We start from the raw sequence: 56833 nt of genomic DNA, 5'->3' as shown, positions 1-56833 counted from the left end.
GGTCGATCGGGAAGATGACGTCCTGGTCCGCGCGCGGCACGGCCGGCACGTCCTTCAGTTCGTCGGCGATCGTGCGGCCGGTGATCGTCATGCAGTCGCCGTGCAGCAGCCCCGCGTCGAGCAGGATCCTCAGCACCTGCGGAATCCCGCCGGCCCGGTGCAGGTCGGTCGCGACGTACTGTCCCGACGGCTTCAGGTCGCAGATCACCGGCACGCGCTTGCGGATGCGCTCGAAGTCGTCGATCGTCCAGTCGACCTCGGCCGCGTGCGCGATCGCGAGATAGTGCAGCACCGCATTGGTCGAGCCGCCGGTGGCCATGATCACCGACACCGCGTTCTCGATCGATTGCTTCGTGATGATGTCGCGCGGCTTCAGGTCGCGCTTCACCGCCTCGACCAGCACGCGCGCCGATTCGGCGGCCGAATCGACCTTCTCCTGGTCGGGGTTCGCCATCGTCGACGAATACAGCAGCGACATCCCGAGCGCCTCGAACGACGAGCTCATCGTGTTCGCGGTGTACATGCCGCCACACGAACCGGAGGTCGGACACGCGTTCTTCTCGACGCCTTCGAAATCCTCCTGCGACATCCGGCCCGCGGTGAACTCGCCGACGGCCTCGAACGCCGACACGATCGTCAGATCGCGGCCTTTCCAGTTGCCCGGGCGGATCGTGCCGCCGTACACGTAGATGCCCGGCACGTTCAGGCGCGCGAGCGCGATCATGCCGCCCGGCATGTTCTTGTCGCAGCCGCCGACCACCACGACGCCGTCCATCCACTGGCCCTGCACGCAGGTTTCGATGCAATCGGCGATCACTTCCCGCGACACGAGCGAGTACTTCATGCCTTCGGTACCCATCGACATGCCGTCCGAAATCGTCGGCGTGCCGAAGATCTGCGGATTCGCGCCGGCCGCCTTCACGGCCTCCACGGCCGCGTCCGACAGCCGCTGCAGGCCGGAATTGCACGGCGTGATCGTCGAATGGCCGTTGGCGATGCCGATCATCGGCTTGTCGAAATCGTCCTTCTGGTAGCCGAGGGCGTAATACATCGAGCGGTTCGGCGAACGGGCCACGCCTTGCGTGATGTGCTTCGAGCGGCGGTTGTACGACATGGGGGACTCCATGGTTGTATGGGCGACGCCCGCGAACGGCGTGCCGGTTCGGATCGGTCAAGAATGGAGTGTCCGGTTTGGGATGTCCAATATATTATTCATAGCCTATTAAGTCGTTTTTCGAATGAGTCGAACATGGCCGAACCCACGCCCGACCTGCGCCAGTGGCGCTATTTCGCGACCGTCGCCGACGAGCGCCATTTCGGCCGCGCGGCCGAGCGCCTGTCGATGACGCAGCCGCCGCTGTCGCAGGCGATCCGCGCGCTCGAGGACGCGCTCGGCGTCGCGCTGTTCGTGCGCACCAAGCGCTCGGTGGCGCTGACGGCGGTCGGCGCGGCGCTGCTGCCGGACGTGCGCCGGCTGCTGGCGTCGGCCGATGCGCTGCCGCCGCTCGCGCGGCGGCTCGCGCGCGGCGAGGCCGGCTCGCTGTCGCTTGCGTTCGTGTCGAGCGCCGATTACGGGCTGTTGCCGTCGTTGCTTCGCGCATTCGGCGCGCGCTATCCGCAGGTGCGGCTGCAGCTCGCGGAAGCGACGAGCGACGTGCAGATCGACGAACTCGTCGCCGGGCGCATCGACGCCGGGCTCGTGATTCCGCCCGTGCCGCCGCGTCACGCGGCCGGGCTGTCGTACTTGCCCGTCGTGCGCGAGCCACTGGTGGTCGCGATGCCGGCCGGGGCGTCCGACGCGCCCGAGGACGCGCCCGTGCAGCTCGCCGAGGTCGCCGCGTTGCCGCTCGTGATCTTTCCGCGTCGTTTGGCGCCCGGCTTTTATGACATCATTACGGGCTGCTACGGCGCGGCGGGGGAAACCCCGCGCATCGGCCAGGAGGCAATCCAGATGCAGACGATCGTCAGCCTCGTGTCGGCCGGCATGGGCGTCGCACTCGTGCCGCAATCGCTGCGTAACCTGCGGCGCACCGGCGTGGTCTACCGGCCGCTTGCCGGCGTGGCGCCGGTCGTCGAGACGGGCCTCGTGTGGCGCACCGGCGACGTGAGCCCCGTGCTCGCCGGCTTCATCGACGTCGTGCGCGCGCAGGGCCTCGCCACGTGACGTGAACGACGGCGCGCGATCGCCGTCCAATGCGCGGTCCTGCATGTGTGCGACGGCCGCACCGTATTCGAAAACTTCTTCGCTAACCCATGATCATTCACCCGAATTTCGACCCCGTAGCGATCCATCTCGGGCCGCTGGCCGTGCGCTGGTACGGCCTCATGTATCTCGTCGCCTTCATCGCGGCGATCGTCGTCGGCCGGATCCGCCTGAAGCTGCCGCACGTCGCGGCGCAGGGCTGGACCGCGAAGGACATCGACGACATGATGTTCTACGGCGTGCTCGGTACCGTGCTCGGCGGCCGGCTCGGCTATGTGCTGTTCTACAAGGCCGATTTCTACTTCTCGCATCCGCTCGACGTGTTCAAGGTGTGGGAAGGCGGCATGTCGTTTCACGGCGGCTTCCTCGGCGTGACGCTCGCGATGGCGCTGTTCGCGTGGCAGCGCAAGCGACACTGGCTGCAGGTCACCGATTTCGTCGCGCCGATGGTGCCGACGGGGCTCGCGGCCGGGCGGCTCGGCAATTTCATCAACGGCGAACTGTGGGGCCGCGTGACCGATCCGACGGCGCCGTGGGCGATGTTGTTCCCGGGCGCGATGCGCGACGATGCGGCATGGCTGCCGAAACATCCGGAACTCGTCGAGAAGTGGCATCTCGCCGACGTGTTCATGCAATACCAGATGCTGCCGCGCCATCCTTCGCAGCTCTATGAAATCGCGCTCGAAGGTATCGCGCTGTTCTTCGTGCTGTTCCTGTTCGCGCGCAAGCCGCGGCCGATGGGCGCCATATCGGCGCTGTTCCTGATCGGTTACGGCCTCGCACGTTTCACGGTCGAGTTCGCGCGCGAGCCCGACGACTTCCTCGGTCTGCTGGCGCTCGGCTTGTCGATGGGGCAGTGGCTGTCGCTGCCGATGATCGTCGCAGGTATCGCGATGATGGTCTGGGCGTATCGCCGCCGCGCGGCGAACGCGAATGCGGCCGCATGAAATGGCTGCACGAGGTGGCTGCATGACGCGGTATCGATGCACGCGCGATCGGCGCGAGCATCGATACCGGATGCGGATGAAAAACGCCGGCCCTCGGGCCGGCGTTTTGCGTTTCGGCGACTGCGCGATGCGCGTTACTTCATCTGCACGGAGCCGTTGACGGTGACCGACACGGTGGCCTTGCCGCCTTCGACCGCGATCGGCGCGCTCATCTTCGCGCTGTCCATCGGCGCCGCGGCCATCGCCATCATGCGCGGGTACGGCTGCACGTTGCGGCCGCTGCCGACGTTTACGTCGCGGATCGTGTAGCTGCTGTAGCCGAACGCCTTCGCGGCTTCGTCCGCGCGGGCGCGGAACGACTTGATCGCCTCGGTCGTGAGCTTCTGCTCGGCCGCGCGCTGTGCTTCCGGCGACAGCGAGAACTCGACGTTCGCGACCTGCATCAGGTTCGACAACTGGCCTGCCAGCTTCGACGCCGCGGCGAAATCGCGCGATTCGAGCGCGACCTCGGTACGGCCGCGCCATGCGGAGATCTTGCCGTCGCGATCGGTGCTCGGATACACGGAGAACGCGCCCGTGTGCGCGGTGACGCCCGATACGCCCTTGGCCTGCGACAGGGCCGCGTCCGCACGCTGGTTCAACTGCGCGGTGAGGCTGCCCGGGTCCTTGGCCTGCTGCTCGTAGAACAGCGTGATGTGGATGATGTCCTGTGGTACGTCGGCGCTCGCCTGCGACGAGAGCGACAGCACGCCCGCCGGCTCCGGAAAGCGCGGGTTCGCCGTCTGGGCGTGTGCGGCGGGCGACGCGAGCGTCAGCGCGACGGGGACGGCGGCGGCGAGGGCGAGCGACAGCGCGAGTGCGGATTTCTTGGTCATTGTTGGACTCCTTGTGCGAGGGCGCGCACGCGGATCACGCGTGCGCGACGCGGGCGTGCCGCGCGACGAAAAAACGACAGCCGGCCCGATCGGCCGACAGCGGTTGCTTAGGCCGCGCGAACGTGCCGCGAGTTCCGTGACGGCAGGGTGTACTGACCAGATTTGACCTTTGGCGCGCGCCTACTTCATCAACTTTTCGGTGATGAACCGCCATTCGGCGCGCGTGACGGGCGTGATCGACAGCCGGTTGCCACGCGCGAGCACGCGCATGTCGGCGAGCTCGTCGTGCTCGCGCAGCGCGGCGAGCGGCACGAGCGGCGATTTCTTCACGAAGCGCACGTCGACGAGCAGCCAGCGTGGCGCTTCCCGCGTCGATTTCGGGTCGTAATAGGGGCTTTTCGGATCGAACTGCGTGGGATCGGGGTAGGGCGTCGACGATACTTCGGCGAGGCCGGCGATGCCTGGCTCGGGGCAGCTCGAGTGATAGAACAGCACGCCGTCGCCGATCTTCATCGTGTCGCGCATGAAATTGCGCGCCTGATAGTTGCGCACGCCGGTCCACGGCAGCGAGCGCTGCGGTGCGTTGGCGAGATCGTCGATGCTTGCTTCGTCCGGTTCGGACTTCATCAGCCAGTATTGCATGGTCGTGATCGGCGCAGAAGGGGCATGAGGGCCTGCTTGCATGCGCGCGCCGCATGCAAGCAGGCCCTCAAAAAGGAAACGGCATCGGGAACTCCCGATGCCGTTGGATAGGCCCCCACCTTGGCCGCTAGGCCGGCATCCTGAACCTGAGGTTCAGAATTGGTCGCAGTTAGCAGCACTTCGGGTACATCAGACAGAGTGACGCGCGCGCCCGTGCTACAAATTTCCGCAACCGTGCACATGGCATTGGTTCAAGGAATATATGACCTTGGCGAACCAGGCAGGGAAGCTGACTGAACTGTGATTCGATGCGCCAATTTGACCACCGTTGACCGCCGAGATCAAGGGGAATCGACACATCGTTTGAAACGTTACTGCGTCTCGTGCTGTGCGAGCACCGCGCCGAGCTGTTCGTTCATCTGGTGCATTGTACGACGGATTTCCTCGGCCGGAAATGCTTCACCGTGCCGCACGCTCGTTTGCAGCCGCAGCAATTCCGATGCAAGCGACAGGGCCGCCATCACCGCGATGCGATCGGTGCCGCGCACCGAGCTGTTCGAGCGGATTTTCGACATTTCGGCGTCGACGCGCGCGACCGCTTCGAGCAGCGCCGCTTCGGTCTCGGCCGAACAGGCGAGCCGATAGGCCTGACCGAGAATCGAGACTTCGATCTGCTTGGTGCTCATGCATGTTCTCCGTGGCTGGCCGCGTCATCGCCATCCGTGCGCGCCTGCGCATCGAGCAGGTCGAGCTGGTTGTCGGCTTGCTCCGCGCTCTTCGAGCGCGGCAGCTTTTCGAGAATCGCGTTCAGTTTCACCTGGGCGTCGTCGATCTTCGCCGACAACGTGTCGCGCTCGGCCGCGAGCGCATTGCGTTCGTCGCGCAGCTGCGCGAGCTCCGCGCGGACCGTGTCCGCTTCCGCGCGCAATTGCGCGACCTGCTCCTCGAGCGCGAGCCGTTCCGAGTGATAGCGCTTGTTCAGCGAAATCAGACGGCCAATATTTTGAGACAGGGTTTCGAGTTCGTTGAGCATTTGCTGCGTCCTCTAAAGACCCAGCATTTTAGCGCGGAATACCGCGCAATCCGACATCTGTAACGTTTCCAGTCGTAACACCCCTGCTTCTTGCCGCGAATGGGCGCGTCTCGCGCGGGTCCGGACGCTTCCTTGACGCTTGCACGACCGGCTCCTAAACTGGCGCCGCCTCGGTGCTCGCGCGCAGGACGCGCGGTTAAACGGGAAGCAGGGTGCGGGCTCCACGCGCGCCAACCTGCGCTGCCCCCGCAACGGTAAGCGGCCGCGTCGCGTGACGCAGGCCGGCTCGGGCGCGTTTCGCGTGCAGGTCGCACGCGGGCGCGGGCCACTGCGCGTCGTCGCGCGGGAAGGCGAGCCGGACCGCCGCCAGCCCGGATACCGGCCGAGACGGGGAGCCCGCACGGGCTCCATGACGCGCGGCCTGCGGGGAAGCAGGGCGCGCAATGCTTCACGGAACGTTCTTCGATGCCGACCCCAATCGTCCGCCACGCGCCCACGTCGCGCCCGGCCGACTCCCGCAAGCGGATGCGCCGCGCGTCGTGCGTGCGGCCGTGCGCGGCATGAACGCCGCGCGCGCCGCCGCCATCTGGGCCGCGCTGGCCGCCACGGTCGCGCTGCTGTTCGTCGCGTCGCTGTCGTTCGGCAGCGTGCCGATGTCGCCGTGGCAGGCGCTCGCGTCGCTCGTGCCGCATGGCGGCGATACCCTCGTTGCCGATATCGTGACGACGCTGCGCCTGCCGCGCGCGCTCGCGGGTTTCGCGTGCGGCGCGCTGCTCGCGCTGGCCGGCGCGTTGTTGCAGGTGCTGCTGCGCAATCCGCTCGCGGAGCCGTACGTGCTGGGCGTGTCCGGCGGCGCGGCCGGCTTCGCGCTCGTCGCGATGATCGCGGGCGGCGCGTGGTGGCTCGTCGACGCATCGGCGTTCGCGGGTTCGCTCGTCTCGGTCGCGCTCGTGCTCGGTCTCGCGAGGCGCGAGGTGTGGCGCGGCGAATCGCGCGATGCATCGCCGCGGCTGCTGCTCACGGGCGTCGTGATCGCGGCGGGGTGGGGCGCGCTCGTCACGCTGTTGCTGTCGCTCGCGCCCGACGCGCGGCTGCGCGGCATCATCTTCTGGCTGACGGGCGACCTGAACGGCGCGACGGCGCCGTGGTTCGCGTGGGGCGCGCTGCTGCTGTGCGCAGGCGTCGCGCTGCCGGCCGCGCCGCAACTGAACGTGCTGCTGCGCGGCGACGCCACCGCGCAAGCGCTCGGCGTGCCGGTCGCGCGCCTGCGCGTGCGGATCTATCTCGTCGCGTCGCTGGCCGCCGCGGCCGCCGTGACGACGGCCGGCACGATCGGCTTCGTCGGCCTCGTCGTGCCGCATGCGTTGCGGCTCGCGTGCGGCAACGACCAGCGGATGCTGCTGCCGGCCGCGATGCTCGCGGGCGGCGGCGGCGTGATGGCGGCCGACCTGCTCGCGCGTACCGCGATCGCGCCCGCGCAATTGCCGGTCGGCGTGATGACCGCGTTGATCGGCGTGCCGGTGTTCCTGTGGATGTTGTTGAGGAAACCGATGCGATGACGGGTGCCGCACTGAACGCCGCTGCCGGCGACATGCGCTACACGGCCGTCGACCTGACGCTGAAGGCCGGCGCGCGCACGCTGCTCGACGGCTTCACGCAAGTGTTCCGCCCCGGCGAGATCTGGTGCGTCGCCGGGCCGAACGGCGCCGGCAAGACGACGCTGCTCGCCACGCTCGCGGGATTGCAGCCGCCCGCCGCGGGACACGTCGAGATCGACGGCCGGCCGCTTGCCGCGTGGCGCCCCGAACGACTCGCGCAGCGCCGCGCGCTGATGCCGCAGCAATTACACGATGCGTTCAGCGCGACCGTGTTCGACACGGTGCTGCTCAACCGCTTTCCGTATCTCGGCGGCTGGGGCTGGGAGCGCGACGGCGACCGCGCGGCCGCGCGCGCTGCGCTCGCGACGTTCGACCTCACCGCGCTCGCGTCGCGCGACGTGATGTCGCTGTCGGGCGGCGAGCGGCAGCGGGTCGCGCTGGCCGCGACGCTGTGCCAGGATGCGCCGCTGATGCTGCTCGACGAACCGCTCGCGCATCTCGACCTGCATCACCAGATCGACTGCCTGACCGTGCTGGCTGCGTGGCTCGCGGCCGGCCCGCGCACGGTGATGTTTTCGTGTCACGACCTGAATCTCGCGCGGCGTTTCGCGACGCATGCGCTGTTGCTCGACGGCCGCGGCCATGCGTGGGCCGGCCTCGTGCACGACGTGCTGACGCCCGAGCGCGCGAGCGACGCGTTCGGCTATCCGCTCGTGCTGATCCGCGAGAACGGCCGCGATGCGCTGCTGCCGGCATGGCCTGCGCGACCATGACCTTTCCTGTTTCGACTTTTCCGATGCGCGGCGCATGCCGCGCGCACGACACGGCTCCTCGATGACGACTCCGACCCAATTCCCGCCCGCGATCGCGCCGCTCGACGACGCATTGCGCCAGCGCCTGCAGCATGTGATCGACCACAAGACCAAGCCGCCCGGCAGCCTCGGCCAGCTCGAGGCGCTCGCGCTGCAGATCGGCCTGATCCAGCGCACCGAGCGGCCGGTCGTGCAGCGTCCCGCGACGATCGTGTTCGCGGGCGACCACGGAATCGCCGCCGAAGGCGTCAGTCCTTATCCGCAGGCGGTGACCGCGCAGATGGTCGCGAACTTCCTGGCCGGCGGCGCGGCGATCAATGCATTCTCGGGCGTCGCGCAGAGCACGCTCGAGATCGTCGATGCGGGCGTCGCGTCGCCGCTGCCGCCGTCGGACCGGCTGGTGTCGCTGCCGCTCGCGCGCGGCACGCGCAACTTCGCGGCGGAGCCGGCGATGACGCGTGAAGAAGCGATGACGGCGCTGGCGGCCGGCGCGGCGCGTGTGCGCGTGCACGCATCGCTCGGCACGAACGTGATCGGCTTCGGCGAGATGGGGATCGCGAACACGTCGTCGGCCGCCTGCCTGATGAGCCGCCTGCTCGACGTGCCGATCGACGCATGCGTCGGGCGCGGCACGGGCCTCGACGACCAGGGGCTCGCGCACAAGCGCGCGGTGCTCGGCCGCGCGCTCGTCAAGCACTCGCATGCGATCGCGCCGCTCGACGTGCTCGCGACGTTCGGCGGCTTCGAGATCGCGATGATGACGGGCGCGTACCTCGCGGCCGCGAGCGAGCGGATGACGATCCTCGTCGACGGCTTCATCGCGACCGCCGCGCTGCTCGTCGCCGAGCGCATCGCGCCCGGCGTGCGCGACTACTGCGTGTTCTCGCATACGTCGCACGAGGCCGGGCACCGGCGCATGCTCGAACATTTCGGCGCGAAGCCGCTGCTCGCGCTCGACCTGCGGCTCGGCGAAGGCACGGGCGCCGCGCTCGCGCTGCCGCTGGTGCGCGCGGCGGCCGCGTTCCTCGCCGAGATGGCGAGCTTCGAATCGGCCGGCGTCGACGATCGTGACGCCTGAGCGCGCGCGGCATGCGGGCCGAACTGCGCTACTTCTTCGTCGCGCTCGGCTATTTCACGCGCGTGCCCGTGCCGCGCTCGATCGGCTACGCGGCCGGCGATCTCGATCAGGCCGCACGCTATTTCCCGCTCGTCGGCGCCTGCGTCGGCGCATGGGGCGCGCTCGTCTATCTCGTTGCACTGCGGGCGCTGCCGGCATCGATCGCGGTCGGGCTGTCGATGGCCGCGACGCTGCTCGCGACCGGCGCATTCCACGAAGACGGCCTCGCCGACAGTTGCGATGCGTTCGGCGGCGGCTACACGCGCGACGACGTGCTGCGCATCATGCACGATTCGCGGATCGGCACGTTCGGCGCGGTCGCGCTCGTGATCGCGCTCGGGCTGAAATGGCAGGCGCTCGCGTCGATGCTGCCGCTGCGCGCCGCATGGACGATGATCGCCGCGCATGCGGCGAGCCGCGCGATGGCCGTGAGCCTGCTGACGACGCTCGACTACGTGCGGCCAGAAGGCAAGGCGAAGCCGGTCGCGCAACGGATGGGTGCACGTGCCGCGTGCATCGCGGCGGTGTTCGGATTGCCGTGGCTGTTCTGGCCGGACTGGCGCATGGGCGTTGCCGCATGCGTGGCGCTCGTGCTGGTACGCGCGTGGCTGGCCCGCTATTTCGTGAAGCGGATCGGCGGCTATACGGGCGACTGTCTCGGTTTCGCGCAGCAACTGGGCGAACTGGCGATCTATCTCGTGGTGCTCGGATGGACGTCGTCCTGATCCGTCATCCGGCCGTCGGCATCGAGCCCGGCGTTTGCTACGGGCGCAGCGACGTACCGCTCGCCGAATCGGCTGATGACGGCGCGCGGGCCGTGCGCGCGCATCTGGCGGAACGGGGTGTGCCGTCGCCGGAACAGGTGTGGACGAGCCCGCTGACGCGCTGCGCATCGGTGGCCGAACGGCTCGCGCGGGCGTTCGACGTGCCGCTGCGGCGCGATGGCGATTGGCAGGAAATGGATTTCGGCGCGTGGGAAATGCGGCGCTGGGACGATATCGACCGCGCGGCGCTCGATGCGTGGGCGGCCGACCTGATGCATGCCTGCGCGCACGGCGGGGAAAGCGTCGCGCGATTCACCGCGCGGGTTGCACGGCAGGCGGACGCGCTTGCGGCGTTCGACGGGCCGCAATGGATCGTGACGCACGCGGGCGTGATCCGCGCATTCGCGTCGCATGTGCTGCGCGTGCCGCTCGATACGTTGCTCTCGCGGCCGGTGCCGACGGGCGGAGTTGTGTGGCTGCGCACGGAGGATGCCGCGCGAACGTGGGAAGTCGTGCACTGGGACGCATAGGCGCACTTGCGTCTGCATGTGAACGACGCTCTGTCTCGCACACCGTACGCCTCCGGGCATCGGTGCGCGATGCATCCGCAGCCCGCCGGAAATCAGCGCGCCGGCCGCCGCGCACGCGCGGCATCCAGATCCTCGCACAGCGCGGCCGCGCCTTGCGCGATCCGCGGCGACGGCCGCGTCAGCAGATCGCCGTCGATCGCGAACAGGTTGTTGCGCGCCACGGCCGTCAGCGCGGGCCACGCGCGCCAGCGCGCGAGGCTCGGCAGCGGTTCGTTCGAACGGGTCGCGCCGGCACTCGTCGTCACGATCGCTTCCGGATTCGCCGCGAGCACGGCCTCGTCGGTCACGGTCGGCGCGAGCGGCTTGAGCGACGCGAACACGTTGCGGCCGCCGCAGAGTTCGAACACTTCGTTGATCAGGTGCGTGCCGTTGAGCGTCGTCAGCGGGCGGTCCCACACCTGAAAGAACGTCGTGACGGGCGCGCGTGCCGCGTAGCGTGCGCGCAGTGTGGCGATGTCCCGCGTCAAGGCGCCCGCGGCGGCATCGGCGGCCGATTGCGTGCCGAGCAGCGTGCCGAGCCGGCGCAACGACGACGACACGTCGTCGAGATGTTTCGGTTCGCTGAAGAACAGCGGGATGTGCAGTGCGCGCAGCGCGTCGGTCTGCCGCTGCGCGTTGCCGTGCCGCCAGACGACGATCAGGTCGGGCTTCAGCGCGGCGATGCGTTCGAGGTCGAGCGCCTTGTTGTCGCCGACGCGCGGCACCGCTTGCGCGGCGGGCGGATAGTCGCTGTACGTGACGGTGCCGACGAGCTTCGCGCCGCCGCCGGCCGCGTAGACGAGTTCCGTCGCGTGCGGCGCGAGGCTGATCACGCGCTGCGCGGGCGCGGGCAGCGTGACCGTATTGCCGGCGTCGTCGCGGGCCGTGACGTCGGCGTGGACGAGCGGCGCGTGGGCGAGCGCGGCCAGCAGCGCGGCCGGCGCAAGCCGGCGGAACCGGCGGAACCGGCGGAACCGGCGCGGACTCATGCCGGGCCCCGCTGCAGCAGCGGCACGCAATGCGCGAGCGCGTCGCCGAGGCGCTGCCATTCGGCTTCGCTGCCCGGCAGGCCGACGCGCACGCTCGACGGGGTCGGGAAGTGCCGCGTCCAGATCCCGCGCGCCGCGAGCGCCGCATGCAGCGCCGCGGCGCGCGGGTCGTCGGTCCAGCTGAAGAGCGGCGTCGCGCGAACCGTGAAGCCGTGCGCGCGCAGCAACGCGGCCAGTCGTTCGCCGTCGGCCGCAAGCCGCTCGCGGGCGGCAGCTTGCCACGCGCGGTCGGCGAACGCCGCGGCGACCGCGTGGCGCGCGGGGCCGCCGACCGTCCACGCACCGAGCCTGTCGCGCAATGCGACGATTTGATCGGGGCACGCGAGCACGAAGCCCGCGCGGATCCCGGCGAGCCCGAAGAACTTGCCGACCGAGCGCAGCACGACGAGCCCAGGACGATCGACGTGCGGCGCCAGCGACGGCGTCGCGCCCGTATCGGCGAACGCTTCGTCGACGATCAGCGTGCCGCCGCGCGCGGCCAGTTGCGCATGCCAGCCGAGCAGGCGCCCGGTCGGCACGCATTCGGCGGTCGGATTGTTCGGGTTCCCGACGATGACGTGGCGCAGCGTCGCGGGCAGTGTATCCGCGCGGATGTCGAGCGTGACGACGCGATGGCCGTGGCGCGCGAACGCGGGCGCGTATTCGCCATACGCGAGCGCCGCGACGCCGGCCTCGCCGGCCGGCAGCAGCGCGGGCAACGCGCGGATCGCGGCTTGGCTGCCGGCGACCGGCAGCACGTGCGCGGCATCGGGTGCGTGGTAGTACTGCGCGGCGCAGGCCGCGAGGCCGTCGCCGTCGTCGGGCAGCCGGCGCCAGGCGTCGGCCGGCACGGGCGGCACGGGATAGCCGACCGGATTGATGCCGGTCGACAGGTCGAGCCAAGCGTCGTACGGAATGCCGTGGCGGCGGGCGGCCTCGTGCAGGTTGCCGCCGTGCGCGATGGATGAATCAGACATGATGGGTGGCCATGACGATTGCGCCGCTCGCGACCAGCAGCGCGAGCCACAGGGCGAGCGTGCGCGTGACGAGCGACAGCGTGGCGACGATGTGAAGGGCGGTTGCCGTGGCGCCGGTGCCGAGCGCCGGGCGGTCCTCGATCTCGCCGTGATAGACGGCCGGCCCGCCGAGCTGCACGTTCAGGCTGCCGGCGCCCGCGGCCATCACGGGGCCCGCGTTCGGGCTGTCCCAGTGGCGCGCCTGCGTGCGCCAGCAGCGCCACGCGGCGGCCGTGTCGCCGAGGAGCGCATAGCTCGCGGCGGTGAGGCGCGCGGGAATCCAGTTCAACGCGTCGTCGATGCGTGCGGCGGCCCAGCCGAAGGTCAGGAAGCGCGGCGTGCGGTAGCCCCACATTGCGTCGAGCGTGTTCGCGAGCCGGAACAGCAACGCGCCGGGGCCGCCCGCGACGACGAACCAGAGGAGCGCGCCGAAGATCGCGTCGTTGCCGTTCTCGAGCGCCGATTCGACGGCCGCGCGCGACAGCGCCCCTTCGTCAGCGTTGCTCGTGTCGCGCGACACGATGCGCGCGGTCAGCGTGCGCGCCGCGTCGAGGTCGCGCCGCAGCAGCGCGGCGGCGATCGGCGCGACGTGGTCGGCGAGGCTCTTCGCGCCGAGCGCGAACCACAGCAGCGCGACGTGCAGCGCAGCCGCGAACGGCCACGGCAGCACGGCGACGAGCCATGCCGCGACGGCCACCGGCGGCACGACCGCCGCGAGCCACGCGGCGACGCCGACCACGCGGCCGCGCCGCCCCGTGTTCAGCGCGGCTTCGATGCGCGCGGCGAAGCGGCCGAACGCGACAAGCGGATGCCAGCCGGCCGGCTCGCCGATCGCGCGGTCGACGAGCGCGGCCGCGACCGCGAGCATCGCGACGACGGGCAGCGACAGCATCAGCATGACGGGGCGCCCGCCTTGAGGTCGAGCGGCAGCCCGGCAACCAGCAGCGTGACGCGCGTCGCGAGCGTCGCCACGCGCTGGTTCAGGCGGCCGAGCTCGTCGACGTAGCGGCGCGTGACGGAGCCGAGCGGCACGACGCCGAGCCCGATCTCGTTGCTGACGACGATCACCTTCGCGCGCGCGCCGCGCAACGCGCGTTCGAGCCGCTCGACCTGCGCCGCGTACTGCGCATCGTCGAGCGGTTCGCCGTCGGCGGGGCACAGCAGGTTCGTGAGCCACAGCGTCAGGCAGTCGACGAGCAGGCAGGCGTGCGGATCGTCGAGCCGCGCGAGCGTGCCCGCGAGATCGACGGGCGCGTCGGCGAACCCCCATTCGGCGGGCCGGCGCGCGCGGTGATGCGCGATGCGCTGTTCGAACTCGGCATCGGCGGCGGTCGCGGTCGCGATGTAGGTGACGGGGCGGCCGCTGGCGGCGGCGAGCCGCTCGGCATGCGCGCTCTTGCCCGAGCGCGCGCCGCCGAGGACGAAGGTGAGGTCGTGCGGAATCATCGCGTGATTGTAACGGCGCGGGCGACCCGCGGCGGGCGATAATGCGGCCTTTGCTTCGCGACGACCTTTTACACGATGAATGCACCCGAGCCGCGGCCGCGCGGCACGCTGATGATCCAGGGCACGACATCCGACGCGGGCAAGAGCACGCTCGTCGCGGGCCTGTGTCGCCTCGCGCGCCGCGGCGGCGCGCGCGTGGCGCCGTTCAAGCCGCAGAACATGGCGCTCAACAGCGCGGTGACGGTCGACGGCGGCGAGATCGGCCGCGCGCAGGCGTTGCAGGCGCTGGCCGCCGGCGTCGCGCCGCATACGGATTTCAATCCGGTGCTGCTGAAGCCGACGAGCGACCGCGGCGCGCAGGTGATCATTCACGGCAAGGCGCGCATGAACCTCGACGCGCGGGCGTATCACGACTACAAGCCGGTCGCGTTCGAGGCGGTACTCGAGTCGTATGCGCGCCTGCGCGCCGGTTACGACACGGTGATCGTCGAAGGCGCCGGCAGCCCGGCCGAGATCAACCTGCGCGACGGCGACATCGCGAACATGGGCTTTGCCGAGCGCGTCGATTGCCCGGTCGTGCTCGTCGCCGACATCGATCGCGGCGGCGTGTTCGCGCATCTGGTCGGTACGCTCGCCTGCCTGTCGGACAGCGAGCGCGCGCGTGTGCGCGGCTTCGTGATCAATCGCTTCCGCGGCGACCTCAAGCTGCTCGAACCGGGGCTCGACTGGCTGCGTGCGCGCACGGGCAAGCCGGTGTTCGGCGTGCTGCCATACCTGCACGGGCTGCTGCTCGACGCGGAGGACATGCTGCCCGGGCAAGCGCGCAGCGCCGCCGCACGCGGCGAAGCCGGCGTGTTGCGCGTCGTCGTGCCCGCGCTGCCGCGCATCAGCAACCACACCGACTTCGATCCGCTGCGCGCGCATCCGCAGGTCGAATTCACGTACTGGAAGAGCGGCCCCGTGCCCGACGCCGACCTGCTGATCCTGCCCGGTTCGAAGAGCGTGCAGCGCGACCTCGCGTGGCTGCGCGACGCGGGCTGGGACGCGCTGATCCGGCGCCATCTGCGCTACGGCGGCAAGGTGATCGGCATCTGCGGCGGCATGCAGATGCTCGGCCGCACGCTCGACGATCCGCTCGGCCTCGAGGGCGCGCCCGGCAGCGTGCCGGGGCTCGGGCTGCTCGATTTCGACACGACGCTGCAACCCGACAAGACGCTGAAGAACGTGAGCGGGCAACTCGCGCTGCCGGGCGCGGCGGCCGTGCACGGCTACGAGATCCACATGGGCGACACGCGCGGGCCGGCGCTCGAGACGCCCGCGCTGACGCTGGCCGCCGATGTCCCGGAGGAGGGCACGCGTCCCGACGGCGCGATGTCCGCCGACGGCCAGATCCTCGCGACCTACGTGCACGGGCTGTTCGACGCGCCCGACGCCTGCGCGGCGCTGCTCGCGTGGGCGGGGCTCGACGGCGCGGCCCGCATCGATTATCCGGCGCTGCGCGAGGCGTCGCTCGAGCGGCTGGCCGACACGTTTGCCGAGCACCTCGATCTCGACGCGCTGTACGCCGAGTTTCGTTGAGTCCGCGCTGGTCCGCCCTCGCTTTTTCCGCGCCATCGCGTACAACGAAGGAGGGTGACGATGAGGGCTCGATGGTGGTGGAGCGTACTGCTTGCGGCGCTGCTGGGCGTGTCGTCGGCGGCGCATGCGTGCGATTCGTATGCGCCGGGCGGTGGCCAGTCCGGCGGCGATGCCACGCCAGGCAAGAACGGTTACTGAGCGGGATGCGGGGCATGATCGGTCATGCCCTTTTTTTCGCGTCAATTCGTTCCAAAGGAGAATCAATTTAAGCCAGTTGGCGTGTTTATCGGTCGATTCGATTCGAATAGAGTGCGATCCATTCCCATCCACTCACGAAGGACTCCGTCATGAACCCCAACCGCCTGAACGATTTCGCCGCGACGCTGTTGCGCGTCGCCCTCGGCGTGCTGTACCTCGCGCACGTCGCGCAGAAGGTGTTCGTCTTCACGCTGCCCGGCACCGCGCAGTTCTTTGCGTCGATCGGCCTGCCGGGCTGGCTCGCGTACCTGACCACGTTCGTCGAACTGGCGGGCGGCCTGGCGCTGCTCGCGGGGTTCCGCGTGCGCGTCGCCGCGCTGGTGCTGCTGCCGTTCATGCTCGGCGCGGTGGCCGCGCACCTGCCGAACGGCTGGAGCTTTGCGTCGCCGCACGGCGGCTGGGAATATCCGGCGTTCTGGGCCGTCACGCTGGCCGTGCAGGCGTTGCTGGGCGGCGGCGCGTTCGCGATCGGCGCGCGGGAGGCCGCCCTCCAGCGCGCGTGACGTGAAGGAAAGCGGACGAAAGGGGGGCGTGGTGCCGCGCCACCGGTTCCGGTGACCCCCCGTTTGCCGATATCATCGCTCCCTGTATCCGCAATCGAGCGGCGCCTGCCATGCGGCCGGCGCCGCGCGGCTTTTTCGGGGGAATTCATGACGGTCATCGTGGTGGCGAATCCGAAGGGCGGCGTGGGCAAGAGCACGCTGTCCACCAATCTAGCCGGCTATTTCGCGGCGCAGGGCGCATGGGTCGCGCTGGCCGACCTGGACCGGCAGCAGTCCGCGCATGCGTGGCTCGACCTGCGGCCGGCCGGCTTGCCGGCGATCGAGGCGTGGGAACTCGATCCGGAGGCGCCGTCGAAGCCGCCGCGCGGGCTCGAATACGCGGTGATCGACACGCCGGCCGGCCTGCACGGCACGCGGCTCAACGTCGCGCTGCAACTGGCCGACAAGGTGATCGTGCCGCTGCAGCCGTCGATGTTCGATATTCTCGCGACGCAGCAGTTTCTGGAGCGCCTCGCCGGCGAGAAGGCCGTGCGCAAGGGCAGCGTCGAGGTCGGGATCGTCGGGATGCGGGTCGATGCGCGCACGCGTTCGTCCGACCAGCTGCACCGGTTCGTCGAAGGGCTCGGCCTGCCGGTGCTCGGCTACGTGCGCGACACGCAGAATTACGTGCAGATCGCCGCGCACGGCCTGACGCTGTGGGACGTCGCGAAAAGCCGCGTCGAGAAGGATCTCGAGCAGTGGCGGCCGATCGTCGAATGGGCCGAGCGCCGCGCGCCGAAGGCCGAGAAGGCCGTGAAGGCTTCCTGAGCGCCCGGGCCGTCCCGGCCGGCGCGACACCCAATGAGAAAGGGCCGGATCCCGTGGCGTACGGTATCCGGCCCTTCGGCGGCAAACGGCAGCGCCGCAGCCGCGCGCCGCGGCCCGCGGGCGTGCCGCTCGGCTTACGTCCAGTTCTGCGTCGGCACGTGATCGCGGTGGCCCTTGATCTTGTTGCCTTCGTCGATGAACACGAGCTTCGGCTTCCAGCCGGCCTGCAGTTCGGCTTCGTCGACCATCGCGAACGCCGCGATGATCACGAGGTCGCCCAACTGCGCGCGGCGCGCGGCCGAGCCGTTCAGCGAGATCATCCCGCTGCCGCGCTCGCCCTTGATCGCGTACGTCGAGAAGCGCTCGCCGTTGTTGATGTTCCAGATGTCGATCCGTTCGTTTTCGATGAGGCCCGCCGCTTCGAGCAGGTCTTCGTCGATCGCGCACGAACCTTCGTAGTGCAGTTCGCAGTGCGTGACCGCCGCACGGTGGATCTTCGATTTGAGCATGTGGCGCTGCATGGGGTCTCCGTGATGCGTCGTGAGAGGCGCGGGCGGGCCGGCCGTCAGATTTCCAGGTTGTCGATGAGGCGCGTCGCGCCGAGCTTCGCGGCCGCGAGCACGACGAGCGGCTCGCCGGCTTCGAGTTCGGCGGCGCTCGGTGCGATCAGGTTCGCGCGGCGGCGGATCGCGACGTAGTCGGGCGCCCAGCCGCGTTCGGCCAGGTGCGTGTGCGCGTGCTGCTCGAGCTTGCCGAGGTCGCGTTCGCCGCCGAGCACGCTGTCGCGCACGCGCTGCAGCGTTTTCGCCAGTTCGGGCGCTTCCTTGCGCTCGTCGGCCGTCAGGTAGCGGTTGCGCGACGACAACGCGAGGCCGTCCTCGTCGCGCACGGTCTCGGCCGCGACGATGTCGACCGGCAGCGCGAGCTGCTGGCACATCCGGCGCACGATCATCAGCTGCTGGTAATCCTTCTTGCCGAACACGGCGACGCGCGGCTGCACGCAGGACATCAGCTTCGTGACGACCGTGCACACGCCGGCGAAGAAGCCGGGACGGAACTCGCCCTCGAGTATCCCGCCCAGGTCGTCCGGCGGCAGCACGCGATACTCCTGCGGCTCCGGGTACATGTCGCGCTCGGTCGGCGCGAACAGCACGTACACGTTTTCCTGCTGCAGCTTCTCGATATCGTCCTGGAGCGTGCGCGGGTACTTGTCGAAATCCTCGTTCGGGCCGAATTGCAGCCGGTTGACGAAGATGCTCGCCACGACCGGGTCGCCGTGCTGGCGCGCGAGGCGCATCAGCGACAGGTGCCCTTCGTGCAGGTTGCCCATCGTGGGCACGAACGCCGTGCGGTTCTGGCCGCGCAGCTGGTCGCGCAGTTCCTGGATCGAGCTGATGACTTTCATGATCGGGTAGCGGGTTCCTCGCGCAGGTGCGCGTGGGCGCCGCAGCGGCGGCGCCGGGGTCGAAGCGGACAACGCCGGCGCGCGGGCGGCGCATCGGGCGTCGGCGGATTGTAGAGGATTTGGCCGTGCGACGCATCGATAAAAGAACGATCGTTCACTTTATATCGGGACGTGCAGGACACCCGCCGGACGGCGTTCCGCCGCGGCCAGGCGGCGAGCGTCGGGACGAACCGGGAACGGGAAGCGGCGGGGGCGGCCCTTACGCGGGCAGGTATGCGAGACGCACGTAGATCGGCGCGAACGGCTCGGCCTGCGTGATCTCGAGCAGCGATTCGCGCGCGAGTTCGAGCATCGCGATGAAGTTCACGACGACGACCGGCACGCCGCGCGACGTGTCGAACAGGTCGGCGAACTCCATGAAGCGGGCGTTCTGCAGCCGGCGCAGGATCAGGCTCATGTGCTCGCGCACCGACAGCTCCTCGCGGGAGATCTTGTGGTGCTGGACGAGCTTCGCGCGCTTGAGCACGTCGGCCCACGCGGCGCGCAGGTCGTCCGAATTGACGTCGGGAAAGCGCGGCGTGACGCTTTGCTCGATGTACACCTCGGCGCGCAGGAAATCGCGGCCGAGCTGCGGCAACTGGTCGAGCCGCTGCGCGGCGAGCTTCATCTGCTCGTACTCGAGCAGCCGGCGCACGAGTTCGGCGCGCGGATCCTCGGCTTCCTCGCCGGTGTCGGCCTTCTTGACCGGCAGCAGCATCCGCGACTTGATTTCGATCAGCATCGCGGCCATCAGCAGGTACTCGGCCGCGAGCTCGAGGTTCGACGTGCGGATCTGGTCGACGTAGCCCAGATACTGCGCGGTGACCTGCGCCATCGGGATGTCGAGCACGTTGAAGTTCTGCTTGCGAATCAGGTACAGCAGCAGGTCGAGCGGGCCTTCGAACGTCTCGAGGAACACCTCGAGCGCATCGGGCGGGATGTAGAGATCCTGCGGCAGCTTGAAGAGCGGCTCGCCGTACAGGCGAGCGAACGCCGCGACACCGTCGACCGTGTCGGGCGTCGAATCGGCGCCCGCGGGCGCGGCGATCGCGTCGTCCTGCCGGGCGGCGCTGGCCTCGTCGGCGGCGCTCACGTCGTCAGAAGTTCTGGTAGTAGACGTACGGCGTCTGCTTCACGCGCGATTCCTGCTGCTCGGCGCGCTCCTCGAGATCGATCGGCTGCTTGTCCCACAACAGGGAACGGCCCTTGCGCTGCTCTTCCTCGAGCGTCGGCTTCTGCTGCTTGAGCTGGTTCAGGAACTGCGTGACGTCGGACTGGTACGGCATGGCTGGATCTTCCGTTTCGGGCGGCGCACGATGCGCCGGATTCACGATGGCGGGATTTTACCGCATCGCGGGGAACAGCCGGCGCCAATCGCGCGTCGAATCGGCGGGCCGGTGCCGACGGGGATCGTGCGGCGGCCGTGCCCGGGGCCGGCATTCTTTCACAATCGTTTGGCTGTGACGCCCGCGCCCTGTGGTCAAATACAGGGTTTTCCACGAAACCGTAACAAACCAGCACGGCGAGGTCATATTTGGCGGGGCAGTCGAACCATCGAGCACACACGGCGCATGATGCAGGCCCGCGCGCGGCGCGCGATCACGCGGGCGCCGCGGCCCGCGTCGCGCGGGCGGCCCTCGCGGGCTGCCTGGCCGCGTGCTTCGCGCTGCCGGCCCATGCGAAGTACGACGTCGACATCGACGCGCCGCGCTCGATCCGCAAGCTCCTGAAGACGCATCTCGATATCGCCCGCTTCGCGAAGCGCGACGACATCAGCGACGACCAGTTCGACTTCCTCGTGACCGCCACGCCGCAGCAGGTGCGCGACCTGGCCGCGACGGCCGGCTATTTCTCGCCGATCGTGCGCACCGACGTGCGCACCCGCGACGGCAAGCGCGACGTGCGCATCGCGGTCGATCCGGGCAAGCAGACCGTCGTGTCGACGGTCGACCTGACGTTCAAGGGCCCTGTCGAAACCGAGGATCCGAAGCAGGAAACGGCCACGCGCTTCGCGTTCTCGATGAAGCCTGGCGACCCGTTCACGCAGTCCGACTGGGACGACGCGAAGAGCGCGGCGCTCCGGCAACTGCAGTCGCGCCGCTATCTCGGCGCGAAGATCGCGTCGTCCGAGGCGCGCATCGATCCGCGCACGCAGCGCGCGACGCTCGCGGTCGCGTTCGACAGCGGCCCGACGTTTACGATCGGCAAGGTCGACGTCGACGGCGTGCGCCGTTATCCGGAAAGGATCGTCACGAACGTCAATCCGCTGTCGGAAGGCGAGATCTACGACGTGCGGCGGATCGCCGAATTGCAGCGGCAACTGCAGAACACGCCGTACTACGCGAGCGTCGCGATCGACGTCGGCGACGATACGTCGAAGCCCGAGCGCACGCCCGTGCACGTGAAGGTCAGCGAATTCCCGTACAACAACATTCGCGGCGGCGTTGGCTTTGCCACCGATACCGGGCCGCACGTGCAAGGCTCCTATACGTATCTCGACACGTTCGGCGCCGCATGGCCGCTGACCGTGTCGGGCCGGGTCGACCAGATTCAGCAGTACGGGCAGGTCCAGCTGTCGATGCCACCGGGCGAGCGGGGCTGGACCAACAGCGTGCTCGCGTCGTACACGAACACCAACGTGTCGGATACGCGCATCTACAGCGCGCGGGTCGGCGTGCAGCGTACGCGCACCGGCCAGTTCATCGACTATGCGTATTCGCTGATGTACTACCAGGACCGGCTCGACCAGAACGGCGCGGGGCCGACCACGAGCCGCGCGCTGGTGCCGCAGTGGGCGTGGACCCGCCGCAACGTCGACGATCCGCTGTTCCCGCGCTCGGGCAACCTCATTCACGCGGAGGCCGGCTTCGCGGTCAAGCACGTGCTGGCCGACGAAACCTTCATTCGCGGCTACGCGCGCGGGCAGCAGTATCTGCCGATCGGCAAGCGCGACCTGTTCGTGTTCCGCGCGGAGCTCGGTGGCGTGTTTACGAGCGGCAGCTCGTCGGGCGTGCCGGCGTCGCTGCTGTTCCGCGCGGGCGGCTCGAATTCGGTGCGCGGCTACGGTTACCAGAGTATCGGTAACAGCGTCGCCGGCTCCGTTTTGCCGACCAAGTACCTGATGACGGGTACGGCCGAATACCAGCACTGGTTCAACCGCGACTGGGGCGCCGCGACGTTCTTCGACATCGGCACCGCGACCGATGCGTGGGGCGAGCGTGTGTTTTATCCGGGCGTGGGCGTCGGTGCGCGCTGGCGCAGCCCGGTCGGCCCGATCAACGTCGACGTCGCGTACGGCTTGCGCAACCATAGCGTGCGCCCGTACCTGACACTCGGCATCGCTTTCTGAACCTGTCGCCCTGTTCACGACGACCCGCACGACGAACCGCATGACGAAGGACCCGAACGACACGCCGCCGCCTCACGATCCGGATTCGCCGGACGGCGCGCCCGATACGCCGCCGCGGCCGCCGCGCGCGCCGCGGCGCGGCCGCGCGTGGCGTGTTTTCGCGTGGACGCTCGTGTCGCTCGTGCTGCTCGTCGTGCTGGCGGCGGGGCTCGTGGTGGGGGCGGTGACGACGGAGCGCGGCACGCGGCTCGCGTGGCAGGCGGCCGGCAAGGTGCTCGGCACGCGGCTCGCGGGCACGCTCGACGGCGGCTCGCTCGCGACCGGCGTGCGCTTGCGCGGGTTCGCGTGGACGAGCCCCGACGGCACCGGCACCGAGGTTCGCATCGACCGGCTCGACGGTCGCTGGGCGCTGACGCGCGCGCCGTGGCGGCTGTCCATCGCGTATCTGCGCGCCGGCACGATCGACGTGCGGATCGCGCCGGGGCCGTCGACGCCGAGTACGACGCCGCAGAACCTGAGCCTGCCGCTGCAGGTGCGGATCGACGACCTGCGCGTCGATCGCCTCGCCATTCACGACGGCGGCTCGACGACGCAGCTCGACCATCTCGCGCTGAACGGCCGCAGCGACGGCCGTCACCATGAACTCGTGCTCGACGGCGTCGATACGCCGTACGGCGCGCTGACCGCGCGCGCGAAGCTCGACGGCGTGAAGCCGTTCGCGCTGACGGGCGAGGCCACCTACGCCGGCAAGCTGTCCGACGAACCGGTCGACGCGCGGGCCCGTGTGTCGGGCTCGCTCGAGGCGCTCGTCGCCGACGTCGACGCGAGCGGGATGAAGCTGAACGGGCGCGCGCACGTCGAGGCCGCGCCGTTCGGCCCGGTGCCGCTCACGCGTGCGTCGCTCGCGTTCGACCACGTGAACCCGCAGGCGCTGTCGCCCGGCGCGCCCGCGGCCGATCTCGCGGTGCGCGCGGAACTCGCGCCGGTGAGCGCGCCGGCGGGCTCCGCGCCCGCGAAGGGCTTCGCGGTGACGGGCCCGGTGTCGATCGTCAACGCGAAGCCGGGCACGCTCGGCGACCATCTGCTGCCGGTGATCGACGCGCACGCGACCGTGCATCTCGACGCGCACGCGCAGCGCATCGACGGCCTCGCGCTGAAGCTGATCCGCGACGGCAGCGTGACCGGCGGCGGTACGCTCGCGGGCGGCAAGGGCCGCTTCGACCTGAAGGTCGCGAACCTCGACCTGAACGCGTTCGTCGCCGAGCTGCGGCCGATGCGCCTCGGCGGCCCGCTTGGCGTGACGCTCGCGGGCGACGTGACGACCGTCGATTTCAACCTGAACGACCCGAAGCTCGCGCTCGGCGCGCGCGCCAAGGTCGCGCTGACGCGGCAGCAGACCGTGCTGACCGACACGCGCGTGACGGCCGGCAAGGGGCGCATCGACCTGACGGGCGTGTTCCGCCACGACGCGCATTCGACCTATGACGCGAAGGCGACGCTGACCGCGTTCGATCCGCTGCTGCTCGCCGCGGCGAGCGCGCCGAAGGCGGGCGGCGGCAAGGCGCCGGCGAAGGCCGCCAAGGCGCCGGCCAGGCGCGGCGAGACGCGCGTGTCGGGCACGCTGACCGCATCGGGCGGGTTCGCGCCGCAAGTGTCGACGAAGGCGACCTTCAAGCTCGCCGACAGCCTGTACGACGGCGTGCCGCTGACGGGCGCCGGCGTCGTGCAGCTCGCCGGCTCGCGGATCCTGCCGAGCAACGCGAACCTGTCGATCGCCGGCAACCACGTCGACCTGCGCGGCAGCTTCGGCGCACCCGGCGACCGGCTGCGCTTCGTCGTCGACGCGCCGCAGCTCGACCGGCTCGGCTTCGGCGTCGAAGGGCTCGTGCAGGCGCAGGGCGACCTGACCGGCAGCTTCGCGCATCCGAACGTGACGGCCACCTACAAGGCCGAGCACGTCGTCGTCGGCTCGAACCGGATCGGCACCGCGCAGGGCCGCGCGGACATCCGCGACGGCGCGCACGGCGCCCTCGTGTTCACGGCCGACGCGGCCGACATCGCGCTCGGGTCGTTCCAGTTGAAGTCGTTGCGCGCGAACCTCGACGGCACGCGCGCGAAGCACACGCTCGACGCATCGGCGCTCGGGGCGGCCGGCGGCCGCGTGATCGACCTGACGCTCGCGGCGAACGGCGGTGTGGTCGAGACCCGCGACGGCATGCGCTGGGACGGCACCGTCACGCGTCTCGCGAATCGCGGCACGCCGGCGCTCGCGCTGCAGGCGCCGCTGACGATATCGGCCGGCGCCGGGCGCGTGACGCTCGGCGCGACGCGGCTCACGCTCGAAGGCGCGGCGATCGACCTGAAATCGTTCGTGTTCGATCACGGCCAGATGCGCTCGGCGGGCGCCGTGACGGGCGCGTCGGTCGCGCGTTTCCTCGAGGTGCGCCAGGCGCTGACCAGCCAGCGGCCGCCGGTGCGGACCGACGTCGTGCTCGATGCCGACTGGGATTTCTCGCTCGGCGCGAACGCGACGGGCTACGTGCAGGTGAAGCGCCGCGGCGGCGACGTGACGATCGAGACCGGGCGCGGCATCGCGTCGCTCGGCCTGACCGACCTGTCCGCACGCGCGAGCTTCGCGCCCGGCAACCGGCTCAACGTGACGGCGCTCGCGAAGGCGAGCCGGATCGGCACGCTCGACGCGAACGTCGCGGTGCCGTTCGCGCTGCGCGACGGCGTGTTCGGCATCGTCGACGACGGCCCGCTGTCGGGCCGCATCGACGCCGACATCCCGGCGCTGAAGACGACCGGCAACCTGTTCGGGCCGAGCTACCTGCTCGGCGGGCGCGCGGCGCTGAAATTGACCGTCTCTGGCACGCCGGTGAAGCCGAACCTGTCGGGGACGCTGACCGGCGACGAGCTGTCCGCGACGCTGATCGATCAGGGCGTGCAGTTGAAGGACGGCATCGTGCGCGTGAAGCTGTCGGACAACCTCGTCGAATTCCAGCAGGTCGAGTTCCACGGCGGCGACGGCACGCTGCGCGCGCTCGGCCGCGTGCGCCTCGACGGCGAGGCGCCGGACCTGACCGCGAGCATCGTCGCGGACAAGCTCGAACTGTTCGCGGCGCCCGACCGCAAGCTGTCGCTGTCGGGCAAGGCCACCGTCGCGAACGACGGGCCGCGCGGCGCGCTGTCGATCGACGGCAAGTTCATGGTCGATCGCGCGCTGTTCGACCTGCCCGAGCAATCGGCGCCGCACCTGTCCGACGACGTCGTGATCGTGCAGCCGGACGGCACGGTGCGCGGCGAGACGCCGACCGGCACCGCGGCCGCGAAGCCGAAGCCGGTCGACAACAAGCCGGCGCCGTCGCTGGCGCCGCGCGCGAACATCGACGTCGGCCTCGGCAACAACTTCCGCTTCAAGGGCCACGGCGCGGATCTCGGGCTGCGCGGCACGATCACCGTGATGAGCGCGCCGGGCGTGCCGCTGCGCGCGGTCGGCAACGTGCGCGTGACCGAAGGCTCGACGTACACGACGTTCGGCCGCAAGCTCGCGATCGAGAACGGCTTCTTCACGTTCAACGGCCCGGTGTCGAACCCGGGCGTGAACATTCTCGCGATGCGGCGCAACCAGGAGGTCGAGGCCGGCGTGCAGGTGGTCGGCACGATCCAGTCGCCGACGGTCAAGCTCGTATCGGAGCCGAACGTCACCGACAACGAAAAGCTGTCGTGGCTGCTGTTCGGGCACGGTACCGACCAGGGCAACAACGTCGGCCAGCAGGGCGCGATGACGGCGGCGCTCGGGCTGCTCGGCAGCGTGACCGGCAAGCGTGTCGCACAGACTTTCGGTCTCGACGAGGTGTCGGTCGGCCGCAGCGAAGTCGGCCTGACCGATCCGCAGGTCGTGCTGGTGTCGAAGGCGATCAACGAGCGCTTCGTGCTCGGCTTCGAGCAGGGGCTGCAATCGGCGAGCAACGCGTTCAAGGCGACGATCAACCTGACGCGCTTCTGGTCGGTGTCGGCGTACGGCGGCACGTTCCAGGGTGTCGACCTGAACTACACGCGGCGCTTCGATCGGTGGTTCGGGCAGCGGTGAGGGCGGGCAAGGCGTACCGGGCGACGATAAAAAAGCCCCGCACGATTCGCATCGTGCGGGGCTTTTTTGCGCCGGCAGCAGCGCGTTGCGCTTACTTCACGCGCATGCCCGGCTTCGCGCCGCTGTGCGGCTCGAGGATGTAGAGGCCCGGTTCCGCCTTCTCGTCGGTGGCCGACGCGGCGAGCACCATCCCCTCGGACAGGCCGAACTTCATCTTGCGCGGCGCGAGGTTCGCCACCATCACCGTCAGCTTGCCGACGAGCTGCTCGGGCTGGTACGCGGACTTGATGCCCGAGAACACGTTGCGGGTCTTTTCCTCGCCGACGTCGAGCGTGAGCTGCAGCAGCTTGTCCGAGCCTTCGACGGCCTGGCACGCGACGATCTTCGCGATGCGCAGGTCGATCTTCGCGAAATCGTCGATCGAGATCGGCGCGTCGTCGGCGCCGTTCACGGCGGCCGGCTTCGCGTTCGCCTTGGCGTTGTTCTTCGCGTCCTTCGCGGCGTTCGCGCTCGCGGCGGCCGCACCCGTTGCCGCGGCCTGCAGCGAATCGCGGTTCGCGGCCAGCAGCGCTTCGATCTGCTTCGCATCGACGCGCGTCATCAGGTGCTGGTACGCCTTGATCGGCTGCGCCGACGACAGCGGCTTCGCGGCATCGGCCCACGCGAGCGGCGCGATCCCGAAGAACGCTTCGACCGCTTCGGCGACGCGCGGTATCACCGGCTTCAGCGCGAGCGACAGCAGGCGGAACGCCTCGAGGCTCACGCTGCAGGTTTCGTGCAGCGCGACCGCGTTGGCCGGATCCTTCGCGAGATCCCACGGCTTCGCGCCGTCGACGTACGCGTTCACTTCGTCCGCGAGCTCCATCGTGTGGCGCAGCGCGCGGCCGTATTCGCGTGCTTCGTAGCTCGCGGCGATCTGCGCAATGGCATCGCGCAGCTTCGCGACGAGCGGATGGTTCATCGCGCTGTCCTGCACGCGGCCGTCGAAACGCTTGATCAGGAAGCCGGCCGCGCGGCTCGCGATGTTCACGTACTTGCCGACGAGATCGCTGTTCACGCGCGCCTGGAAGTCGTCGAGGTTCAGGTCGATGTCTTCCATCGTCGCGTTCAGCTTCGCGGCAAAGTAGTAGCGCAGCCACTCGGGGTTCAGGCCCGTGTCGATGTAGCTCTGCGCGGTGATGAACGTGCCGCGCGACTTCGACATCTTCGCGCCGTCGACCGTCAGGAAGCCGTGCGCGAACACGTTGGTCGGCGTGCGGTGGCCCGAGAACTCGAGCATCGCGGGCCAGAACAGCGTGTGGAAGTACAGGATGTCCTTGCCGATGAAGTGGTACTGCTCGGCCTTCGAGCCGGGGCGGATCCACGCATCGAAATCGACGCCGTTGCGCGCGCACAGGTTCTTGAAGCTCGCGTAGTAGCCGACCGGCGCGTCGAGCCACACGTAGAAATACTTGCCGGGCGCGCCCGGGATCTCGAAGCCGAAGTACGGCGCGTCACGCGAGATGTCCCAGTCGGCGAGCTTGGCTTCGCCGGCGTCGCCGAGCCATTCGCGCATCTTGTTGGTCGCCTCGGGCTGCGCGAGGCCGCTCACCCATTCGCGCAGGAACGATTCGCAGCGCGGGTCGGACAGGCGGAAGAAGTAGTGCTTCGAGGTCTTGCGCACCGGCGTCGCGCCCGACACGACCGAATACGGGTTCAGCAGCTCGGTCGGCAGGTAGGTGGAGCCGCACACTTCGCAGTTGTCGCCGTACTGGTCCTTCGCGTGGCACTTCGGGCACTCGCCCTTGATGAAGCGGTCCGGCAGGAACATTTCCTTGACCGGATCGTAGGCCTGCTCGATTTCGCGTTCGGCGATCAGGCCGGCTTCCCGCAGCGCGAGATAGATCTTCTCGCTCAGCACGCGGTTCTCGTCCGAATCGGTCGAGTAGAAGTTGTCGAACGACACGCCGAAGCTGTCGAAGTCGCGCTTGTGCTCGGCCCACACGCGGTCGATCAGCTGCTTCGGGGTCAGGCCTTCCGCCTCCGCGCGCAGCATGATCGGCGTGCCGTGCGTATCGTCGGCGCCGATGTAGTAGACCTCGTGGCCATGCATTCGCAGCGTCCGCACCCAGATGTCGGTCTGGATGTACTCGACCAGGTGGCCGATGTGGATCTGCCCGTTGGCATAGGGCAGGGCGGACGTAACGAGGATCTGGCGGCCGCCTTGCGGCGCCGCAGCCTGCACGGAAGTGAGGTCGGATGCGGACATAGGGTCTGGAGAAGAACAGCGGGAAAAACGACGGGAAACTGCGATTCTAGCAGGGGCGCGGACCAGCGCGGCGAGCATGCGCCGCGACGGGGCGGCAGCGGGGACGAGGCCGCACGTGCGGCGTGCCCGGTCGTGTTGTGCTGCGCTGCAGCACGAATTCGGCGGGCAAAAAAAACCGGGGCGGATACGGCCCCGGAGCAACAACGACAAGAGGAGAATGGTGACGCGCCGGCAACACCAGCCGCGTACCGTAAATACTGACCACGGCCTGCGACAGAAGTTCGAAAATTTTTTCGATTTGTTACCGGCCCCGCCCAAAGCCTTGCCGGGCGGGGCTGTGCGGGCAAGGCGCCCGCACGTTTCCCCTCGTGGTCGTGCTTACTGATGCTGTTGCGGCGCGCGCAGGTAGATCTCGACGCGGCGGTTCTGGGCGCGACCGGCTTCGGTCGCGTTGTCCGCGATCGGGTTCGACGGCCCCATGCCTTGCGCCGACAGACGACCGCCGTTCACGCCGCGCTGCACGAGCGCGTTCACGACGCTTTGCGCACGGTTCTGCGACAGCGTCTGGTTCAGCTGCGCCGAGCCCGTGCTGTCCGTGTAGCCGACGATCGACGCCGTCAGTTGCGGGTTCTGGTTCAGCGTCGTCGCGAGGTCGTTCAGCAGCGGCGTGAACGCCGGCGTGATCGCGTACTGGTTCGTCGCGAACGTGACCGAGCTCGGCACGTTCAGCTTCAGCGAGCCGTCCGGCTGCTCGGTGACCTGCGTGCCCGTCTGCGCCGCCGACGGCGCGAGCTTGTTCTTGATCGCTTGCCAGTTGTAACCCGTCACGCCGCCAACCAGTGCGCCGACGCCCGCGCCGATCGCCGCGCCCTTGCCGCCGCCGGCCAGTGCGCCGATCCCTGCGCCCAGCGCCGCGCCCGTGCCGGTGCCGACGGCCGTATTGTTGCCTTGCTGCGTGGCGCAGCCTGCCAGCAGTGCGCCGGCGAGTGCGAAGACGGACAGGCGAGTCGCGATTTTCATGTTCATCTTGGATTCCTCTCTTGGTTGAACGAGTCGACAACGACGACAAACAACAGTTATGGCTCCCTGCGCGGGCCGTCCGAAAAAGGAGGGCCGGCCTGCGCTCGCGGCAGCCGCCGAGGCGCTCGCATGCCCTGTCCGTCAGCGGGGCTGTTCGGGCGGGGCGACGCGTCAGCCTCTACAATATAGGCGGTGAATAGCCGATTTGGCCCTATAGCATGCCGCACGCGAAGAGTGCGCCGGGTCGCGCGTTCGCGCAATGGCGTGCAACAGATTCTTTCACTTTTCCCGATTTTCGCAGCGTAATTTGATATTTTTTGACGTTTGCGCGCGAGAAAAACGTTTTCACGGAGTCTTGATGAGCATTGACCGGGCACAAGTCGACGCCGCGCTGGCGGCAGTCGTCGACCCCAATACCGGCCGCCCGTATGCGGCGAACAAGGGCGTGCGCAACGTCGCGATCGACGGCGACGTCGTGGCGCTCGACGTGGTGCTCGGTTATCCCGCGCGCAGCCAGCACGACGACGTGCGCGCGCGCGTCGCCGCGGCGCTCCAGGGCGTGCCGGGCGTGCGCGACGCGCGCGTCGCCGTGTCGCAGGAAATCGTCGCGCATACGGTGCAGCGCGGCGTGAAGTTGTTGCCGAATGTGAAGAACATCGTCGCGGTCGCGTCGGGCAAGGGCGGCGTCGGCAAGAGCACGACGGCCGTGAACCTCGCGCTCGCGCTTGCCGCGGAAGGCGCGTCGGTCGGCATACTCGACGCCGACATCTACGGCCCGTCGCTGCCGACGATGCTCGGCATCCACGGCCAGCGCCCCGAGTCGCCCGACAATCAATCGATGAACCCGCTCGTCGGCCACGGCTTGCAGGCGAACTCGATCGGCTTCCTGATCGAGGAAGACAACCCGATGGTGTGGCGCGGCCCGATGGCGACGTCCGCGCTCGAGCAGCTGCTGCGCCAGACCAACTGGCGCGAGCTCGACTACCTGATCGTCGACATGCCGCCGGGCACCGGCGACATCCAGCTCACGCTCGCGCAGCGCGTGCCCGTCACCGGCGCGGTGATCGTCACGACGCCGCAGGACATCGCGCTGCTCGACGCGAAGAAGGGACTGAAGATGTTCGAGAAGGTCGGGATTCCGATCCTCGGCATCGTCGAGAACATGAGCATCCACATCTGCTCGAACTGCGGCCACGAGGAGCACATCTTCGGCGCCGGCGGGGCCGAGCGGATGGCGAAGGATTACGACGTGAACGTGCTCGGCAGCCTGCCGCTCGACATCGCGATCCGCGAGCGCGCCGACAGCGGCACGCCGACGGTCGCGGCCGATCCCGAAGGCGCGCTCGCGCGTCGCTACCGCGACATCGCGCGCGGGGTCGCGCTGGCGATTGCCGAGCGATCGCGCGACATGACGTCGAAGTTCCCGTCGATCGTTGTTCAAAATACGTAAAACCCTTGCGGGGCGGGGCCTTACGCTGTTTACGGCGCCGCGAGGCGCGGTATCATGGCGACTTTTCCCGGGTCCCTTTACCCGCCCGGCGCGGCCGCCGTGTCAAACGGCCGCCAGCCGGCATGAGGATCGAATGAAACAACGACATCACGGCGTGCGCGCCGGCCGCGCGCGGCGCGCGCTGCTGGCCGCCGCCGCGCTGGGCCTGCTGGCCGGCTGTACCTCCTTTTCCTCGTCGCACGAAAAACGGGCCGACGCGCAGTTGCAGCCGACGGTCGGCTCGCAGGCGCGCGGCGCGGTGACGTTCGTCGAGCGCCCGGACGGCGTGCAGGTCACCTACAACCTGGTCGGCCTGCCGCCGAACAGCGATCACGCGCTGCAGGTGCACGAACGCGGCGACTGCAACGCCGGCGACGGCTCGAGCGCAGGCCCCGTGTTCGCGCCGGCCGCCGACCGGCTTCGCGCCGGGGCGCGCGTCGCCGGCGATCTCGGCAACATCCATGCGGATGCGAACGGCGTCGCCGCCGGCTTCATCGTCGCGCCCGATCTGGCCCTCGATGGCGTGCGCTCCGCGATGAACCGGGCGGCGCTGGTGCACCGCGACTCGAGCGACCCGGCGTTCGCGCAGCATGGCGCGGGGCCCGCGCTGGCGTGCGGCGTGATCCGTTGACGGCCGCCGCGTGCGTGGCCCGATGATCGCGTAAAATGTGCGCCTTTCCCGGCCGCCGCTTCGCGGGTAAGGCCCCCACCGACTGTCACGCAGCGTTTCCAGGCGCCCTGAATATGCAACGACCCCAACGCTCACTTCGTTCGTTGTCCCCCGACGGGACGGCCAGCCGCCCACGGCCGGCTTTGCAAAGCCGGCCGGCTGCGCAGGCGCAGAGCGGTGCTCTGCGAATTCCCTGCTACGCCCTTGGGACGGCCCGGCGGAGGCTGGCATGAGCATCAAGTCCGACAAATGGATTCGGCGCATGGCCGAAGAGCACAAGATGATCGAGCCGTTCGTGCCCGATCAGGTCCGCGCGTCCGAGGACGGCCGCCGGATCGTCAGCTACGGCACGTCGAGCTACGGCTACGACATCCGCTGCGCGGACGAATTCAAGATCTTCACGAACATCAACTCGACGATCGTCGATCCGAAGAACTTCGACGAGGGTTCGTTTGTCGATTTCAAGGGCGACGTGTGCATCATCCCGCCGAACTCGTTCGCGCTGGCCCGCACCGTCGAATATTTCCGCATCCCGCGCACCGTGCTCACCGTCTGCCTCGGCAAGTCGACCTACGCGCGCTGCGGGATCATCGTCAACGTGACGCCGTTCGAACCCGAATGGGAAGGCTACGTCACGCTGGAATTCTCGAACACCACGCCGTTGCCCGCGAAGATCTACGCGAACGAAGGCGTCGCGCAGGTGCTCTTCTTCGAAAGCGACGAGGTGTGCGACGTGTCGTACGCCGATCGCGGCGGCAAGTATCAGGGGCAGCGCGGTGTCACGCTGCCGAAAACCTGATCTGGTTGCATAACGTCTCACCAGTTTCCGGGTGACCGCTGCGCGTGACGCGCCGCGGTCGTTCTTTTTGGAGAATCGCCCATGAAGTTTCGTTTCCCCGTCGTCATCATCGACGAAGATTTCCGCTCCGAGAACATCTCGGGCTCCGGCATCCGGGCGTTGGCCGAAGCGATCGAGAAGGAGGGCGTGGAAGTCCTCGGCCTCACGAGCTACGGCGATCTGACGTCGTTCGCGCAGCAATCGAGCCGCGCGTCGTGCTTCATCCTGTCGATCGACGACGACGAACTCATGCTCGGCGAAACCGGCCCGGACGGCGAGCTGCCCGAGCTCGCGACCGCGATCATCGAGCTGCGCGCGTTCGTCACCGAAGTGCGCCGCCGCAACGCGGACATCCCGATCTTCCTGTACGGCGAGACGCGCACGTCGCGCCATCTGCCGAACGACATCCTGCGCGAACTGCACGGCTTCATCCACATGTTCGAGGACACGCCGGAGTTCGTCGCGCGCCACATCATCCGCGAGGCGAAGGTCTATCTCGATTCGCTCGCGCCGCCGTTCTTCAAGGAGCTCGTCAAGTACGCGGACGAAGGCTCGTACTCGTGGCATTGCCCCGGTCACTCGGGCGGCGTCGCGTTCCTGAAGAACCCGCTCGGCCAGATGTTCCACCAGTTCTTCGGCGAGAACATGCTGCGCGCGGACGTCTGCAACGCGGTGGACGAGCTCGGCCAGCTGCTCGACCACACGGGCCCGGTCGCGGCGTCCGAGCGCAATGCGGCGCGCATCTTCAGCGCCGACCACCTGTTCTTCGTGACCAACGGCACGTCGACGTCGAACAAGATCGTCTGGCATGCGACCGTCGCGCCCGGCGACATCGTGCTGGTCGACCGCAACTGCCACAAGTCGATCCTGCACGCGATCACGATGACGGGCGCGATCCCCGTGTTCCTCACGCCGACGCGCAACCATTTCGGCATCATCGGGCCGATCCCGCGCGACGAATTCAAGCCGGAGAACATCCGCAGGAAGATCGAGGCGAACCCGTTCGCGCGCGAGGCGATGCGCCAGAACCCGGACATGAAGCCGCGCATTCTGACGATCACGCAGAGCACGTACGACGGCGTCGTCTACAACGTCGAGATGATCAAGGACCTGCTCGGCGACCTGCTCGACACGCTGCACTTCGACGAAGCGTGGCTGCCGCACGCGACGTTCCACCCGTTCTACCGCGACATGCACGCAATCGGCGACGGTCGTCCGCGCACCGGCGCGCTCGTGTTCGCGACGCACTCGACGCACAAGCTGCTCGCGGGCATCTCGCAGGCGTCGCAGATCGTCGTGCAGGATTCGGAGAACCGCACGTTCGACAAGCACCGCTTCAACGAGGCGTACCTGATGCACACGTCGACGAGCCCGCAGTACGCGATCATCGCGTCGTGCGACGTCGCGGCCGCGATGATGGAGCCGCCGGGCGGCACCGCGCTCGTCGAGGAGTCGATCGCCGAGGCGATCGACTTCCGCCGCGCGATGCGCAAGGTCGACGCCGAATACGGCGACGACTGGTTCTTCAGCGTGTGGGGCCCGGACAACCTGTCCGAGGAAGGGATCGGTTCGCGCGAGGACTGGATGCTGAAGCCGAACGACCACTGGCACGGCTTCGGCCCGCTCGCGGAAGGCTTCAACATGCTCGACCCGATCAAGGCGACGATCATCACGCCGGGGCTCGACGTCGACGGCGAGTTCGGCGAGACCGGCATTCCGGCCGCGATCGTCACGAAGTACCTGGCCGAGCACGGGATCATCGTCGAGAAGACCGGCCTGTACTCGTTCTTCATCATGTTCACGATCGGCATCACGAAGGGCCGCTGGAACTCGATGGTGACCGAGCTGCAGCAGTTCAAGGACGACTACGACAACAACCAGCCGCTGTGGCGCGTGCTGCCGGAATTCGTCGCGCAGCATCCGCGCTACGAGCGCGTCGGCCTGCGCGACCTGTGCACGCAGATCCACGACGTGTACCGCGCGAACGACATCGCGCGCCTGACGACCGAGATGTACCTGTCGGACATGGAGCCGGCGATGAAGCCGTCGGACGCGTTCGCGAAGCTCGCGCACCGCAAGATCGACCGCGTGCCGCTCGACGAGCTCGAAGGCCGCGTGACGAGCATCCTGCTCACGCCGTACCCGCCGGGCATTCCGCTGCTGATCCCGGGCGAGCGCTTCAACAAGACGATCGTGAACTACCTGCGGTTCGCGCGCGACTTCAACGAGCGCTTCCCGGGCTTCCACACCGACATCCACGGCCTCGTCGCGGAAGAGGTGAACGGCCGCGTCGAGTACTTCGTCGACTGCGTGCGCGACTGATGGCGACGCATGGACGAATCCGGACGATGCGCGCGGCGCTGGCCGCGCTCGTCGTCTGGGCGGCAGGATTGACGGGGCTCGCGGGCGCCGGTGTCGCCCATGCGGAAGTCGCGGCGGCCGACCCGATCGACGTCGCGATGCGGCAATGCCTCGCGCGGCGCGACCGGTCGTCGCCGGCCGGGCAGATCCAGTGCATGGGCGAGGCGCAGCAGCAGTGGCAGGCAGTGATGGACGGCGCGTACCAGCGCCTGTTGAAGGATGCGCCGGCCGACGCGAAGCGCGGCTGGCAGGACAGCCAGCGCCGCTGGCTCACGTGGCGCAAGGACGAGGTGCTGCTGCTGAAGGCCGTATACGACACGACACGCGGCACCGCGTATGCGATGTCGAGCGCCGACCTGCAACTGCAGCCGGTGCGCGATCGCGCGCTGGCGCTGCGCGGGGCGGCCGATCGCTATGCGCCGCCGCCCGCTGCCGTGCCGGTCGCGGCGACGAGCGGCGCGCAGGGTGGCGCCAAGCCGGCGAACGCGCCCCGCGAGCCGGCGCTGCGCCGCGTGCGGCCGTGTGCGCAGGATGCCGCGTGCGAGCATGCGCTGTTCGACCTGAACCGCTATTACCAGAAGCTGCGCCGCAAGATGCCCGCGCATTCGGCCACGACACTCGGGCGCGCGCAGCGCGCGTGGGTGGCGTTCCGCGATGCGACGGCGCCGCTCGTCGGCGAGGACGGGCGCGTCGACCTGATCGGCGCGCGCATCGCGACGATGAAGCGGCTGTCGGAGACGGCCGGCAATCGGTAACGGCTGCCGCGCCGCTGCCGAGCCGGCGACACGACAAAACGGGCACCCGAGGGTGCCCGTTTTGCATGGCGCGGTGTATCGCCTACGCCGGCTGCGACATGCCCTGCAGCCCGAACCACGACGGCACGAGCGCGAGCGCGTCGTCGAGCGACGCGAGCACGTGCAGGCTCAGCGCGACGATCTCCGGCGTCGGCGCCTTCAGGTCGGGCACGGTGACGACCGCCGCGCCGGCGCCGGCGGCCGAGAGCGCGCCGAAGTCGCTGTCCTCGAACGCGATGCACGCGTGGGCCGGCACGCCGAGGCGTTCGGCCGCGAGCCGGTAGACGGCCGGGTCGGGCTTGCCGCGCGCGACTTCGTCGCCGCCCGCGACCGCGCGGAAGAACGGCAGCACGCCGACCGCGTCGAGCCGCGCGCGGATCACGTCGCCCGCGGACGACGACGCGACCGCGCACGGAATGCCGGCCTGCGCGAGCGTGTCGAGCAGCGCAAGCGCGCCCGGCTTCAGCGGAAACTTCGGATGGGGCTCCGGGGCGGCGAGCTGCTCGCGCACGCGGACGCGCACCGCGTCGAACGTGTCGGGGTCGCCGATCAGGCGCGCGAGGATCACCTGGCCTTCGGCGAACGAGCGGCCGACGATCTGCAGGTAATCGATCTCGGTCAGCACGACGCCGTGCGCGTTCGACACGTCGATCCACGTGTTCATGATGGTCCGCTCGGAGTCGACGAGCAGGCCGTCCATGTCGAAGAGCGCGGCGGAGAAGGTCATCGGGAGCATCCGTGAAGCGGTGAAGCGGGGAAGGCGACGAGCGGCACGATGGCCGCCCGAATGAAAAACGGACGCCGCGGGCCGTTACTGGCCCAGCGCGGCGAGGGCAGCCTTGGCGGCTGCACGCACCTGGTCGGGCGCGGTGCCGCCCGGGTGGTTGCGGCTCGCGACCGACCCTTCGAGCGTCAGGTAGCCGAACACGTCGTCGCCGATCAGGTGCGCGACGTTCGGCAGTTCCTGCTTCATTTCGTCGAGCGTCAGATCGGCGAGGTCGATGCCGCGATCGTCGCAGATCTTCACCGCGTGCGCGACGGCTTCGTGCGCGTCGCGGAACGGCAGGCCGCGCTTGACCAGGTAGTCGGCGAGGTCGGTGGCGGTCGAGAAGCCCTGCAGCGCGGCCGCGCGCATCGCATCCGGCTTCACGGTGATGCCGGCGACCATCTCGGCGAAGATCCGCAGCGTGTCGGCGACGGTGTCGACCGTGTCGAACAGCGGTTCCTTGTCTTCCTGGTTGTCCTTGTTGTACGCGAGCGGCTGGCCCTTCATCAGCGTGAGGAGCGCCATCAGGTGGCCGTTCACGCGGCCGGTCTTGCCGCGCGCGAGCTCGGGCACGTCGGGGTTCTTCTTCTGCGGCATGATCGAGCTGCCGGTGCAGAAGCGGTCGGCGATGTCGATGAAGCCGACGCGCGGGCTCATCCACAGCACGAGCTCTTCGGAGAAACGCGACACGTGCGTCATCACGAGCGCCGACGCCGCCGTGAATTCGATCGCGAAGTCGCGATCGGACACCGCGTCGAGCGAGTTCGCGCAGATGCCGTCGAAGCCGAGCGTCTTCGCGACCGCGTGGCGATCGATCGGATAGCTGGTGCCGGCGAGCGCGGCCGCGCCGAGCGGCAGGCGGTTCACGCGGGTGCGGCAGTCGCGCATGCGTTCCGCGTCGCGCGTGAACATCTCGACGTACGCGAGCAGGTGGTGGCCGAACGTGACCGGCTGCGCGACCTGCAGGTGCGTGAAGCCCGGCATGATCGTGTCGGCGTTCTGTTCCGCGAGGTCGATCAGCGCGCCGCGCAGGTCGTTCAGCAGGCCGCCGATGCGGTCGATCTCGCCGCGCAGCCACAGGCGGATGTCGGTCGCGACCTGGTCGTTGCGCGAGCGGCCCGTATGCAGGCGCTTGCCGGCATCGCCGATCAGCGCGGTCAGGCGCGCCTCGATGTTCAGGTGGACGTCTTCCAGGTCGAGCTGCCATTCGAATTCGCCACGCTCGATCTCGCCCTTGATCTGCGCCATCCCGCGTTCGATCGCGGCCAGGTCGTCGGCGCTGATGATCTTCTGCGCGGCGAGCATGTTCGCGTGCGCGAGCGAGCCGGCGATGTCGACGAGCGCGAGGCGCTTGTCGAAAAACACCGACGACGTGTAGCGCTTGACCAGCTCCGACATCGGTTCCGAGAAGCGGGCCGACCAGGCCTCGCCCTTTTTGTGCAGTTGGGACGTCATGGCGATTCTTCGAAGGGGAGTTGGGCGGCCGTGCGCCGCCGAGGGAATCCCGCGATTCTAACATTCGCGGGCCGGCCGCCCGCGGGCGGCAGGGACCGCCGCGCTCAGTCGCGCACCAGCACGACGAGCTTCAGGTCCTCGCGGTGCGCGGGTTTCAGCGTGATCTGCTGGTACACGAGGCGGCCGTCGGCCGGATGGTCGAATTCGCGCCGCCCGCCTTCGCGCTCGAACACGTCCTGCGACGCCCAGTACTGCGCGAACGCGTCGCTGCCGGCCGTCAGCGCGTCGATCAGCGCGCGCGTCGGCGCGTCGGTCAGGTGGCGGATCGCGTCGGCGCGGAATTCGGCCGCGAGCCGCCGCGCGCGGGTTTCCCAGTCGACGATCAGCGTGCGTGCAGCCGGCGACATGAACGTGAAGCGCAGCAGGTTGCGGTCGTGCTCGCCATCGAGCCAGCCGGAAAAGAGCGCGGCGGCCGGCGGGTTCCACGCGAGCGCGTTCCATTGGCGGTCGAGCACGTAGGCGGGCGTCGCGATCGCGGCGACGGTCGCGGCGAGCGTCGGCGGCAGGTCGCCGCCCGCGACGTCGGGCTCGGCCGGGTCGCGCTGCGCGGCCAGCTCGAACAGGTACGCGCGTTCGGCCTTCGACAACTGCAGCGCGACGGCGATCCGGGCGAGCGCGTCGGCGGAGGCCGACACGGGCCGGCCCTGTTCGATCCACGTGTACCAGGTCGGGCTCACGCCGCACAGTTGCGCGACTTCCTCGCGCCGCAGCCCCGGCGTGCGGCGGCGCGGGCCGGGCGGCAGGCCGACGGCCTGTGGCGACAGCCGCTCGCGATGGGCGCGGATGAATTCGCCGAGCGCGCGGGCGGGCGTGGCGTCGAGCGGCGGGACGGGGGCGGAGGACGACTGGTTCATGCGGAAACGGCGAAGTGGAAGCGAAGACGCGGCAACGATCGAACGATCAGACAGGTGGATCGAATACCAGAATAACTGCTTAACTTGTACTGGTACAAATGCAGGCCTATTGTAGCGGCTCGCGCGCTGGCAGGGCAGCGGGCGTCCCCCACAATACGTTGCACGGGGCCGGATCGCGCGCGCAAGCGTGGGGTTCGGCCGACGGCATCAAGGAAAGGAGCGAACGATGAAACACCACGACCAGGTCGCCGACGCGTTCGGCACGACGGCCGCCGCCTATCTGACGAGCACGGTTCATGCGACGGGCGCCGACCTGCGGGCGCTCGCCGACGCGGTGCGCGCGACGCCCGACGCCGCGGTGCTCGACCTCGGTTGCGGTGCCGGCCACGCGAGCTTCGCGGTCGCGCCGCACGTGCGCGAGGTGGTCGCGTACGATCTCGCCGCGCCGATGCTTGCGACCGTCGATGCGGCCGCGCGCGAGCGCGGGCTCGCGAACATCCGCACGCAGCAGGGCCCGGCCGAGCGGCTGCCGTTCGACACCGCGACGTTCGACTGGGTCGTGAGCCGGATGAGCGCGCACCACTGGCACGACCTGCGCGCGGCGCTCGCCGAAGTGCGCCGCGTGCTGAAGCCGGGCGGCCGCGTGCTGATGATCGACATCGCGGGCAACGACCATCCGCTCCTCGATACGTACCTGCAGGCTGCGGAAGTGCTGCGCGACGCGTCGCACGTGCGCGACTACCGCGCGGACGAATGGCTGGCGATGTTCCGCGCCGCTGGTTTCGACGCGCGGGTGCACAGCCGCTGGCGGCTGCCGATCGATTTCGACACGTGGGTCGCGCGCATCCGCACGCCGGCCGACAGCGTCGCCGGCATTCGCGCGCTGTGGGCGCATGCGCCGGACGAGGTGCGCGGCTACTACGCGGTGCAGGCCGACGGTTCGTTCGAGCACGACGCGTTGCTGATCGACGCGCACTGAGCGGGCGGCGCGCGCCGCGCCGTTTCGCGATCGCATGAAAAAAGCCGCGATACGTACGAACGCGTATCGCGGCTTTCGTTATCCCGGCCGGCGCGAAACCGCGCCCGCGCCGCCCGCGGATCAGCCGGTGTTGCGCAGCCCGGCCGCGATCCCGTTGATCGTCAGGTGAATCCCGCGGCGCAGCCGCGCGTTCGTGTCGCCCGCGCGGTGACGCTTGATCAGCTCGACCTGCAGGTGGTTCAGCGGATCGAGATACGGGAAGCGGTTCTTGATCGAGCGCGCGAGCAGCGGGTTGGTCGCGAGGCGGCCTTCGTGCCCGGTGATTTCAGCGAGCGCCCGCGACGTGCGCTCCCATTCCGCGACGATCCGCTCGAACACGTGCTTGCGCAGCTTGCGATCGGGCACGAGCTGCGCATAGCGCGACGCGACCGCGAGATCCGTCTTCGCGAGCACCATGTCCATGTTCGACAGCAGGTTCGAGAAGAACGGCCAGGTCTTGTTCATCTTCTTCAGCAGCGTGACGCGTTTCGCGCGTTCGGCGTCGTCCCCGGCGCCGTCGAGATACGCGCTCACCGCGCTGCCGAAGCCGTACCAGCCGGTCAGCAGCAGCCGGCACTGGCCCCACGAGAAGCCCCACGGAATCGCGCGCAGATCCTCGATCTTGCGCTGCTTCGGATCCTGCAGCTTGCGCGACGCCGGGCGGCTGCCGATATTCAGCTCGGCGATCTCGGTGATCGGCGTCGACGCGAAGAAGTAATCGGTGAAGCCCGGCGTTTCATAGACGAGCGCGCGATACGCGGCCATCGCCGAATCGGACAGCGTCTGCATCGCGGCCTCGAACGCGGGCAGTTGCGCCGGTGCGTTCGACTGCGGCAGCAGCGACGCCTCGAGCGTCGCGGCGACGACCGTCTCGAGGTTGCGCCGGCCGATCGACGGGTTCGAGAACTTGCTCGCGATCACCTCGCCCTGTTCGGTCAGGCGGATCTGGCCGTTGACGGTGCCCGGCGGCTGCGACAGGATCGCCTGGTAGGTCGGGCCGCCTCCGCGGCCGACCGTACCGCCGCGCCCGTGGAACAGCCGCAGCGTGATCTTGCGCTCGCGGAACAGGTCGACGAGCGCGAGTTCCGCGCGATACAGCTCCCAGTTCGACGTGAGGAAGCCGCCGTCCTTGTTGCTGTCCGAGTAGCCGAGCATCACTTCCTGCTCGGCGCCCTGGTGCGCGATCAGCGCGTCGATGCCCGGCAGCGCGAAGTAGTCGCGCATGATGCGTGACGCGTCGCGCAGGTCGGGGATCGTCTCGAACAGCGGGATCACCATCAGGCTGTTCTTCGCGTCGCTGCCCGGCACGCCGAGCGTGCCTTCGAGCAGGCCCGTCTCCTTCTGCAGCAGCAGGACTTCGACGAGGTCGCTGACGGTTTCCGTATGCGAAATGATGTAGTTGCGCACCGCACGCGCGCCGAATTGCGCGCGGACCTCGCGCGCCTTCTCGAACACGCCGAGCTCGCTTTGCGCGAGCGCCGAGTATTCGATGTACGGCGAGCGCAGCGGGCGCGGATCGGCGAGCGCGGCGAGCAGCACGCGCAGCTTGTCTTCCTCGGCGAGCGCCGCATAGTCGGCCTCGACGCCCGCGCGCGCGAACAGCTCGGCGACCACCGCCTCGTGGATGTCGGAACTCTGGCGCAGGTCGATGCTCGCGAGATGGAAGCCGAACACTTCGGCCGCGCGCACGAGCGGCGCGAGGCGCGGCGCGGCGAGCGACGCGCCGTGGTGTTCGTCGAGCGATGCGGTCAGCACCTTCAGGTCGGCGACGAACGCTTCCGAATCTTCATACGGGACCGCACGCACGGGCGGCGCGCCGCGGCCGGCGCTGCGCACCGGCACCGTACCTTCGCCGAGACGCACGCGCGCGCTCGCGGCGAGCCGCGTATAGATGCCGATCAGCGCGCGGCGATACGGTTCGTCGACGCGGTGCGGCGACTGGTCGGGCGACGCGGCCGCGAGCGCCTTCACCGCGTCGTTCGCGCCGACCAGCAGGTTCGACACCGACAGCTCGGCGCCCAGCTTGTGCACCTGTTCCAGATAGTGTTCGAGGATCACCGCGGCCTGACGGTTGATCGCCTCGTCGAGCGTCGCGGCGGTCACGTTCGGGTTGCCGTCGCGGTCGCCGCCGATCCAGCTGCCCATCTGGAAGAACGCGGGCACGCGGGCCGACAGGCCGTGCTCGGCGAGCGCGGCCTCGATGTCGCCGTACAGCGCGGGCAATTCGTCGAGGAACGTCGCGCGGTAGTACGACAGCGCGTTCTCGATCTCGTCGCCGACCGTCAGGCGCGCGTCGCGCAGCATGCGCGTCTGCCACAGCGCGGTCACGCGCGCGCGCAGCATCGCCTCGTTGTACTGGCGCTCGCGCGCGGTCAGCTCCTGGTCGCGCTCGGCGAGCAGGCGCGCGATGTCGTGCTGCGCGTCGAGGATGCTCTTGCGCTGCACTTCGGTCGGATGCGCGGTCAGCACCGGCACGATCAGCGCATCGTCGAAGAAGCGCTGCAGCAGGCGCTTCGACGCGTTGCCGGTGGTTTTCAGCTGGTCGAGCGCGTATGCGACCGTGCCGGGCTGCGGCGCGGAGCCGGCCAGCGCGTGGATGCGGCGGCGGCGGTTGTGGTGGCGGTCTTCCGCGATGTTCGCGAGGTGCGAGAAATAGCTGAACGCGCGTACGACGCTCACCGTCTGCTCCGGCGTCAGCTTGCGCAGCTTCTTCTCGAGCGTCTGCGCGGCTTCGCTGTCGTCCTCGCGGCGGAACTTGACCGCGGTCTGGCGGATCGTCTCGACGACGTCGAACACCGTATCGCCTTCCTGTTCGCGCACGACGTCGCCGAGCAGGCGGCCGAGGAAGCGGATGTCCTCGAACAGCGGGCGGTCCTTGTCGTCGCGCGCGCGGGTGCCGGCCTTCGGCGCGACGGCGTCGCGGGCCGCGGGGCCGGCGGCTTTCGTCGTGCGTTTTGTCCGACGTATCGCGTCTTTCGGTTTCGTTGCCGTTGGTTTCGTTGCCGCTTTCGCACGGCCGTTCGCGGCGGTGGCGACGGTGTCCGTCGAGGCGTCGGAGGAGGACAGGGCAGCATTGCGGCGCGCCGTACGCGCCGATCCGGAAGACTTCACGATGGGTTTCCTTGGGAAAGCTCGAGTCAAAAGGAACTGCGGAAACTGCGGGAACTGCGGTCAAGCAACCAGCTACGTGCGGCACATCCGCGCAACGGCGCCGCGACCCGCACGGAAGCAGGCCGGGCGCAGGCTCCGGGCCCGGGCGGGCCGGAGCGTGCGTGCTACCATTGTTCGATCTTCAATCCCGTCCTTCGATGTTCCAGCAATGAATTCCGAGACCCCCGCGGCCGGGCCGCAACAACCACGACCGCCCGCGACGTTGACGATCGCTTCGCGCGAGAGCCGCCTGGCGATGTGGCAAGCCGAACATGTGCGTGATGCGCTGCGCAAATTATATCCAGCTTGTGACGTGAAAATCCTCGGGATGACGACGCGCGGCGATCAGATTCTCGATCGCACGCTGTCGAAGGTCGGCGGCAAGGGCCTGTTCGTGAAGGAACTGGAAGCCGCGCTGGCCGACGGCCGCGCCGATCTCGCGGTGCATTCGCTGAAGGACGTGCCGATGGCGCTGCCCGACGGCTTCTCGCTCGCCGCGATCATGGCGCGCGAAGACCCGCGCGACGCCTTCGTGTCGAACGACTACGCGTCGCTCGACGCGCTGCCGGCCGGCGCGGTCGTCGGCACGTCGAGCCTGCGCCGCGAAGCGATGCTGCGTTCGCGCTATCCGCATCTCGAGGTCCTGCCGCTGCGCGGCAACCTCGACACGCGTCTCGCGAAGCTCGACCGCGGCGACTACGCGGCGATCATCCTCGCGGCCGCCGGCCTGAAGCGCCTCGGCCTCGAAGCGCGGATCCGCGCGCTGCTCGACGTCGAGGCGAGCCCGCCCGCGGCCGGCCAGGGCGCGCTCGGCATCGAGATCGCCGCGCATCGCGACGACGTCGCCGCGTGGCTCGCGCCGCTGCACGACACGCAGACCGCGCTCGCGGTCGAGGCCGAGCGGATGGTGTCGCGCGCGCTCGGCGGCAGTTGCGAGGTGCCGCTCGCCGCGCACGCGGTGTGGCGCGCGGGCGAGCTGTACCTGACGGGCCGCGTGTCGACCACCGACGGCAAGCGCGTGCTGACGGCCGAGGAGTGCGGCGCGGTCGTGACCGTCGCCGATGCGCTCGCGCTCGGCCGCGCGGTGTCCGACGAGCTCGAGGCGCAAGGCGCGCTCGACATCGTCCAGGCGCTGCTCGCGAGCTCGCCGGTCGCGGGCAAGGGCGACGCCTGATGGCGGGCGGCGCGCGCGCGTTCACTGCTGTCCTGACGCGTCCGGACGGGCAGTCCGATGCGCTGGCGTCGCAACTGGCCGACGCCGGCTGCGACGTGCTCGAATTCCCGCTGATCGATATCGCGCCGGTCGACGATCCGGCGCCGCTCGACGCCGCATTCGCGGCGCTGGCCGACTACGCGCTGGTGATTTTCGTGTCGCCGAACGCGATCGACCGCGCGCTCGCGCGGTACGACACGATCTGGCCGAACGCGCTGCCGGTCGGCGTGGTCGGGCCCGGCAGCGTCGCGGCGCTCGCGCGTCACGGCATCGCGGCGCCCGCGCATCGCGTGATCGCGCCGCAAGCGCCGGCCGACGGCGGCGTGCCCCATTACGATTCGGAAAGCCTGTTCGCGAGCATCGAGGCCGCGTTCGGCGGCGCGCAGGCGCTGGCGGGCAAGCGCGTGCTGATCGTGCGCGGCGACGGCGGGCGCGAATGGCTCGCCGAGCGCCTGCGCGAAGCCGGTGCGGACGTCACGCTCGTCGCGGCCTACCGGCGCGTCGTGCCGGAGCCGCGCGTCGGCGCGTGGGAGCGCGTGCACGCGCTGCTCGACGGCCAGCCGCACGCATGGCTCGTCACGAGCTCGGAAGGCGTGCGCAACCTGCACGAGCTCGCGCGGGCCCATCTGAACGATGCCGAGATCGACGCGCTGAAGCATGCGCCGCTCGTGACGCCGCACCCGCGGATCGAGCAGACCGCGCGCGCATTGGGTTTTGATAGGATTACGCTGACCGGCGCGGGCGATGAGCGCATCGTCCGCGCGTTTCGAACGATGGCCGACGAGGCCGTCCAACCGGCGACAGCCGTACCGGTGACTAAACGCATGACAGATACCAACGATTCCAAAAGCGTCGCTTCCCAGCCGGCCGCTGCATCCGCACCGCCGTCCAGCCCTCCTTATCTCGCGTCCGAGCCGCGTGCGCGCCGCGGCGGCAGCGCGGTGCTGTGGCTCGTCGTCGTCGTGCTCGGCTGCGCGGCGGGTGTCGGCGGCTACGCGCTGAACCGCAAGATCGACCGGCTCGACGGCACGTTCGTCGCCCGTCAGAAGGCGCTCGACGCGCAAGCGGCCGAAACGCGGACGAAGACCGAGCAGGCGCTCGCCAGCACGCACCAGGTCGACACGCAGCTCGCGCAGCTCGACGGCAAGCTCGCCGATGCGCAGAGCGCGCAGCAGGCGCTGCAGCAGCAATACCAGGACCTGTCGCGCAACCGCGATGCGTGGATGCTCGAGGAAGTCGACCAGATGCTGTCGAGCGCGAGCCAGCAGCTTCAACTGACCGGCAACACGCAGCTCGCGCTGATCGCGCTGCAGAACGCCGACGCGCGTCTCGCGACGTCGCAGAGCGCGCAGGCCGTCACGGTGCGCAAGGCGCTCGCGCAGGACATCGAGAAGCTGAAGGCCGCGCCGGCGGCCGATCTCACCGGGCTCGCGATCAAGCTCGACGACGCGATCGCCAGGATCGACGCGCTGCCGCTGTCCGGCGAGGCGATCGTGCCGCACGCGGCGCCGAAGGCCGCGCCGGCCGACGCCGCGTCGTCGGCCGCCGCCGGCGAGCCGCGCTGGAAGGTGTGGTGGCACGGCTTCTCGGCCAGCCTCGGCCAGCAATTGAAGGGCCTCGTGCAGGTGCGCCGGATCGACAACGCGGACGCGATGCTCGCGTCGCCCGACCAGGGCTATTTCGTGCGCGAGAACGTGAAGCTGCGCCTGCTCACCGCGCGGCTGTCGCTGCTCGCGCGCAACGACGGCGCGATGAAGGCCGACCTGCACGCCGCGCAGGCGTCGCTCGCGAAGTATTTCGATCAGGCGTCGAAGGACACGCAGACCGTCGAGGATCTGCTCAAGCAGGTTGACGGCGCAGCGCTGACGGTCGCGGTGCCGAACCTGAACACGAGCCTGAACGCCGTTCAGCAGTTCAAGAGCCGGGGGTAACGATGACGCTTCGAGGAATCGTCTGGCTCGCGATCCTGTTCGCGATCGCCGCGGCGCTCGCCACCGTCGGCCGTTTCGACGCGGGGCAGGTGCTGCTCGTCTATCCGCCGTACCGGGTCGACGTGTCGCTGAACCTGTTCGTGATCGCCATCGTCGTGCTGTTCATCGTCGTGTACGCGCTGCTGCGCATCGTGCGCAACATCTGGCGCATGCCGCAGCGGGTCGCCGCGTATCGGGCGCGTTCGCGCAACGAGAAGGCCCAGGCGTCGCTGCGCGATGCAATCTCGAACCTGTACGCGGGCCGCTTCTCGCGTGCGGAGAAGGCCGCGCGCGAAGCGCTGGCGGTCGACGCGAACCTGGGCGCCGCGAGTCTCGTCGGGGCCACGGCCGCGCACCGCATGCACGAATACACGCGCCGCGACGAGTGGTTGTCGAAGGTCGACGCGCCCGAATGGCAGGATGCACGGCTGCTCGCCGCGGCCGACATGCGCGCGGACGCCCGCGACGCGGACGGCGCGCTCGCCGCGCTGGCCGACATGCAGGCCGGCGGTAAGCGCATTCATGCGCAGCAGGTCGCGCTGCGGGCGCAGCAGCAACTGAAGAACTGGGCCGAGGTGCTGAAGCTCGCGAAGGCGCTCGAAAAGCGCGAGGCGCTGCATCCGGCCGCGGCCGTGCGGCTGCGCCAGCAGGCGGCGGAAAACCTGCTGCGCGAACGTCGGCACGACGCGGACGCGCTGCTCGAGGTATGGCAGTCGCTGTCGACGGTCGAGCGCCAGTCGCCGCGCCTGGCCGATCTCGCGGCCGAGTTGCTCGTGCCGCTCGAGCGCCGCAACGAAGCGCGCCGCATCGTCGAGGACGCGCTCGCGCACAACTGGGATGCGCGCCTGCTGCGCCGTTACCCGGACACGGCCGGCGCCGATGCGCTGCCGCTGATCCAGAAGGCCGAGGGCTGGAAGAAGGATCATCCGGAAGACGCCGACCTGCTGTTCGCGCTCGGCAGGCTCTGCCAGCAGCAGCAGCTGTGGGGCAAGGCGCAGTCGTTCCTCGAATCGGCATTGAAGCTGGCCGACAACGAGGCGCTGAAAGTGCGTGCGCATCGTGCGCTCGCCCGCCTGTTCGAGCAGCTCGGCGAAACCGACAAGGCCGCGAAGCACTACCGCGAAAGCGCGCTGGCGATCACCGTGGTCTGATGCGGCGCTGCGGTGCACGCCCCGAATGCCGATCGGCCTTCGGGGCTTTTTTTCGTCCGCCGGGCGGCCGCCGGGACGCAGGGTGCCGTCATCCGGCCGGTGCGGGCCTGGCCTGCCTGGAATCGAAAACGCCCCGGCGGCCGGATGATGCCGGCCGTCGGGGCGATCTCGCGAGCACCGGCCATCGACCGGCGTATTCGGTCGTTCGCGGTGCGCCGTTACAGGCCGCGCATCACTTGTCGACGAGCCGCTTCGGCACCGACAGCGCAAGCAGCCCGCCGAGCACGAGGAACCCGGCCAGCATGTACATGCCCGCATCGTTGGTGCTCGTCGCCTGCTTGAGCCAGCCCATCAGGTACGGGCTCAGGAAGCCCGCGAGGTTGCCGATCGAGTTGATCATCGCGATGCCGGCGGCGGCTGCCGTGCCGCCGAGGAACGCGGTCGGCAGGCTCCAGAACAGCGGCAGCGTCGTCAGGATGCCGATCGTCGCGAGCGTGAGGCCGAGCATCGCGAGCGCGGTCTGGTGCGCCCAGATCACCGACAGCACGAGGCCGAGCGCGCCGATCGCGGCCGGAATCGCGAGGTGCCAGCGGCGTTCGCGGCGCTTGTCCGCGCTGCGCGCGATCAGGATCATCGCGACCACCGCGGCCGCATACGGCACCGCCGACAGCAGGCCGATCATGACCGTGTCGGTCACGCCGGTCGCCTTGATGATCGTCGGCAGCCAGAAGCCGACGCCGTAGAGCCCCATCACGAACGAGAAATAGATCAGCGCCATCAGCCAGACACGCGGGCTCGACATCACGGCGCCGAGCGGCAGGTCCTCCTTGGTGGCTTCCTCCGCGTCGACGTTGCGGGCGAGCAGCGCCTTTTCTTCGTCGGTCAGCCACGTCGCCTTCGCGATCCGCTCGTCGAGCGTGAAGAACACGAGCACGCCGGCGAGCACCGACGGAATGCCTTCGAGCAGGAACAGCCATTGCCAGCCGTGCCAGCCGCTCACGCCGTCGAACGCCTTCAGGATGAAGCCCGAGATCGGCCCGCCGATCACGCCGGACAGCGCGACTGCCGTCATGAAGAACGTGGTCATCCGGCCGCGCCGGTGCGCGGGATACCAGTAGGTGAGGTAGAGGATCACGCCGGGGAAGAAGCCCGCTTCGGCGACGCCGAGCAGGAAGCGCATCACGTAGAACATCGCGGGCGTCGTGACGAACATCGTCAGGATCGAGATCACGCCCCACGTCGCCATGATGCGGGCGATCCACACGCGGGCGCCCACCCGGTGCAGGATGATGTTGCTCGGCACCTCGAACAGGAAATAGCCGAAGAAGAAGATGCCGGCGCCGAGCCCGTACACGGTATCGCTGAGGTTCAGGTCGCTCGCCATCTGCAGCTTCGCGAACCCGACGTTCACGCGGTCGAGATACGCAACCACGTAGCACAGCAGCAGGAGCGGCACGAGCCGCCACGACACCTTGCGGTAGGTTGCTTCCTCGAATGCGCCGGACGAGCCCGGCAGCGACTGCGTCGATGTTGCCATGTTGTCTCCTGTCGACCCGGGCTGACGCTTGAGCGGTTACCTGGATCCCATGCTGTGCGGTCGATCGAAGGCCGCGCTCGGGCGCGTGCCTGGATCCGATGCACCGCTGTCCTTGTAATGGGCCGGAGCAGGCGCGGTGGTGCCCGATCCGGTTTCGTGCGAAGCAATGCGGGCTAATCGTATGGCCCGGTGCGACTAGATGCAGCGCCCGCCGTCGACTTCGAGGCACACGCCGGTGATGAATTCGGCTTCGTCGGACGCAAGGTACAGCGCGGCATTCGCGATGTCCTGCGGCGTCGAGAAACGGCCGAGCGGAATCGTCGCGAGAAAGCGGCGGCGATTTTCCGGGGTGTCCTCGCAGCCCATGAACTCGGTCATCAGCGCGGTTTCGCCGAGCACCGGGTTGATGCAGTTCACGCGGATGCGATCGGCGCCGAGCTCGGCCGCGAGCGATTTGCTCGCGGTGATCATCGCGCCCTTCGTGCTGTTGTACCAGACGAGGCCCGGGCGCGGCCGCACGCCGGCCGTCGACGCGACGTTCACGAACACGCCGCCGCCCTGTGCGCGGAAATACGGGACGAAGGTCTGCACGCACCAGAACAGGCTCTTCATGTTGACCGCGTACACGCGGTCGAATTCGGCTTCCGTCACGTCGAGCACGGGCTTGTTGCGGTGCGTGGTGCCCGCGTTGTTCACGACGATCTGCACCGCATGGAAATCGTCGAGGGCGGCCTGCAGCAGCGCGCGCCAGTCGTCCTCCTTCGACACGTCGCCGGCCACCGCGATCGCCTTGCCGCCTGCGAGCGCGATCTCGCTCGCGACGCGCTCGGCCGCCGCGCCGTTGAGATCGTTGACGACGACGTTCGCGCCTTCGCGCGCATAGGTCTTCGCGATGCCTTCGCCGAACCCCGAGCCGCCGCCCGTGACGATGGCCGTCTTGCCGCTCAACCGCATGGTGTGTCTCCTGTGTTTGTCATGAGAGTCGTCGTGTGTCGACCGGCTGCCGTGTGCTGCCGGCCGCCGGTCGTGTGCCGCGTGCCGCGCGTTCAGCCGTGCCGGATCGCGATCGTCTTCAGCGCGGTGAAGCCGTACAGCGCCTCGAAGCCTTTCTCGCGGCCATGGCCCGAATGGCCGACGCCGCCGAACGGCAGCTCGACGCCGCCGCCCGCGCCATAGTTGTTGATGAACACCTGCCCCGCGCGCAGACGCCGCGCCAGCCGCATCTGGCGTGCGCCGTCGCGTGTCCAGATGCCCGCGACGAGGCCGTACGGCGTGCCGTTGGCGAGCGCGACGGCTTCGTCCTCGTCGACGAAACGCATCGCCGCGAGCACGGGACCGAACACTTCTTCCTGCGCGAGCCGGTGCGACGGCGGCACGTCGCGCAACAGCGCGGGTGCCTGGTAGAAGCCGGTTTCGGGCGCGTCGGCGACGACCTGCCCGTGCGCGGCCATCGGAATGCCGTCGTGCTGTGCGTCGGACAGGAAATCCCACACGCGTTGCTGCTGCTTCGCGTTGATCAGCGGGCCGCAATCGAGATCGGCGCGGCTCGGGCCGACGCGCAGCCCGTTGAACGCGGTGGCGAGGCGCTCGACGAGCGGCTCGTACACCGCGCGCTCGATCAGCACGCGGCTGCCGGCCGAGCAGGTCTGCCCGCCGTTCTGCACGATCGCGGACACGAGCACGGGCAGCGCCGCGTCGAGATCGGCATCGGCGAACACGAGTTGCGGCGACTTGCCGCCGAGTTCGAGCGTGACCGGCACGTGGTTCTCGGCCGCCATCTGCGCGACCAGCTTGCCGGTGGCCGGCGAACCCGTAAACGAGATATGGTCGATGCCCGGATGGCGCGCGAGCGCGGCGCCCGCTTCGTGGCCGTAGCCGGTGACGATGTTGAGCGCGCCGGCCGGCAGCCCGGCCTCGGCGGCCAGCTCGGCGACGCGCAGCACGGACAGGCACGCGTCCTCGGCCGGCTTGACCACGCATGCGTTGCCGGCCGCGAGCGCCGCGCCGACGCTGCGCCCGAAGATCTGCATCGGGTAGTTCCACGGCACGATATGGCCGGTAACGCCGTGCGGCTCGCGCACGGTCAGCACCGTGTAGCCGGCCTGGTAGGGGAGGGTTTCGCCGTGCAGCTTGTCGGCGGCGCCCGCGTAGAACTCGAAGTAGCGCGCGAGCGCGGCTGCATCGGCGCGCGCCTGCTTCAGCGGCTTGCCGGTGTCGCGCGCCTCGATCGCGGCGAGTTCCTCGAGATGGTCGGCCACGCGTGCCGATAGCCGCATCAGCACGCGGCCGCGTTCGGCGGCGCTCGCCGCGCCCCACGGGCCTGCGAACGCGTCGCGGGCCGCGGCGACTGCGCGCTCGATGTCGGGCGCCGTGCCGCGCGCGATCGTCGCGAATGGCTGGCCGTCGGACGGATCGACGACCGCGATGGTTTCCAGTTGCGCGGGCAACGTCCATTCGCCCGCGATGAAGTGCTTCGCTTCTTCCATGTCTCCTCCTGTCGACCCGAGTTAGCGCTTTAGCGCTTACTCGGGTCCCATGGCGTGGTTGGGTGGAGTTAGCGCTTCAGCGCCTACGTGGATCCCATGCAAAGCCGTTTGCGCTTCGGCACTTTACCCGGCTTCCGTGCCGTGTGGTCCACGCACACCGCCGCCGGCTCGACGGCCGGACATCCGGAACGATTATCGCGCCGATCGTCATCCGGACGCCACCGGTCGATTGGCTATAATGGCGCATTCCTTTTTGGGGGCGCTGCGGCGGTGCATCGGCCGCGGCGCCCTGTCCCGAATTCCCATCGACCTACAGAGAGTGCTCATGAGCTTCAATCATGTTCCGGCCGGCAAGGACCTGCCGCAAGATTTCAACGTGATCATCGAGATTCCCGCGCAAAGCGATCCGGTGAAGTACGAGGCGGACAAGGAACTGGGCCTCCTCGTCGTCGACCGCTTCATCGGCACGGGCATGCGCTACCCGGTGAACTACGGCTACATCCCGCAGACGCTGTCGGGCGACGGCGATCCGGTCGACGTGCTGGTGATCACGCCGTTCCCGCTGCTGGCCGGCTCGATCGTGCGTTCGCGCGTGCTCGGCATGCTGCAGATGACCGACGAGTCGGGCGTCGACGCGAAGCTGGTCGCGGTGCCGCACGACAAGATCTGCCCGATGACGGCGAACCTGAAGACGATCGACGACGTGCCCGAGTACCTGAAAGACCAGATCAAGCACTTCTTCGAGCAATACAAGGCGCTCGAGAAGGGCAAGTGGGTGAAGGTCGAAGGCTGGGCCGGCATCGAAGCCGCGCACAAGGAAATCACCGACGGCGCCGCGAACTACAAGAAGTAAGCGGCGTGCCGGCCGCTGGCCGGTGCGTACGGAGCGCAAACCGCGCGTGTCTCGTCAGGAGGCCGCGCGGTTTTGTTTTGCGCGGGCGGTTTTCCGGCTGGCGGACGCGGAGACAGGCGAGGGCGTGGCCGGTGCTTTCTTCGCGCGTTTCGCGCGGGGCGGGGCAATGGACGGAGGGATCGCTTCGGCGGTTTTCGTGGCCGAGGAACGGCGGCGGGCTGGTGCGGCGGCGTCTTCGCGTGTCTTCGCGGCGGGTTTGCCGGCGGCGGCTGGCGCCTTCCCGTTTGACGACGCGGAAGGCGGCTGGCCGGCTTTCTTGACCGGTGTGCCACGCGCCGAGGTCTTTTCAGCGGCTGCGCCGTCGGTTCTTGCGCGTTTCGCGTCCGGCGCGGCTCGATTTGCCTTCGTCGACTTCGACGCTTGTTTGCCCTTCGCAGGCTTCGCCGTGCTCGCGGCCGTTGCAGACCCGACAACGTTCCCGGTCTTCACCTTTTTCCCGGCAACCTGTTCCGTGGCAGCCGTCTTCGCCGCATCGTCGACGTTTTCCGCCTGCCCCTTCTTCCGCCCGCGCGCCGTCGCCTTCGTCCCCGCCGTGTCGCCGCTCTCGTCGAGCGCGACCACCACCGGCACCACCGATTCGAGCGTCCGCAAGCCAGCCGCCAGCTCGCGCTTTTTCGCGGGCGTGAGCCGCTTCACCCAGTATTCGGCGCGCGACGCGCTCGACCGGTCGGGCAGCGGAAACGACGCGAGCACCGCGCGCGGCTTGCGCGAGCGCGTGTAGCGCGCGCCCTTGCCGGACGCGTGTTCGTCGAAGCGCGCGGCGACATCGGTCGTGATGCCCGTGTAGACGCTGTCGTCGGCGCATTCGATCAGATACAGAAACCAGGACATGGCGGGGCGGCGGGATGCGAAGCCGCCAGTGTCTCAGAATTTGCGCGTGCTCCGGTGCGTGACGTGGGGCGACGTGATGCGGCTCGCCGTCAGGTACCGCGCCGGAACGGATCGTGTTCGCGCAGTTCGTCGACGTACGCGTGGATATGCTCGGTCTCGCGTTCGAGAAAGCGCGCGACCGCATCGGAAAACGCCGGATGCGCGAGCCAGTGCGCGGAATGCGTGACGGTGGGAAGGAAGCCGCGCGCGAGCTTGTGCTCACCCTGCGCGCCGCCTTCGAACGTGTCGAGCCCGGCCTCGATGCAGAATTCGAGCAACTGGTAGTAGGCCGTTTCGAAATGCAGGCAGGGCACGTGCTCGATCGCGCCCCAGTAGCGGCCGTACAGCGTGCCGCCGCCGTGCTCGCCGCGCCGGTACACCGCGAGCGCGCTCGCGATCGGCTGGCCGTCGGCTTCCGCGATCACGAGCAGCAGGTTCTCGGGCATCGTCGCGCCGATCGTGCGGAAGAAGTCGAGGTTCAGGTACGGGCTCGAATAGTGCTCGCGGTAGGTCTGCCGATAGCAGCGCGAGAAGAAGCGCCAGTCGGTGTCGGTGATTTGATCGCCGGCGAGCCGCCGGAACGTCACGCCCGCGTCGTGCACCTTGCGCCGTTCCGCGCGGATGTTCTTGCGCTTCTTCTGCTCGAGCGTGCCGAGGAAATCGTCGAAGTGGCGGTAGCCGTCGTTGAGCCAGTGAAACTGCACGCCCTCGCGCAGCATCATGCCCATCGATTCCAGCAGCCGCGCTTCATCGCCGGTCGGGAACAGCACGTGCAGCGACGACACGTCGCTCTGCTCGGCGAACGCGAGCAGCGTGGCCGCGAGCCGGCGGCGCGCGTCGTCGCTGGTGGCGAGCAGCCGCGTGCCCTGCACCGGCGTGAACGGCACCGCGCACAGCAGCTTCGGGTAATAGGGCAGGTTGTTGCGCTGGTACGCGTCGGCCCATGCCCAGTCGAACACGTATTCGCCGTACGAATGCTGTTTCGCGTAGACGGGCGCGGCGGCCGCGAGCCGGCCCGTGTGCGTGTCGGTCAGCGTGACGAAGTGCGGCGACCAGCCGGTGTCGTCCACCGCGCAGCGCGCGACGTGCAGCGCGTCGAGGAATTCGTGGCGCAGGAACGGCGTGGGCTGCGCGTCGCGCGCGAGCAGCGCGTTCCATTCGTCGGCCGGCACCTCGGCGGGGGACGACAGGATGCCCGTGCGATAATCGATGCGTTCGTGTTTCAAGCGTGAATCCGTACCGTTGGATGTTGCCGGATGCGGGCCGTCGCGGCCCGCGCCCGGATCGATTTCGTCAGCCGTTCAAGGCGCGCCGCCGGGCTGCGCCGCTCCCGCCATGAAGACCCGACTCGCTCTCGCCCAGATCAACGTCACCGTCGGCGATTTCGCCGGCAACGTCGCGCGCATCGTCGCGGCCGCGCGCGCCGCGCACAACGATGGTGCGCAACTGATGGTCGCTCCCGAACTCGCGCTGTCCGGCTATCCGCCGGAAGACCTGCTGCTGCGGCCCGCGTTCTACGCGGCGGCGGCCGCCGCACTCGATGCGCTCGCCGACGCGCTGAAGGCGTTCGACGGGCTCGCGGTGCTGGTCGGGCATCCGTTGCGCGGACCGGGCAGGGGTGCGGGCAGCGGACCGGGCAGCGCGTCAGCCGTCGATGGTAATGCAAACCGCCCGATCGAGCGCGGCGTGCCGCCCACCGATACCTTCAACGCGGTGTCGCTGATCGTCGGCGGCGAGATCGTCGGCACCTACCGCAAGCAGGATCTGCCGAACGCCGAGGTGTTCGACGAGAAGCGCTACTTCGCGACCGATACCGAGCCGCTCGTGTTCGAGCTGAACGGCGTGAAATACGGCGTGATCATCTGCGAGGACGCATGGCATGCGTCGGCCGCGCAGATCGCGAAGGCGGCCGGCGCGCAGGTGCTGCTGATCCCGAACGGCTCGCCGTACCACATGAACAAGGAAGCGGTGCGCATCGACATCCTGCGCGCGCGGATTCGCGAGACCGGGCTGCCGATGGTCTACGTGAACCTCGTCGGCGGCCAGGACGAGCTCGTGTTCGACGGCGGTTCGTTCGTGCTCGACGGCGAGGGCGCGCTCGTCGCGAAGATGCCCCAGTTCGACGAAGGGCACGCGATCGTCGAATTCGACGGCGCGCGGCCGCTGCCCGGCGCGATCGCGCCCGAGCTGTCGACGCATGCGCAGGTGTATCGCGCGCTCGTGACGGGCGTGCGCGACTACATCGGCAAGAACGGCTTTCCCGGCGTGCTGATCGGGCTGTCGGGCGGCGTCGATTCGGCGCTGGTGCTGGCCGTCGCGTGCGATGCGCTCGGGCCCGAGCGCGTGCGCGCGGTGATGATGCCGTCGCGCTTCACGGCCGACATCTCGACCACCGATGCGGCGGAGATGGCGCGGCGCGTCGGCGTGCGTTACGACGAGATCGCGATCGCGCCGATGTTCGATGCCTTCCGCGCCGCGCTTGCCGATGAATTCGCGGGCCGCCCCGAAGACGCGACGGAGGAGAACATCCAGGCGCGCATCCGCGGCACGCTGCTGATGGCGCTGTCGAACAAGTTCGGCTCGATCGTGCTGACGACCGGCAACAAGAGCGAGATGGCGGTCGGCTACTGCACGCTGTACGGCGACATGGCCGGCGGCTTCGCGGTGATCAAGGACATCGCGAAGACGCTCGTGTACCGGCTCTGCCGCTATCGCAACGAAACGACCGACTACGGGCGGCGCGACGTGATCCCCGAGCGGATCCTGACACGCGCGCCGTCGGCCGAGCTGCGCGAGAACCAGACCGACCAGGACAGCCTGCCACCGTACGACGTGCTCGACGCGATCATGCGGATGTACATGGAAGAAGACCGGCCGCTCGCCGAGATCGTCGCGGCCGGCTACGCGCAGGCCGACGTCGAGCGCGTGACGCGGCTCATCAAGATCAACGAATACAAGCGCCGCCAGGCGCCGATCGGCATCCGCGTCACGCACCGCGCATTCGGGCGCGACTGGCGCTACCCGATCACCTCGCGCTTCACCGAACGGCTCGATTGAGCGGTGCTGGGCCGGATGCGGCCCGCCGGCTTACAATCGGGATCGCGATTTTTCACCCAAACGAGCATTGAGGGACAACCATCATGAAACGCATCACCGCCATCATCAAGCCGTTCAAGCTGGACGAAGTCCGCGAAGCGCTCGCCGAAGTGGGTCTCACGGGCCTGACCGTGACGGAAGTGAAAGGCTTCGGCCGCCAGAAGGGCCATACCGAGCTGTATCGCGGCGCCGAATACGTCGTCGATTTCCTGCCGAAGATGAAGATCGAGGTGGTCGTCGCGGAAGCGCAGGTCGATCAGGTGATCGACGCGGTGATCGGCGCGGCGCGCACCGGCAAGATCGGCGACGGCAAGATCTTCGTGTCGGACGTCGAGCGCGTGATCCGCATCCGCACCGGCGAAGAGAACGAAGCGGCCGTCTGAGCGCCGCGTCCGCGCCGTTCGATCACTTCCCGGCCGCTTCGGCCGATCGGGCCGCGGGTCGCACGCATCCGCCGCCCAAGAAAAAACGGTGCGGATACCCGGTTGGGTACCGCACCGATACGCGCCTCTCGCAGCAGCGTGGAAAACGTTGTCGAATCGTTCTTTGACGGCGCCTGATCAGAACAGGTGCTGGATACCGGCGTAGACGCCGGTCTGGCTGCCGCCCGGATGCGGGTTGCCGGTCGACACGGCGGTGCCTGCATTGTTCGCGTTCAGGCCGAAGTTGGCCGTCGAGCTGTTGCGCACCGTGGCGACCTGGACGTCGAACAGCGTGCGCTTCGAGATGTTGTACGAGCCGCCGACCGTGTAGATGTTCGCGTTGCCGCCGCCGTGGTTCGCGTTCACGTGA

Annotated in this window: 50 protein-coding genes, 1 other RNA gene and 1 riboswitch (2 of these 52 running past the window's edge); of the genes, 25 read left to right on the top strand and 26 right to left on the bottom strand. The window is 69.1% G+C overall.

Annotation, left to right across the window (positions count from 1 at the left end):
- Positions 1-1114: the 5' portion of a dihydroxy-acid dehydratase gene (gene ilvD / locus LGN10_RS08255; RefSeq protein ID WP_226222706.1), read on the bottom strand. 560 nt of this gene lie to the left of the window's left edge; the window shows 1114 of its 1674 coding nt (coding positions 1-1114); its start codon is at positions 1112-1114; its stop codon lies beyond the left edge, outside the window.
- 135 nt (positions 1115-1249) lie between these two features.
- Between ilvD and LGN10_RS08250 the strand changes: the two genes are divergently transcribed.
- The gene (locus tag LGN10_RS08250) at positions 1250-2164 is read left to right on the top strand and encodes a LysR substrate-binding domain-containing protein (protein WP_226222704.1); all 915 of its coding nucleotides are present in this window, start codon (positions 1250-1252) and stop codon (positions 2162-2164) included.
- A gap of 89 nt (positions 2165-2253) precedes the next feature.
- The gene (gene lgt, locus LGN10_RS08245) at positions 2254-3150 is read left to right on the top strand and encodes a prolipoprotein diacylglyceryl transferase (protein ID WP_059576743.1); all 897 of its coding nucleotides are present in this window, start codon (positions 2254-2256) and stop codon (positions 3148-3150) included.
- Positions 3151-3284: 134 nt separating this feature from the next.
- Here lgt and LGN10_RS08240 read toward each other — a convergent pair whose 3' ends face one another.
- The 5 genes from LGN10_RS08240 to LGN10_RS08220 all read right to left on the bottom strand — a co-directional run bounded on the left by LGN10_RS08240 (position 3285) and on the right by LGN10_RS08220 (position 5700).
- Positions 3285-4025, bottom strand: a complete 741-nt coding sequence (locus LGN10_RS08240; RefSeq protein WP_226222702.1) for an SIMPL domain-containing protein — start codon at positions 4023-4025, stop codon at positions 3285-3287.
- Between the two features lie 180 nt (positions 4026-4205).
- Complete coding sequence (locus LGN10_RS08235; protein WP_059576737.1) at positions 4206-4667, bottom strand: EVE domain-containing protein; 462 nt, start codon at positions 4665-4667, stop codon at positions 4206-4208.
- A 108-nt stretch (positions 4668-4775) separates the two neighbouring features.
- A non-coding RNA gene (gene ssrS, locus LGN10_RS08230) (6S RNA) lies at positions 4776-4957 on the bottom strand.
- An 81-nt stretch (positions 4958-5038) separates the two neighbouring features.
- Positions 5039-5353, bottom strand: a complete 315-nt coding sequence (locus tag LGN10_RS08225) for a cell division protein ZapA (RefSeq protein WP_011352906.1) — start codon at positions 5351-5353, stop codon at positions 5039-5041.
- Positions 5350-5700, bottom strand: coding sequence for an ATPase (locus tag LGN10_RS08220; RefSeq protein WP_006478092.1), 351 nt, complete (start codon positions 5698-5700; stop codon positions 5350-5352). The genes LGN10_RS08225 and LGN10_RS08220 overlap by 4 nt, the downstream gene beginning before the upstream one ends.
- Before the next feature lie 154 nt (positions 5701-5854).
- Positions 5855-6102, top strand: a riboswitch (cobalamin riboswitch).
- A 41-nt stretch (positions 6103-6143) separates the two neighbouring features.
- Between LGN10_RS08220 and LGN10_RS08215 the strand changes: the two genes are divergently transcribed.
- The 5 genes from LGN10_RS08215 (at position 6144) to cobC (ending at position 10521) form a co-directional block, all read left to right on the top strand.
- A complete protein-coding gene (locus tag LGN10_RS08215) occupies positions 6144-7259 on the top strand; it encodes a FecCD family ABC transporter permease (RefSeq protein ID WP_226222700.1) in 1116 nt (371 codons plus the stop codon).
- Positions 7256-8071: an ABC transporter ATP-binding protein gene (locus tag LGN10_RS08210; RefSeq protein ID WP_226222698.1), complete on the top strand. Its 816-nt coding sequence runs from the start codon at positions 7256-7258 to the stop codon at positions 8069-8071. Before LGN10_RS08215 ends, LGN10_RS08210 begins: the two co-directional genes overlap by 4 nt.
- A gap of 61 nt (positions 8072-8132) precedes the next feature.
- Positions 8133-9188 carry a nicotinate-nucleotide--dimethylbenzimidazole phosphoribosyltransferase gene (gene cobT, locus LGN10_RS08205; protein ID WP_226222696.1) on the top strand — a complete coding sequence of 352 codons (1056 nt, stop codon included), beginning with the start codon at positions 8133-8135 and terminating at the stop codon, positions 9186-9188.
- Positions 9189-9199: 11 nt separating this feature from the next.
- Complete coding sequence (locus tag LGN10_RS08200) at positions 9200-9952, top strand: adenosylcobinamide-GDP ribazoletransferase (RefSeq protein WP_226222686.1); 753 nt, start codon at positions 9200-9202, stop codon at positions 9950-9952.
- The gene (gene cobC, locus LGN10_RS08195; RefSeq protein WP_226222685.1) at positions 9937-10521 is read left to right on the top strand and encodes an alpha-ribazole phosphatase; all 585 of its coding nucleotides are present in this window, start codon (positions 9937-9939) and stop codon (positions 10519-10521) included. Before LGN10_RS08200 ends, cobC begins: the two co-directional genes overlap by 16 nt.
- Before the next feature lie 92 nt (positions 10522-10613).
- Here cobC and LGN10_RS08190 read toward each other — a convergent pair whose 3' ends face one another.
- From LGN10_RS08190 to cobU, 4 genes are read right to left on the bottom strand one after another with little or no spacing between them, the layout of a single operon-like run.
- On the bottom strand, positions 10614-11549 hold the full coding sequence (locus LGN10_RS08190) for a cobalamin-binding protein (RefSeq protein WP_226222683.1): 936 nt from the start codon (positions 11547-11549) through the stop codon (positions 10614-10616).
- Positions 11546-12565 carry a threonine-phosphate decarboxylase CobD gene (gene cobD / locus LGN10_RS08185; protein WP_059576717.1) on the bottom strand — a complete coding sequence of 340 codons (1020 nt, stop codon included), beginning with the start codon at positions 12563-12565 and terminating at the stop codon, positions 11546-11548. The genes LGN10_RS08190 and cobD overlap by 4 nt, the downstream gene beginning before the upstream one ends.
- Positions 12558-13502 (bottom strand): adenosylcobinamide-phosphate synthase CbiB, encoded by a 945-nt coding sequence (cbiB, locus tag LGN10_RS08180; RefSeq protein ID WP_226222681.1) that lies wholly within the window; start codon positions 13500-13502, stop codon positions 12558-12560. Before cbiB ends, cobD begins: the two co-directional genes overlap by 8 nt.
- Entirely contained in the window at positions 13496-14050 is a 555-nt protein-coding gene (gene cobU / locus LGN10_RS08175) for a bifunctional adenosylcobinamide kinase/adenosylcobinamide-phosphate guanylyltransferase (RefSeq protein WP_059576711.1), read from the bottom strand. Before cobU ends, cbiB begins: the two co-directional genes overlap by 7 nt.
- Positions 14051-14125: 75 nt before the next feature.
- Here cobU and LGN10_RS08170 point away from each other — a divergent pair, with 75 nt between their 5' ends.
- The 4 genes from LGN10_RS08170 to LGN10_RS08155 all read left to right on the top strand — a co-directional run bounded on the left by LGN10_RS08170 (position 14126) and on the right by LGN10_RS08155 (position 17196).
- Positions 14126-15628, top strand: coding sequence for a cobyric acid synthase (locus LGN10_RS08170; protein ID WP_226222679.1), 1503 nt, complete (start codon positions 14126-14128; stop codon positions 15626-15628).
- 60 nt (positions 15629-15688) lie between these two features.
- Positions 15689-15826 (top strand): hypothetical protein, encoded by a 138-nt coding sequence (locus LGN10_RS08165; protein WP_167351618.1) that lies wholly within the window; start codon positions 15689-15691, stop codon positions 15824-15826.
- Between the two features lie 149 nt (positions 15827-15975).
- Positions 15976-16389, top strand: a complete 414-nt coding sequence (locus LGN10_RS08160) for a DoxX family protein (protein WP_060966783.1) — start codon at positions 15976-15978, stop codon at positions 16387-16389.
- A 147-nt stretch (positions 16390-16536) separates the two neighbouring features.
- Positions 16537-17196, top strand: coding sequence for a ParA family protein (locus LGN10_RS08155; RefSeq protein ID WP_059576701.1), 660 nt, complete (start codon positions 16537-16539; stop codon positions 17194-17196).
- A gap of 134 nt (positions 17197-17330) precedes the next feature.
- Here the strand turns inward: LGN10_RS08155 and panD are convergent, their stop codons facing one another.
- The 4 genes from panD to LGN10_RS08135 form a co-directional block, all read right to left on the bottom strand.
- Positions 17331-17717, bottom strand: coding sequence for an aspartate 1-decarboxylase (gene panD / locus LGN10_RS08150; RefSeq protein WP_006484038.1), 387 nt, complete (start codon positions 17715-17717; stop codon positions 17331-17333).
- 44 nt (positions 17718-17761) lie between these two features.
- Entirely contained in the window at positions 17762-18601 is an 840-nt protein-coding gene (gene panC / locus LGN10_RS08145) for a pantoate--beta-alanine ligase (protein ID WP_124659002.1), read from the bottom strand.
- Positions 18602-18860: 259 nt separating this feature from the next.
- Positions 18861-19733, bottom strand: coding sequence for a segregation and condensation protein A (locus tag LGN10_RS08140; RefSeq protein ID WP_012329011.1), 873 nt, complete (start codon positions 19731-19733; stop codon positions 18861-18863).
- 4 nt (positions 19734-19737) lie between these two features.
- Positions 19738-19926, bottom strand: a complete 189-nt coding sequence (locus LGN10_RS08135; RefSeq protein WP_006484044.1) for a DUF3460 family protein — start codon at positions 19924-19926, stop codon at positions 19738-19740.
- 248 nt (positions 19927-20174) lie between these two features.
- On the opposite strand from LGN10_RS08135, the gene LGN10_RS08130 reads away from it, so the two are divergent.
- Together LGN10_RS08130 and LGN10_RS08125 are read left to right on the top strand one after the other, a co-directional pair.
- Entirely contained in the window at positions 20175-21989 is a 1815-nt protein-coding gene (locus LGN10_RS08130; RefSeq protein ID WP_060966785.1) for an autotransporter assembly complex protein TamA, read from the top strand.
- 40 nt (positions 21990-22029) lie between these two features.
- The gene (locus LGN10_RS08125; RefSeq protein WP_226222677.1) at positions 22030-26082 is read left to right on the top strand and encodes a translocation/assembly module TamB domain-containing protein; all 4053 of its coding nucleotides are present in this window, start codon (positions 22030-22032) and stop codon (positions 26080-26082) included.
- A gap of 91 nt (positions 26083-26173) precedes the next feature.
- Here the strand turns inward: LGN10_RS08125 and metG are convergent, their stop codons facing one another.
- Both metG and LGN10_RS08115 read right to left on the bottom strand, forming a co-directional pair.
- Complete coding sequence (metG, locus tag LGN10_RS08120) at positions 26174-28330, bottom strand: methionine--tRNA ligase (RefSeq protein ID WP_226222675.1); 2157 nt, start codon at positions 28328-28330, stop codon at positions 26174-26176.
- A 378-nt stretch (positions 28331-28708) separates the two neighbouring features.
- A complete protein-coding gene (locus tag LGN10_RS08115) occupies positions 28709-29356 on the bottom strand; it encodes an OmpA family protein (RefSeq protein WP_059576687.1) in 648 nt (215 codons plus the stop codon).
- 352 nt (positions 29357-29708) lie between these two features.
- Between LGN10_RS08115 and apbC the strand changes: the two genes are divergently transcribed.
- From apbC to LGN10_RS08090, 5 genes are all read left to right on the top strand, one after another.
- Positions 29709-30800, top strand: coding sequence for an iron-sulfur cluster carrier protein ApbC (apbC, locus tag LGN10_RS08110; protein WP_059646323.1), 1092 nt, complete (start codon positions 29709-29711; stop codon positions 30798-30800).
- A 133-nt stretch (positions 30801-30933) separates the two neighbouring features.
- Positions 30934-31470, top strand: a complete 537-nt coding sequence (gene sodC / locus LGN10_RS08105; protein ID WP_059576681.1) for a superoxide dismutase [Cu-Zn] — start codon at positions 30934-30936, stop codon at positions 31468-31470.
- Between the two features lie 268 nt (positions 31471-31738).
- Complete coding sequence (dcd, locus tag LGN10_RS08100; protein ID WP_006398615.1) at positions 31739-32308, top strand: dCTP deaminase; 570 nt, start codon at positions 31739-31741, stop codon at positions 32306-32308.
- A gap of 81 nt (positions 32309-32389) precedes the next feature.
- Positions 32390-34669: an arginine/lysine/ornithine decarboxylase gene (locus LGN10_RS08095; RefSeq protein ID WP_059576678.1), complete on the top strand. Its 2280-nt coding sequence runs from the start codon at positions 32390-32392 to the stop codon at positions 34667-34669.
- Positions 34669-35463: a lysozyme inhibitor LprI family protein gene (locus tag LGN10_RS08090; RefSeq protein WP_226222672.1), complete on the top strand. Its 795-nt coding sequence runs from the start codon at positions 34669-34671 to the stop codon at positions 35461-35463. The genes LGN10_RS08095 and LGN10_RS08090 overlap by 1 nt, the downstream gene beginning before the upstream one ends.
- An 82-nt stretch (positions 35464-35545) precedes the next feature.
- Here LGN10_RS08090 and LGN10_RS08085 read toward each other — a convergent pair whose 3' ends face one another.
- The 3 genes from LGN10_RS08085 to LGN10_RS08075 form a co-directional block, all read right to left on the bottom strand.
- A complete protein-coding gene (locus LGN10_RS08085; RefSeq protein WP_226222670.1) occupies positions 35546-36229 on the bottom strand; it encodes an HAD family hydrolase in 684 nt (227 codons plus the stop codon).
- Between the two features lie 84 nt (positions 36230-36313).
- A complete protein-coding gene (argH, locus tag LGN10_RS08080; protein ID WP_226222668.1) occupies positions 36314-37723 on the bottom strand; it encodes an argininosuccinate lyase in 1410 nt (469 codons plus the stop codon).
- 104 nt (positions 37724-37827) lie between these two features.
- Complete coding sequence (locus LGN10_RS08075; protein WP_124659000.1) at positions 37828-38637, bottom strand: helix-turn-helix transcriptional regulator; 810 nt, start codon at positions 38635-38637, stop codon at positions 37828-37830.
- Between the two features lie 226 nt (positions 38638-38863).
- Between LGN10_RS08075 and LGN10_RS08070 the strand changes: the two genes are divergently transcribed.
- Positions 38864-39616: a class I SAM-dependent methyltransferase gene (locus LGN10_RS08070; protein ID WP_060311923.1), complete on the top strand. Its 753-nt coding sequence runs from the start codon at positions 38864-38866 to the stop codon at positions 39614-39616.
- A gap of 120 nt (positions 39617-39736) precedes the next feature.
- On the opposite strand, the gene ppc is transcribed toward LGN10_RS08070, so the two are convergent.
- The gene (gene ppc / locus LGN10_RS08065) at positions 39737-42766 is read right to left on the bottom strand and encodes a phosphoenolpyruvate carboxylase (RefSeq protein WP_226222666.1); all 3030 of its coding nucleotides are present in this window, start codon (positions 42764-42766) and stop codon (positions 39737-39739) included.
- Positions 42767-42974: 208 nt separating this feature from the next.
- Between ppc and hemC the strand changes: the two genes are divergently transcribed.
- The 3 genes from hemC to LGN10_RS08050 are packed head-to-tail and all read left to right on the top strand — an operon-like array spanning position 42975 to position 47139.
- Complete coding sequence (gene hemC, locus LGN10_RS08060; protein ID WP_226222664.1) at positions 42975-43979, top strand: hydroxymethylbilane synthase; 1005 nt, start codon at positions 42975-42977, stop codon at positions 43977-43979.
- Positions 43979-45949 (top strand): fused uroporphyrinogen-III synthase HemD/membrane protein HemX, encoded by a 1971-nt coding sequence (gene hemDX, locus LGN10_RS08055; protein WP_059576648.1) that lies wholly within the window; start codon positions 43979-43981, stop codon positions 45947-45949. The genes hemC and hemDX overlap by 1 nt, the downstream gene beginning before the upstream one ends.
- Positions 45950-45951: 2 nt before the next feature.
- The gene (locus LGN10_RS08050) at positions 45952-47139 is read left to right on the top strand and encodes a heme biosynthesis protein HemY (protein ID WP_059576645.1); all 1188 of its coding nucleotides are present in this window, start codon (positions 45952-45954) and stop codon (positions 47137-47139) included.
- Positions 47140-47371: 232 nt separating this feature from the next.
- Here LGN10_RS08050 and LGN10_RS08045 read toward each other — a convergent pair whose 3' ends face one another.
- The 3 genes from LGN10_RS08045 to LGN10_RS08035 form a co-directional block, all read right to left on the bottom strand.
- A complete protein-coding gene (locus LGN10_RS08045; RefSeq protein WP_059576642.1) occupies positions 47372-48676 on the bottom strand; it encodes an MFS transporter in 1305 nt (434 codons plus the stop codon).
- Positions 48677-48871: 195 nt separating this feature from the next.
- A complete protein-coding gene (locus LGN10_RS08040; RefSeq protein ID WP_034208109.1) occupies positions 48872-49630 on the bottom strand; it encodes an SDR family oxidoreductase in 759 nt (252 codons plus the stop codon).
- A 92-nt stretch (positions 49631-49722) separates the two neighbouring features.
- Positions 49723-51162 (bottom strand): aldehyde dehydrogenase family protein, encoded by a 1440-nt coding sequence (locus tag LGN10_RS08035; protein ID WP_059576639.1) that lies wholly within the window; start codon positions 51160-51162, stop codon positions 49723-49725.
- Between the two features lie 325 nt (positions 51163-51487).
- Between LGN10_RS08035 and ppa the strand changes: the two genes are divergently transcribed.
- Entirely contained in the window at positions 51488-52015 is a 528-nt protein-coding gene (gene ppa, locus LGN10_RS08030) for an inorganic diphosphatase (RefSeq protein ID WP_006489643.1), read from the top strand.
- A 54-nt stretch (positions 52016-52069) separates the two neighbouring features.
- On the opposite strand, the gene LGN10_RS08025 is transcribed toward ppa, so the two are convergent.
- Together LGN10_RS08025 and LGN10_RS08020 are read right to left on the bottom strand one after the other, a co-directional pair.
- Positions 52070-52906, bottom strand: a complete 837-nt coding sequence (locus LGN10_RS08025) for a GIY-YIG nuclease family protein (RefSeq protein WP_226222662.1) — start codon at positions 52904-52906, stop codon at positions 52070-52072.
- A gap of 89 nt (positions 52907-52995) precedes the next feature.
- Positions 52996-54171 (bottom strand): GNAT family N-acetyltransferase, encoded by a 1176-nt coding sequence (locus tag LGN10_RS08020; protein ID WP_226222660.1) that lies wholly within the window; start codon positions 54169-54171, stop codon positions 52996-52998.
- Positions 54172-54280: 109 nt separating this feature from the next.
- On the opposite strand from LGN10_RS08020, the gene LGN10_RS08015 reads away from it, so the two are divergent.
- Positions 54281-56002 carry an NAD+ synthase gene (locus LGN10_RS08015; RefSeq protein WP_060311931.1) on the top strand — a complete coding sequence of 574 codons (1722 nt, stop codon included), beginning with the start codon at positions 54281-54283 and terminating at the stop codon, positions 56000-56002.
- Between the two features lie 83 nt (positions 56003-56085).
- Complete coding sequence (locus LGN10_RS08010) at positions 56086-56424, top strand: P-II family nitrogen regulator (RefSeq protein ID WP_006398637.1); 339 nt, start codon at positions 56086-56088, stop codon at positions 56422-56424.
- Between the two features lie 177 nt (positions 56425-56601).
- On the opposite strand, the gene LGN10_RS08005 is transcribed toward LGN10_RS08010, so the two are convergent.
- Positions 56602-56833, bottom strand: the end of a protein-coding gene (locus LGN10_RS08005; RefSeq protein WP_059576905.1) for a porin. Its footprint extends 854 nt past the window's final position; only the last 232 of its 1086 coding nucleotides appear in the window; its start codon lies beyond the right edge, outside the window; its stop codon occupies positions 56602-56604.

The organism is Burkholderia sp. AU32262 (genome assembly GCF_020419985.1).
Classification (GTDB): Bacteria; Pseudomonadota; Gammaproteobacteria; order Burkholderiales; family Burkholderiaceae; genus Burkholderia; species Burkholderia semiarida.
This window is presented reverse-complemented; position numbering and strand designations above follow the sequence as displayed.

Bases quoted from the DNA above. Each gene is read 5' to 3' on its own strand.
- LGN10_RS08250 (WP_226222704.1), top strand. From the start codon at position 1,250: ATGGCCGAACCCACGCCCGACCTGCGCCAGTGGCGCTATTTCGCGACC.
- lgt (WP_059576743.1), top strand. From the start codon at position 2,254: ATGATCATTCACCCGAATTTCGACCCCGTAGCGATCCATCTCGGGCCG.
- LGN10_RS08240 (WP_226222702.1), bottom strand. From the start codon at position 4,025: ATGACCAAGAAATCCGCACTCGCGCTGTCGCTCGCCCTCGCCGCCGCC.
- LGN10_RS08235 (WP_059576737.1), bottom strand. From the start codon at position 4,667: ATGCAATACTGGCTGATGAAGTCCGAACCGGACGAAGCAAGCATCGAC.
- LGN10_RS08225 (WP_011352906.1), bottom strand. From the start codon at position 5,353: ATGAGCACCAAGCAGATCGAAGTCTCGATTCTCGGTCAGGCCTATCGG.
- LGN10_RS08220 (WP_006478092.1), bottom strand. From the start codon at position 5,700: ATGCTCAACGAACTCGAAACCCTGTCTCAAAATATTGGCCGTCTGATT.
- LGN10_RS08215 (WP_226222700.1), top strand. From the start codon at position 6,144: ATGCTTCACGGAACGTTCTTCGATGCCGACCCCAATCGTCCGCCACGC.
- LGN10_RS08210 (WP_226222698.1), top strand. From the start codon at position 7,256: ATGACGGGTGCCGCACTGAACGCCGCTGCCGGCGACATGCGCTACACG.
- cobT (WP_226222696.1), top strand. From the start codon at position 8,133: ATGACGACTCCGACCCAATTCCCGCCCGCGATCGCGCCGCTCGACGAC.
- LGN10_RS08200 (WP_226222686.1), top strand. From the start codon at position 9,200: ATGCGGGCCGAACTGCGCTACTTCTTCGTCGCGCTCGGCTATTTCACG.
- cobC (WP_226222685.1), top strand. From the start codon at position 9,937: ATGGACGTCGTCCTGATCCGTCATCCGGCCGTCGGCATCGAGCCCGGC.
- LGN10_RS08190 (WP_226222683.1), bottom strand. From the start codon at position 11,549: ATGAGTCCGCGCCGGTTCCGCCGGTTCCGCCGGTTCCGCCGGCTTGCG.
- cobD (WP_059576717.1), bottom strand. From the start codon at position 12,565: ATGTCTGATTCATCCATCGCGCACGGCGGCAACCTGCACGAGGCCGCC.
- cbiB (WP_226222681.1), bottom strand. From the start codon at position 13,502: ATGCTGATGCTGTCGCTGCCCGTCGTCGCGATGCTCGCGGTCGCGGCC.
- cobU (WP_059576711.1), bottom strand. From the start codon at position 14,050: ATGATTCCGCACGACCTCACCTTCGTCCTCGGCGGCGCGCGCTCGGGC.
- LGN10_RS08170 (WP_226222679.1), top strand. From the start codon at position 14,126: ATGAATGCACCCGAGCCGCGGCCGCGCGGCACGCTGATGATCCAGGGC.
- LGN10_RS08165 (WP_167351618.1), top strand. From the start codon at position 15,689: ATGAGGGCTCGATGGTGGTGGAGCGTACTGCTTGCGGCGCTGCTGGGC.
- LGN10_RS08160 (WP_060966783.1), top strand. From the start codon at position 15,976: ATGAACCCCAACCGCCTGAACGATTTCGCCGCGACGCTGTTGCGCGTC.
- LGN10_RS08155 (WP_059576701.1), top strand. From the start codon at position 16,537: ATGACGGTCATCGTGGTGGCGAATCCGAAGGGCGGCGTGGGCAAGAGC.
- panD (WP_006484038.1), bottom strand. From the start codon at position 17,717: ATGCAGCGCCACATGCTCAAATCGAAGATCCACCGTGCGGCGGTCACG.
- panC (WP_124659002.1), bottom strand. From the start codon at position 18,601: ATGAAAGTCATCAGCTCGATCCAGGAACTGCGCGACCAGCTGCGCGGC.
- LGN10_RS08135 (WP_006484044.1), bottom strand. From the start codon at position 19,926: ATGCCGTACCAGTCCGACGTCACGCAGTTCCTGAACCAGCTCAAGCAG.
- LGN10_RS08125 (WP_226222677.1), top strand. From the start codon at position 22,030: ATGACGAAGGACCCGAACGACACGCCGCCGCCTCACGATCCGGATTCG.
- metG (WP_226222675.1), bottom strand. From the start codon at position 28,330: ATGTCCGCATCCGACCTCACTTCCGTGCAGGCTGCGGCGCCGCAAGGC.
- LGN10_RS08115 (WP_059576687.1), bottom strand. From the start codon at position 29,356: ATGAACATGAAAATCGCGACTCGCCTGTCCGTCTTCGCACTCGCCGGC.
- apbC (WP_059646323.1), top strand. From the start codon at position 29,709: ATGAGCATTGACCGGGCACAAGTCGACGCCGCGCTGGCGGCAGTCGTC.
- sodC (WP_059576681.1), top strand. From the start codon at position 30,934: ATGAAACAACGACATCACGGCGTGCGCGCCGGCCGCGCGCGGCGCGCG.
- dcd (WP_006398615.1), top strand. From the start codon at position 31,739: ATGAGCATCAAGTCCGACAAATGGATTCGGCGCATGGCCGAAGAGCAC.
- LGN10_RS08095 (WP_059576678.1), top strand. From the start codon at position 32,390: ATGAAGTTTCGTTTCCCCGTCGTCATCATCGACGAAGATTTCCGCTCC.
- LGN10_RS08090 (WP_226222672.1), top strand. From the start codon at position 34,669: ATGGCGACGCATGGACGAATCCGGACGATGCGCGCGGCGCTGGCCGCG.
- LGN10_RS08085 (WP_226222670.1), bottom strand. From the start codon at position 36,229: ATGACCTTCTCCGCCGCGCTCTTCGACATGGACGGCCTGCTCGTCGAC.
- argH (WP_226222668.1), bottom strand. From the start codon at position 37,723: ATGACGTCCCAACTGCACAAAAAGGGCGAGGCCTGGTCGGCCCGCTTC.
- LGN10_RS08075 (WP_124659000.1), bottom strand. From the start codon at position 38,637: ATGAACCAGTCGTCCTCCGCCCCCGTCCCGCCGCTCGACGCCACGCCC.
- LGN10_RS08070 (WP_060311923.1), top strand. From the start codon at position 38,864: ATGAAACACCACGACCAGGTCGCCGACGCGTTCGGCACGACGGCCGCC.
- hemC (WP_226222664.1), top strand. From the start codon at position 42,975: ATGAATTCCGAGACCCCCGCGGCCGGGCCGCAACAACCACGACCGCCC.
- hemDX (WP_059576648.1), top strand. From the start codon at position 43,979: ATGGCGGGCGGCGCGCGCGCGTTCACTGCTGTCCTGACGCGTCCGGAC.
- LGN10_RS08050 (WP_059576645.1), top strand. From the start codon at position 45,952: ATGACGCTTCGAGGAATCGTCTGGCTCGCGATCCTGTTCGCGATCGCC.
- LGN10_RS08045 (WP_059576642.1), bottom strand. From the start codon at position 48,676: ATGGCAACATCGACGCAGTCGCTGCCGGGCTCGTCCGGCGCATTCGAG.
- LGN10_RS08040 (WP_034208109.1), bottom strand. From the start codon at position 49,630: ATGCGGTTGAGCGGCAAGACGGCCATCGTCACGGGCGGCGGCTCGGGG.
- LGN10_RS08035 (WP_059576639.1), bottom strand. From the start codon at position 51,162: ATGGAAGAAGCGAAGCACTTCATCGCGGGCGAATGGACGTTGCCCGCG.
- ppa (WP_006489643.1), top strand. From the start codon at position 51,488: ATGAGCTTCAATCATGTTCCGGCCGGCAAGGACCTGCCGCAAGATTTC.
- LGN10_RS08025 (WP_226222662.1), bottom strand. From the start codon at position 52,906: ATGTCCTGGTTTCTGTATCTGATCGAATGCGCCGACGACAGCGTCTAC.
- LGN10_RS08015 (WP_060311931.1), top strand. From the start codon at position 54,281: ATGAAGACCCGACTCGCTCTCGCCCAGATCAACGTCACCGTCGGCGAT.
- LGN10_RS08010 (WP_006398637.1), top strand. From the start codon at position 56,086: ATGAAACGCATCACCGCCATCATCAAGCCGTTCAAGCTGGACGAAGTC.